Raw genomic sequence first — 57,671 nt, 5'->3', positions numbered from 1 at the left:
TGTCAGGGTTTTGATTAGGAAGTGAAACGAAGTAAATTAATTCTTCAAAAGAATAGTGAATATCATCTATTTGTTTTTTTAATTTTGTTAATTTCCTTTCCGATCTCCATTTAATAAGAAGTTCATAAAAAGCTTTACTACATAAAATAGTGCATAGAAAAGCAAGGAAAGTGGATAGGACCCCTAAAATCACCATGAGTTTTACACCTCTTTCTGTAATTCTTCGAAACAAATGACTCGATCTCTTCCCCTATCTTTAGCTTCATAAACGGCTTCATCAGCAATATGTAGTAATTGATCGCTTTGAGATGTAGATTCAGGATAGTTCGCAACACCAATACTTGCAGTGATTCTTCCAAATGGCTGTGACTCCATGCCCTTAAAGGAATGGTCACGAATTTTTAACCTGATGGTTTCCGCTACCTCATATCCTTTACACAAGGGTGCTTTAGGTAATAAAATCACAAATTCTTCACCACCGAATCGACATACGATCCCTTCGTCTTGAACAGCTGAGGATAATATATCCCCCATTTGAATCAGCACTTCGTTTCCAAGCAAATGCCCGTGCGTGTCATTAAAATTTTTGAAATTATCGATATCCAATACAAGAGCAGTTAAAGAAGTTTTATTTGATTCCGCTGACTCTTGTAAATGTGGAAACATCCTGTCTAGAAACCTCTTATTTTTCAATCCGGTCAGCGCATCTTCAATTGCCATACTTTCAGACCTTTCATAAAGCATCGCATTTTCAATTGCCATCGCTCCTTGAGTAGCTAGTGGCATAATGTTGTCTAAGTCTTCATGTTTTATCCTCTTTTGATCAACAATATTATCAATGACCATCAATCCGATCACTCTTCCTCTTGTCAGCAAAGGAATAATTGCAAACTGTTTCATGGAGAACGAATCTTTTATAGATTGCAGCAAAAAATCTGAATCAAGAGAATGATCGTCTACAATAATTGGTTCTTTTTTTGTTAAAACATGATGACACAACTCGTGCTTTTCATTTATTTCAAGAGTATAAGATCGGACCTTTTGGTTGAGCTCTTGATCATTTATTTCAGCTTCTCTCTGTAATTTAATGAAATCACGCAAAGTTAACTTTTGACTTACGACATTTTCCCAAATCTCATGTCCCTCTTCTACACTTAGTGGTCCTATGGCAGCTGTTCCGGTAAATTGCTGAGGATTTTCTTCATCTTGCAGTAGTATAAATGCACGGTTAAATCCTAGTCCATAACCTGCTGTAACTGCCGTCAAAAAAATATGCATAAGCTTGTCTAACTTCAAAGTACTTTGTAAAGCCAAAGATACTTCTCTTAGAACATGTAGATTTTTAGACTGTTTGTAAAAGAAATTTTTCCACCGAAATAAACGATCATTTTGAGTGTGGAAATAATAGAACATTCCTGCAAAAGAGACGGAGAATAAGATATAACCACCCGCAATCATCCATAAAACTTCAGTTGAATACAAACCATAAATATAAAATAGTGCTAGTATTAACAGAGAACCTATCAAAACACCCATCCATTCAAATGAGGCAGCTAACACAAATAAGACAAATAAACCTAACCACACTGAGTGTTGAAAGCCTAGAAGAACTCCTAGATTCAGGCTAAATAAAGATCCACTTATAGCAAATATCCATTTATTTACTTCATGTGAAAAATGAAACCGAACGACATTCATAAACAGATAAAATAACGCATTCAATATGATTAACAGGATTAGTAACATCTGTTTAAACCTCCGACATTCCATGTGTCTTATGTAAAATGTATAAAATATATGCAAGTAATTTCACTTATAAGTAATCGCTTCCAATAATCTGTTACCATTTTACCATATAATCTTTAATTAAATCATTTATTTCTTCGAGTGCCTGAATTGTTTCAATCCCTTTATACCTGTATAATTGAAGAGTAAGAGCTCGTTCATGAAACCTTTTATTTAATCATTCGTAATAAAAGAACGGTGTTTTTCGACAGGACTTGTTATTAGAGGCTGTAGTAACGGCTATCCTCAAAAACGGAGGGATTAAATATGAATAACGATCAAAATCAAAACCTTACATCTACTGATCATCAAGTGAAAGAACAAGGAAACAATAACCAGGCTTCTGAATACGTAGAAAAGTTACGTTCTCATGAAAGTCTCAATGAGATCTTAAACTCTATAGGGAAATTAGGCGCTAGAGAACAAGAGAAAGCTGGAGAGTCTTTAGAAGCGCTAAAGCGCCCGGTAAGTGATATGATGAACGATCCGAACCATGAATTACCTGATCAATTATCAAAACTAAAAGATGTCGTTTCTGAATTAGAACCAAACTACTTGCAAGAAGGAAAATTGAAACAATTTTTAACTAAAATGATCCGTAAAAGTCCTGCGGAGAAATACGCACGTAAATACCAATCAGTTGAAGCCGAAGTGGAGACGATTATTGTTGCTTTGCTTCATGGAAAAGATCGCTTACAAGAAGATACGGTAATGCTTCATCAATTAAAAGATGTTGCCAGGGAACGAATTACCGGATTGAACGAACAAATCTCTGTAGGTAAGCAATTGAATGGTATGTTAGAAGAGGAATTAAAAAAAGATGAATGGCAAGATGACCCTTCACCCATTCAAAAAGGCCAACAAAAAGTCTTATCAAGAGTGAAAAACATGCAGCAAGCGGTTTTAGTTCTTCAGCAATCTCTTGCTTCCGTTGACATCATTGTTGAGAATAATGACAAATTAGAAGAAGCGATCTTTAATGCTATTACCATGACGAAAAACATTATCACTGTCACAGCTTCTATTCAATTGTCACTCAGTAACCAAAAACGAGTTATTGACGCCGTTCACAACGTAAATAAAACAACAGAATCGATGCTGTTAAATAACGCCGAAATGCTTAAATCCAACACAGAGGAAACGCTAAAAACTCTAGAAGAACCGGCGATTGCTATGGAAACATTTAAAAAGGCTTATGAAAATGTTTATTCTGCAATTGAAATGACTGAACAATCGAATGCCAGGATTATTGAATCCAGCAAACAATTCATCACAGAAATGGAACAATTAAATGAGCAGATGGAGCAAAAGCTATTAAACTAAGTTAGAAATCGAATGAAGTTACTTTTAAGAGGTAAGTACTTGGTATATTTTATATTCAGTAGTTACCCCTTCTTGCTTTTGACTAGAACATTATAGAATGGGGTGAATCCTTTGAATTGGCGTGAGCGACTATGGGATCACAATTGGGTGATCCCACTTTTACCAAACTATATGAAACCATTAGAGGAACCCAGTTTATTAAATGAGCACACTAAAGAATTCGTTTATGAAGCTGAAGAATTTATTTCTGATCTATCTGCCCTTTCGGAGTTGCCTCGCTTAAATAAAACATTTAAACGAAGCATTCAAGGATTTGCCTATAAGATAAAAATTAAGCAAAAAAAAATACACCTTGAAATGATTGATACTAATAAATCTTCCTCCAACATTAAAAAAAGAGTTTATATTACCACTTACCGTAAAAACATTAAGATGGAAAATGGCTTCGGAAAGTTAATTGACTCTTCAATCTATTACCAATTTCAAGGGAAAACAATTGTAAGAAATGTTCGGAAGCATCCTTACTTTTTATCTGTGTTTCATCATCTCCACCGACTCGATTTATCTCTTTCAGGAGAATCCATTAAAATAGAGGACCTAGAGTCAAAAACACCAACTAACCAAGAGCAGAGCCTAGAACCCACTACGAACCATAAAGATCAAATTAAAGCCCTACTTAGCTCCGCAGAACATACTTACAAGCAGTACAGAACGATTGATATTAAAGTAGATCAATCGATGAAACATCTATTAAATGAGATCCATCGTTGTACAGAAGACTTCCATTTACTTGACTTAGAAGAAAAGCACCACATGAAGCGTATGATACAACACGATCTACCAAATTTACTAAATACTTATGACTCTCTAACAGAAGACCAAAAGAAAAACACTTATCCACAAATGATTGTATCATTATCAAATATGAGAAGTTTTTTGCAACGTCAAGCGGATGACTTACATTCGACTAGGCTTGACAGAATGAATCATTTATTAAAACTAAATGAATTGAGATACAGCCCTGAACACACTGATAAAAAGATGTAAGCGGCAATCGTTTACATCTTTTTCATATCCCTGTTCTGTCTTTATCTACAATGCTGATTTATTTTGTCTTTAACCATTATAAAAAGATGAGTTCTAGAATATTTTTTCTTTAATGAGGGCGTCCGTTTTCTTTTTTCTTTGAACTTCCAGTTTGTTTGTCATCTGATTTTTCTTTCCCTGCATGATCAGGCTTTCCTCTTTGCTTGTTTTCCGATTTTTCTTTCCCTGTATGATCGGATTTCCCACTTTGCTTGTTTTCTGGTTTTTCTTTTGCCGCATGATCAGGCTTTCCGCTTTGTTTGTTTTCTGATTTTTCTTTTCCTGTATGATCGGATTTCCCGCCTTGTTTGTTTCCTGACTCTTTCTCAGTTTGACCACCGGAGTCATTTTTTTTATCTGAATTTCCTTTCGCCTGATTATGAGGCTGTTTATCTGCATCCCCGTTTTTTTCGGCTTTAGAACGTTGGCTTTTATCTTCTCTTTTCTCACCACTGAGACCTTTTTCTTTTATAGAATTAACTTGTTTCTGAGGATGAGCCTGTTCACTTGCTAGTGTTAAATCATTTCGCTCTGATTGGTTTTGACCACTGTCCATATTTGCATTACCTGATTGATCTTCCGTTTCAAGAGAGCTATGATTCTCCCACTGGTCATTACTATTCATATCTTTATCGAAAGAGCTATTAGAAATCGTTTCTACGTCTGCCTTATCTTCTATTTCTTGACCAACCGCTTTTTCTAACTCATGTATTGGTGTATTACTTATGTCGTTTATATTCATATTATCTTGTTCCTGCGTTAATAATAGTTTCACAGGAGACAAGGACATGTCTTGGGCTTCTTTCACATCATCTTCATGAACCAATATAGAATAAATATCAAAATCATATTCATTCGTTTTATCTAAAGACCACCCTTGGAAGTCTTCCCCCCAGAGCTTGTCGCTAAAAGAAAATGCTGAACTAATATAAATTGAATGAGAGCGATGGATCATTCCTTGATTAAGCCCCTCTTCTACTAAAATATCTGTGGCTGATACAAGGGTCATACCTTCAAGTGAAGTCCCAATTTTTTCTAATAAAGTCTTGCCTTTATCGTTGTAACCTACCGTATATAGAATTTCATAATGATCGTTGACTGCTAATTCAATACTAGGGTTCATATCAAGCGATACAAATCCATGGACAGTAGATGATGGTAAAATCGTTGATCCAGGAAAAATGAGGAGGAAAGTAAGAATAAATGCTAATGGCACACTATACATCTTTCGTTCAAAAAAATGTGGAAATTGATAAACAGGAACAGGAGAATAATCAACTTCTTCACCGATATTTGCATTGACCTTTACTCTAGCCCGAATGAATTCTCCATTTTTCGTCAAGACGATCATATGTCTCTTTTCGACCTCCATGACGACACCTTTTTTCATTCCAACCACTCCCTCAAATAATCCTTCAAATATTGATAATCTTCTAACATCACGATGACCAAAGCGATGATATACTTTCTGTTTCTCTCGATTGTTTTTCGACTCATCGTTATATATTCCATAAGCTGCTTCACTGGCAATCGCTTTTTAGTCATTAAAATCTGTAACAAATGATCATGCTCCAGAATAGTTCTCGCAATTTCCACCATATTTAACCTGGCATCACAGTGCTTAGGGCATTGTGATGCCACTTCTGATAAACGAATTTCAAAGGTTGATAACCTTTCTTGAAAATGAAGAATCTCTTCCCTTCGATGTTCTCTCTCGATTTCTAAATGATAATCTTGAAAAGAAGCCGAGATTTCTGCAACATTTTCCATATTTTCTTTGTTTTCATCCTTATAATCTAATGAAAGAGATGTTTTTTTTCTTTGTTCCATTCGAATATAATCAATTACTCTTCTTCTAATAACTAAATTAGCAAAGGAAAGAAATGAACTCCCTTTATTAGAAGAATATTTATGTATTGCTTCACTAAACGCGATCATTGCAATACTAAATTCATCATCTGAAGAAGGGTTAATGTATCTTTTGCAAACACCTGAAGTGACTTTTCTTATAAAAGGTAAATATTGATGTATAAGTTCGTTTTCTGCCTGTTCGTTTCCGGCTTGAATCGATTCAATCGTTTCATTTATGTCATTATCCTGATTTGGTTTGGCTAAAAGGCGCTTTAGCACAACAAACACCTCACTATGTGTTCAATATTATGATTCGACCCGCCAAGTAAATTTAAGGGGGGCATTTAAACATCATAAACAACATTAATTTATCTGACAGGTGACCTTACTCCTAACTCTCCGTTACAATTTAATGTTAGAAGCTTTACAATAAGATGACGAGCCAGTAATTAAATGATCATCATTCACACAAATTTAAACAGAAAGTCTTACTAAAACCCAATTTTAATCCCTTCAGACTGCAAAAGGTCTGTAATAATTAAAATTTCATGTAGATAATAAGACCGGGCTTTTTGGCCTATATTGTCTTACTGATGTTTTGAACACGAAGAACGATACTACGAGAAAATGGTTTTAGAATCTTGATAACACTATTCACTTTATGTCCAAGAACAAGGCTGTTGTAAAAGAATAAATAATAGTATAATAGAAGCATATCAGATAACTTCCAATTACGTATGGAATAAATTATCATCAAAGTGGGGTTACTTATGAATCGAAATAAAGCTAATCAGCTGATTGGCCACCAAGTTGTCATTGACGAAGCTGCAGACGGCCAATATGTTGCTATTTTAGAGGAAATTATTACACAGCCGAACACACCTTGGCGGGGGATAGTACGAATTATCGGAGTCCTTTCTTATCCTGCTTATGTATTAGACCCAAATCGCGAGCATTCGATCTTATACAATGAAAATCAAAAACTTGAAACAGCCGGCAAAAACATAAAAGAGATCCAAGAACCGATGAATAAATCCTTTAAAGAATCTCTAGCCTTCTCACTTAAAACGAAATGGGATGAAGTGAGGGATATGAATGAGCGATATGATAAGACATTAGCAGCTATTCAACATGAACTAAGAAAATTGAATTCTGAACATTTAATTTTTGAAGATGCTTACGTTTATTATCAACTAGTTAAAAAAGGGAGAAAATTATTTATTTATGATGAACAGAAAAAAGAGTCGCTTTCATTAGAGGGCTGTCCCTTTGAATTTGAAGTTAACGTCAAAGGGGAGTGGAGATCATCTTTTTATGTTAAAAATTTCCTTTTTGAAACGAACCAGAAAGAACAAGTAGAATTAGACCACGGCTCTACTGTGAGACTAAATAAAGCACAGTTTGATCCTTACCGGATTTTGATGAATGAGCTAGACGAACCGTCTTTAATAGCCTTGGAAAGAGGCCTTAAGAAACTTGGAATAGGTCATGAACACTCTGTTTATTGCCATAACTCTTTGCTTATCCAACTTTTAAGCTCTTTTAATCACAAAACTTTCTCGGGTGTTAATTTCATCTCCTATTCTAACGATAAAAATCAATTTGTCGTTCAGCACCACTACGAGAGAACGATCTTAGAAGACGAGCCGGATATTACTTTTGATCGATTTGAATTCACCTCGGATTTAGGTGAGAGAGTTCTCACTACCTATGCTACACAATTTACGAATGACTAGTTATGCACAAAGCTAATATTATCTACCGAGAAAATATTCATTAAATTCAAAGAACAAAACGCAAAGCCCGAGAAGAAGGCTTTGCGTTTTTTCTGTGAAATGGTGGGGGTGGTCAATATCAAAATCACCACCAAATTTTTTTCTCAGTCTTTTTAGTAAAAGACATTCATGATCACGCTTCTTCGTCACCATTGGAAGTCTTTTCTTCTTGAAAGGCCTTTGTTGCCTCGTACGAATACCATAGTTCATTCTGTTTCATTTGCTGTTTACTTATATGGCGAAGAGAGAATGTTTTTCCAACCATTGTCGTTAAAACTGCCACATGAATTGTATACAAATCATCAAACTTTTGTAATATATTCTGTGAAGATTCCATATCTTGAATTCTCCGTCTAGGCAAGTACACTTCTGATTTAGCAATCGCTCTAGATCTTATACATAAAAAGTCATTATATTGAGTAATTCCTGCTGACCGGTATTGGACATAACCTAGTAATGCGGCAATTACTGGTAGGAACACTGAAATCCAGCCATAAGGAACAAAGTAGGTTACAACCCCTGCTACCAATAAAGAAGGAACTATTAATTTAATCATATATCGACGCAAACTCTCTTTTGGCAGCCCTTCATACTGAGGTGTAAAAGCAAATTCAGGGATAATTTCTGCTACAATCCCCTCCACTTCGTTCCGCTTACATAAAGGAGTTAAAATCGTTGACAAATCCTCTTCCTTTGTCCCGCCACCTGCACTTTCTACATAGATTGATACGTAGTCAAACAGTTGTCTGATCGGACTTTGCACGATTCTGACCGCAGTAATTCTTGTTGCATTTAATGTCAACTGTCGTTGCTCCAAAACCCCCCTAGAAATATGGATATCATCCTTCCGCTTTTTCAATGTGAAAAAACCGTATTTTAAAATAGTTCCCACTAAGGTAAATAACCAAGCTGCAAAAAGAATCGATACAAGGGTGCCGCCTATAAGCAAAATACTCGAGTGAATGAACCACCCTATGACATGATCAATAAGCCACTCCGGTAAAAATTGTGGAGCTTGAGAAACAACAGCTGCAATAAAAGTGGCTGCAATCCCTACTCCACTGGAAGTGAGCGCCGCAATCAACAATCTTCTCGATCCCAATTCCCATTTGAATTCAGGAGTCTCGTCCTCATCGATGGAGGCATTGGTTTCAGCCTTCTCTTCCCTCTCATGAGACAGGTCTTTTTCATCCCTTTGCAAGAACCAGAATGGATTTTCTTCTATAAATGTTTCACTTTCAATCTGTTCAAGAGAGAGTGGTGATTTTTTCTCATACTTTGTTAAGAGCTGTCTTTTTATTTCTTCAGCCTCTTCTCTCTTTAATGCTATTATTCGAAATTCAGGTTCACTTCCTCCGCCCGCTGTTTCGATTCGTACTTCTACTAGTCCGAATAACCTCTGCACAAGCTTAGCATTTATATCAATACTTTGAATACGATCTTTACGAATATAGCGATTTTTTCTGAAAATGAGTCCTTGCTTTATCAACAGTTCGTCTTCTTTTAAATGATAATAAAACTTCCACCAACTAATAAAACCTTGACTAATTGAAAATAGTAGAATACCGCTAAATAATATAGAATAAAATACGGGGCTCGCTGCCTGTGAAGACTGCCCAAAAATAAAGACGGCAATTAAGGTGATGATCATTTGTTTTAAATTGTTTAAAAAGCTAATAAATATTGCTGCCGGATGTTGTCTTTTCCACTCATTCATCAGGATCAGCTTCCCTTGCCAACTGAGCAATATGATCTCTCAATTTTTCTGCATTTTCCATGGTTAGCCCTGGAATTTCATGGGTTGTTGCAGCCGTTGAAACTGTCACTGTGGCTAAATTATAGTGGCGAAGAATCGGACCTTGCTTCGTATCAACATGTTGCACACGAATCATCGGTATAATGACTCTGCGAACGACAAATACACCATGCATTAACTCGATTTCATTTGCGTAAATTTTGTATCTCCATCGGTTCCATTGTAATTTTTGGATAAGAAAGACATTTAAAAGGGATCCAATAACAACCAAGGCGATAATCAGATAAAGAGGCCATGCTGGAAGGTTAAAAATCTGCATCACTCCCCAATAAGCTAAAGGGAATAGTAAATTTACTAATGAGGAAAGGGATGTGACTATTTTCCATACTTTTAATGTTTTCTCAGCTAAAGGCTGATCTGGTAGTGGTCTCATCTTTTTCTCCTTCATCTATGACTGGATCATTCGTCGTCTTCATTTACGTAAATAATATTTACACCTTGCTGTGACAAGTGATTTAGTACAGCATCATTTAACTTAGTGTCTCTTAATAACCCAAGTGAAGGAGCTAGTTCCAATTCCTCAAGGTGACCTGCCTCTGCATCCTCAATCAACTCTAAAATTTCTTTCATGTTTTTCTCTTCTAATTGTTGAATCAATTGTTCTCTAGTCATTTGCTCTCCTACCTTTCGTTATGCTAGTTGTATGCTACCATACGCACCGCTAAATTTCCATTTATTATAAGGTGAAAAATGGGCAAGTTTCATTTCAAGGGTAGACATACATAAAGAGGCGCCCCTGTACTTTAGGACACCCCTTCCTATTCATGCTTGATTCTATTAATCAGTGATTACTTATCAAAGGCTTCAGTCATTTGTTTCCAAACGGATCCTTTTGCTTCTTCGCCACCTTCAATTCTTGCTAAAGCAAGTTTTGCTTGCATACTTACTTCAAACTCAGTATCTTCTTCTGCTTTTTTCAGTGCGGGAACGGCTGATTCATCTCCTACCTCATACAGAAACATAGCCGCTCTCCAGCGAACAAGTTTACTTGCATCTTCGAGTGATCGAATCATCGCAGGAATGCCGGCCGTACTTCCGATATCTGACATGGCGTCGCCAGCAGTTCTTCGTACAGTGACTGTTTTATCTTCTAATGCCTTTTCTAAATATGGAATCACCACATCATCCTCAATCATACCGAGATAAACAGTGGCCAATCTTCTAATCGATGCTTTTTCATCGACAAGTGCTTTTTCTAAAACGGGTAAATCATCTATAGTTGGACTCATTTGTTCCAAGATCGCGAAACGTTTTTTCCAATCTTTATCATCAAGCATATCTTCAGTGACTTTTAACCACTGTTTCTTTGGTTTTTCTAGTGTTAGACTGTCATTTGTGGCGGTTGCCGCTTCCACTAACTCTTTTAACCTTGTGTCTGTAAACGTGGCCTGCAACTCTTCTGCGACTTCGTGTGCAACTTCGTTCAGCTCTCCGTATCGTGGCTTGTATTCTTTCCATTTCCTTAATAAAACGACATTGTCATCTTTATTCGTTGCTTTCGCCACTGCATCAATAAATCGTTCTGGAAGTCCTTCTCTTTTCTCAGACTCTCCGTCACTGACTTTCACTTGCATAGGAATGCCTTTGAATTCTTGGACCTGTACCTGGACTTCCCCGAAGTGCTCATTTACTGTTGAACTGGATTGTTCATTTGTCTCTTCACCAAAAACTTGTCGTACTTTAGGTAAAATCACTTTCCAGTCCACTTTTGGAGTACGTTCCACTGCAATAAAATCCGCAACATGATAAACACCTTTGACCCCATCAACTTCAAATATTTCCTTAACGAAATCCGGTGCCTCTTTTATGTTCTGAATCGTATAGTTATTCGCTTTACCTTGAGCGAGAGAAGTATTTAAGGTAAATTTCATCGTATTTGGACTAGGTGTTGGTTCAACCGAAATAATTTTCACGTTTGTTACCCCTTTCTACTATCAGTATATGGTTATCCATTATCGTACCATAAAGCAAAAAAGAACCCAAAAAGCATGCTTAGTTCACATCATTATAAGAGTTTGGTACAGTAGAATAAATGGATTATTAGGGGGATGAAGGATGAAACTAGCGATGATTTCGGATATTCATGGTAATGAACAAGCACTTCAAGCGGTTTTGGAAGACATTTCAAATATTAATGCGTCTCACATAGCAGTGTTAGGTGATCTTTCCTATCGAGGCGCTAAACCAAAACAATGTCTAGATATTATAAGAGGACTTGATGCAAAAGTAATTAAAGGAAATGCGGATGAATGGATAGTTCGCGGTGTAAGAGAAGGTGAAGTCCCAAGTAAAGCCTTGTCTATGATGCAAGCTGAACAAGGTTGGGCAAAGGGAAAATTAACAGAAGATGATCTTCTATATTTGGATCAATTACCAAAAACGCTGGAGATTCCTCTTTCAAATCAGAAGCAAATTTTTGCATGTCATGCAACACCTACCAGCATGTTTGATGTCATTTCAGATCAAGCTTCTAACGACGATTACCAGACCTATGTTCAGGCAAATGAAAGGGCGGATTATTATGTTTACGGACATATTCATCTTCCATTTATGCGCAGCTTTTCAGGAAAGAAAGTCATAAATACGGGAAGTGTGGGTTTACCTTTTGATGGAGATCCTCGTGCTTCTTATGTAGTGTTTGACCGCTCACAAAAAGACGCCCAGGTACAATTTAGGCGTGTTCAATATGACATTGAGCGAGCCTGTCATGATTTAGATGCTGAAGAGTATCCTGAACCAGCTAGAAATATTGTGAAAGAAATTTATCAATCGGCTATGAAGCCATAATCCATCGTTTAAATCATGCCATCACATTGAAATGTGATGGCATGATTTATACATATGCAAGGATGTTCGAATCAATTAGTGGGACGTGTTTATTGGGAAAGAACATTCCCAATTTCAGCTACCATCTGTTGAAACGAAGCTTTATCATTAAACCGTCCCACAATTTCATGCTCTTTATTTAACAGGAAAGTTGTTGGAACCGACATACATTGGTATTTATCATACATTTTAGTGTCCTCATCTACAACAACCGGAAAGGTAAACTCATTTTCATCATAATACTTCTTACCGGCTTCTTCATTAGACTCGCGCCCTGGAACATGAATCATTAACATCTCTAGATCATTCGTTTGCATTGATTGATATAGCTTCTGTTTATTTGTTAAGTCCCGTTGGCAATCGGGACACCAGGACACCCAGAACGTTATTAGAAGAGCTTGACCTTGAAAGTCCTCCAACGACCGCTCTTCATGAGAATCCATAACCTTTAATGAAAAATTCGGTGCAACCATTATTTTAATCCCCTTTCTTTGCGCTATTTTGATCACTTGTAAATTCAAACACTGTAGAAACTGATTCAAAGGCGTACAATTTCTTTTGTGGTTCACCACGTTCGAAATAAATGAGGCAAGGAACGCTCTGCACTTCCCATTGGAAAGCTTCATTTTTTAAAAAATTCAAATCAACTTCATGCACAAATTCATTTTCTCGCACCTGCTCTACCATTTTAATAAATGAACGTGCTATCTCACAAGTTCCGCACATAGGAGCATAAAAATAAACCCATATTTGAGGTTCCGTATTTAGCTTGTTCAATAATTGTTCACGGCTATCTATTTTTTTCATTCTGTCACCTCGCTTATAACATAGCAAGTTTATACACTTTACATTTCCTTTAACACTGCACGAACAGGAGAACCATCACCTTGTTGTATTTTCAACGGAAGAGCTATAAGTTCATAGGTTCCAGGATCCACATGGTGGAGGGCAAGACCTTCCAAAATCAATACGTCTCCTTTTCGGAAAGCATGATGGGCAGGAAGTGTCTTACTCGTTAAAGGATCAACTGAAGGCGCATCTGTGCCAATTAACTGCACACCTTTTTCACCTAATACCGTTGCTGCTTTTTCAGAGAAGACAGGATAGTCTTCATACTTATGTCCATGAATGTCAGCGGTCGTTTTAAACAGAATTTTTTTAATCCCTTTTAAATCCAATCGAAGAATATCATCCTCCTTAATGATAGGATGGTCCCTTGCATCCACTACTAGGCATTCTCCACAAACACCCTCTAAAGGAATCTCATCTATGGTCATCCCTTTTTGATCATAATGGTAAGGAGCATCTAAATGAGTTCCAGTGTGAGAGCTCATTTCAATTTTCCCTACATTCACTGTGTCTCCTTTGCTTATTGACATAGTGGATTGATATGTATATGGAGAATCACCAGGCCAAACATCCATCTTTTCTTTAAGTGTTTTCGTTATATCAATGTAAGGCATCTTATCATCCTTTCATATCACTTGCATAGGTTCAGCCCCTGCTAGTTTAACAGGGGCTGTTCCTTACTTATTTCTTTCAAACTGGATTTCAGACCATTCAAATAATTGCTTAGCCAATTCATCTACATCTACATCCATGGGATAGCCAATTTTAAATTCCTTTTTTTCGTTATCATTTAATCGATAGTAAGTATTTTTTAATTCTTGACTCATGTGCGCCACTTCTTCTAGTTTTTTACGAATCGTTTGTAATTCCATGTTTATCCCTCCTGTTAGAAAGAATACCCGCTTTAAAATAATTCAATCGTAGTTATTTTACCTCGACCCAATTTTCTACCACTTTAGCTCCTAGCGTTTTTGAAAAATGCTCTAAAGCCCAATCGTGCCCTACTGGGTTAAAACTCTCAACTGCATCCGCATGAATAACTGTGTGGAAGCCTTTGTTATAACTATCAATGGCTGTATGAAGAACGCATATGTCGGTGCAAACACCAACTAAATGAATTTCACGAATATTTCTTTCTCTCAATTTCAATTCCAAGTGCGTACCGGCGAAAGCACTATATCTGGATTTGTCCATCCAGTCAAAAGAGGTTTCCCTGTCATAAGTTAATTGATCAACATAATGCCCCAGGCTTCCGTATAGGGCTCTACCTTTAGTCCCTTTGATATTATGAGGTGGAAAAAGTTTAGATTCAGGATGATATGGATCTTCTGCTTCATGGGCATCTACTGCAAAAACTACGAAATCATCTGATTCAATAAACGACTTCGTTAAATCGGTGATTCTCTCTTCAATTGACTGACCCCGTTCACCACATGTCAATTTACCATCCTCTGCAACAAAATCATTTGTGTAGTCAACAACAATTAATGCTTTCATAAAATCCTCCTCTTTATTGATTCCTTCTATTGTACCATTTACAAATAATCAGACCAATTTTGAAAGATTATTTTTTTTCTGAAAGTTTTCGTATATAATAAAAACAATCCATGTATTGAAAGGGGAATTTTATGAAGATTAAATATAATATCATTGATAAAGAAAAAGTTCGTTACTGCAAAGAATCATTTACCGTTCGTCAAGCTGCCGAGGAGTTAGAAAATAACGGTTATCGTTGTGTTCCCGTATTGGACGACACTGGTACATATTTTAAAGGGAACATTTACGTCCAAGAAATTTACAGGGCCATTGTTAAGGAAACGGCAACTTGGGACGAATCCATAATGAACCTTGTTGAAAACAAGGACGTTTCTATTCAAGAGCAAGCATCGTTCTTCCGTATCTTCAGCAATATAAAAAAATACCCGTATTTAGCTGTGTTAAATGAAGATAACAAGTTTACGGGGATCCTAACACACGCCAATGTAATGGAAATTCTCGAAGACTCATGGGGTGTGAGAACAGGAAGTTATACACTTACGATTTCAACACACGAATATCAAGGAGCTCTAAGTACCATTGTTGCAAGTTTAAAGAAATTTACGAACATCCAAAGTCTTATGTCTTTAGATAATGAAAGTACATTCTTTAGAAGAGTTTTAGTCACGTTACCGAAAGAGACTTCTGAACCCACTCTGAAAAAAGTCATTAGCCACCTTGAAGGTGAAGGTTTCCGCGTATTTGATATTGAAAAAATTTAACATGAAAGTTAATAATAATTCAATTTCGAATGACTCTATGAAGTTATACTTCCATAAAGCTTGTTAAATAAGCTTAATATTTTAGAAAAGCTGATATAGATGAGAAATCGGACTTGAGAGATAAATATTCAAGTCCGCTCTTTTTATTAAAATTCTAACTAAGGGCCTAAAGTTAATAAGGTCCTTTCATTTTTTCCATTATGATCCATTCACTAAAATCGACCTAACTAACTTCATCCGATCGTTCAATGGCTATAATTCTGAAGCCGTTTCTACCTTCACCCAAGTAGTAGTTTCTAGCTCTCGTTTCTTCATAAATAGAATCCAATTGGTCAATTTCCACAGTTTCATTCCATCTAACTCTATATTCGTCAAACTGATTCACCTCAATTTCGATGTCGTCAGCTTCTAGAAATCGCTCAATTTTCCTTTCCCCAGTTAATTGTTGATGTTGCTTCCTTTCCATATGAAACACTTGACTGTTCCCAACAAAATACGATTCCATGATTGAATATGACTGTGTGGAGAGGCTTTCTTCCCATGCTAATTTATAGTCTTCCATTAGTTCAATGATTTCCTGTGATGTCTCATCATCATTCACATTTTCCCAATGATCTTCTTCGTCACATCCCATAGTAAACAATATCATGACCATTATAAGAATGGTTATCTTTTTCACTTTGTCTCCCCCTCTCAACCTTCCTCCATGAGTATACCGGAAAAGTTTTTTCCACACAAAGAAAAAACGCAAGCAAAATCGCTCACGTTGGGCCCTTCTCTTCTATTTAGGATCTCTTCATTCTGAAGATTACGACTGTACAACGAGAGACAACGTATACTCGATGGATTTATATCTTTCCATAAGTTTTTTATTTTTCGTATCTTTTTGGAAACAAGTGACGGATAGTATTTCGAAATTCTCTACTAGCTGATCAATTTGTTGTGGATGAAGATAGGACGGTTTTTCGTATTCTAGCCATTTTAGTACCATTGGTGTCCACGCTTCTAATTGAATCTTCACATCATCAGCAAACGGCTTCACATGACCGAAAAAATCTGCCTCTTTATCCCCTACTGAAAATTCTTTATAATTTTCGTAAGCTTTTTCATTTAATTGACGAAGGTTACTCGTTTTTTCCTTTAAAAGTTGCCACTCTTCTTGATTCATTCCTTATCACCTCAAGAAGATTGTATCAAAATCATGAACAGTTACAAACTAAAGATACCCGCTAGCCTTCTTTTTCTTAGAGGAATTTCTCCTGATTTATCTTTTGAAGCTTTTTCTTTCTTGCTTAGCTCATCTTCTAGTACCTTCAAACGTTGAGTTAATTGAGAGATCAATCCGTTCAATTCATTGATTTCTTTTCTGTGATTAAGAACTTGGTATTCAACTACTTCGTCCGCTTTCGTGTGAAGGTTCCGGTCTAACTGTTCTACTTGAATGATTAGTTTTTCAATCCTTTCGTCTAATCGTTGCGCTGGCACCATTTTTTCTTTTGGTCTTATATTTATTGAAGAGGTAGCTTCTGACAATGATATGTGTCTCATCTTTTTCCCTTCTTTTGTTTCACTGTGAATATGATGAAGCTTTTGATACGTTTCTTCCGTCAATTCGAAATGACCATGTTTATTGACTTCATAAGGTAACTGAAAATACTTAATCCACCTTTGAACCGTTGAAGGATTGACTCTTAACTCATCGGCAATGTCCTTTGTTTTCCACTTAGATATTGACATAAGCCTACCACTCCTTTTAACTATTTTCTCTCTGTATTCTCTAAGCAAATCTAAATTCCTTTGTTGGTGACAAAACTAGTTCTCATTCGGCAAAGAAAGTAGATTTCTTTCAAATTCTCTAGAATGAAGTTTCTTTATCTGCACACAATAACTGTGTAGAGGGAGGTGAGTAAGAAGTGAAACATGAAAATGAATCATCCCAACGCAATGGCTCATCAAAAAAACAACATCAACAACCCACTAAAGGTCAAGTGGATAAGAAAAATAGAGGCCCTAACCGCCCAGCAACATAAACATTGCATTCCCCATACTTTAAAGATTTTCTATGATCTGGACCATTCATTTCATTGCCATACTAAGAATCAGAACCTCATGTGTTCTGATTCTTCTTTTGTGTGCCTCTAACGTAAGAGCTAAGCTTAGCTGCAGTATGTATTTGGTGTTGTTTATGTTGGTACCAGTCGGTGATTTGATAACGACGAGGGACTTTATTCTTCCTTCTTAAAAGTAAATCAGGTTCGAACTCATCAGATAAGGACCAGTCTCTTCTTTTATTGTCGCCGTGATGAATCATTGGATAGCATATTCTCAATGGAAGGTTTATATCTTTTTCATGAGTGATTTCTGGAATATCTATCGACCGATTGCCTGTATACAATGTGTCTTGGAAGTACTCCCTGATCTCTTCTCGTACAGGCGAGTGAAACAGAAGCCATGCGAGCTTCCCTCCTAATTCCACTCTTTTTTTTACATCAGTAAAATGGTCTACAGAAATACCATAAATTTCTCCACAAATAGAAGGAAAAATCACCACACTGAAGTGCAGTCTTTCTTGCCACTCATAGCTCGGCCGATGAAAAAGGACATCTCTAAAAAAGGGGGCGCGAATAACTGGTTTTTCAATCACATGTTGTTCATTAATGATTAAGGCCTTCATTAATTGATCTTCATTTCTGTCATACCAAAATACCCACCATTGCTGCATCATCCACTTAGAGACATCAAAAAAAGATAATAAATCAAACAAGGGTTTCCCTATCTTCTGAGAAAATTGATAGATCATTAATTGTGGATAGGCATCCGAGAAAATTAACCAATTAGCCCTTTCAAGGGAAATAAATAATCTTCTCCGCCATTCTTTAGAGAGCATCTCCACTAGAGAATGTGACAATAGATCGGACATGGACCAACCTGCATTCCGAGAAACAAAACTAGCAAGATACGCCCAACGGATCTCAGGATAAGAGTCATAAAATTGCTGATAAGAATCCGTACGAGCCACGTTATCCACATTATTCTTAGCCGTTAATTTACGAACCGTTTTAAGAATTTGTCTCTTATTCAACGACCTCTTCCCTTTCTATAGATCCACTATTTATTCTACTTTCCTCGTATTATACCCTACTTATTTGGCTTCACTCCCATTAATGAGAGTAAAATCCTATTTCCTCTTCTAGAAGATATGGTAAGATATAGTGATGGTTTCTTTCCTTATAAAGAAATAATAAACAACCATGTCGAGGGAAAGGGAGATGAAGATGACCATTCGTTACCCCAACGGAAAAAAATTTCAAAATAAGCGAATCCTTTCTCATAAAAAAAACGACAAAAACAAAGACGAACGGTTTAGTAATCGTGGAATGAGTTTAGAGGAGGATATAAACGTCACAAATGAATATTATCGATCCCATCATATAGCTATCATTCATAAAAAACCCACTCCCTTGCAGATCGTTAATGTGAATTACCCTAAACGAAGTGCAGCAGTGGTAACCGAGGCCTATTTCAAAAAACCATCTACTACCGATTATAATGGTGTGTATAAAGGTCGATATATTGATTTTGAAGCTAAAGAAACAAAAAATAAAACAAGTTTCCCTTTGAAGAACTTTCATGATCACCAGATTACGCATATGAAAGAAGTGATTAGCCATCATGGTTTTGCTTTTGCCTTGTTAAGGTTTTCTTTATTAGATGAAGTATATTTACTAAAAGCTGAAGATTTGTTTAGTTTCTACGATGAACAGGACAAAAAACGGAAATCTATTCCGAAACGTGAAATAGAATCATGTGGATATCTTATTCCTATAGGATTCCATCCTAGAATTGACTACTTAAAAACGATTGATAAAATATTGTCAGTTGAGTAAAAGCAACGGCAGTATTGAAAGGAAGATGAAAAATGTCTGAAAACTATTCAAGACAAGAACGCAGAAAATCAAAAAATAAAAACCAATCTAGCAATAATAAATCAAAGAGTAAAAAAGGGACATGGAAAAAAGTACTCACAGCACTTGGAGTCATGTTATTAGTCATGATGGTTGTCGGTACCATCACTGTATTTTCTATTATGCGGGGTGCCCCTGACCTTGATCCTGAGCGACTTACCTTAGCCTTAAACCCGGAAATCATGGATATGGACGATGAGCTGATTACGACCCTTCACGCTGCTGAAAACCGACGAATGGCTAATATTGATGAGGTCCCTTCTGTATTAAAGGATGCAGTGTTATCTGTGGAAGACACTCGTTTCTATGATCATTTCGGCATCGACGTTCGGCGAATTGGTGGAGCGATCAGAGCAAATATTACGGGTGGATTTGGAAGTGAAGGAGCCAGTACGATTACTCAGCAAGTGGTCAAGAACCTTTTCTTCGAGTTTGATAAAACGATGACTAGAAAACTTCAAGAGCAATACTTGGCTGTAAAACTTGAACAACAGTACACGAAAGACCAAATTCTTGAAATGTATATGAATGCGATTTATTTTTCTGATTCAAGATATGGTGTCGTCGAAGCTGCTAACTATTATTTTAGTAAAGATTTAGATGAGCTTAATATTGAAGATGCCGCTTTGTTAGCCGGTATTCCTCAACGTCCAAATGCACACAATCCGTTTAACAATCCGGAAGCTGCAGAAAATCGACGAAATACGGTTATTAACCGTATGTTAAGTAATGAAAAGATTACTCAAGAAGAAGCAGACACGGCGATGAGCGTACCTGTTGAAGAACAGCTTCAGCGTAGCGAACGACAATCCAATGAATTTCAATCTTATATCGATCAAGTTCTTGATGAAGTAGAAGAAATTGATGGAGTTGAAGCTAGTGATATCTATACAGGTGGATTGAAAATTTACACAAACCTTGATCAAGATCTGCAAAGCCATGTAGAAAATGTCATGCAGAATGATGTGATTGACTTTCCTGATGAAATGTTTCAAGCAGGCATAACGTTAATGGAAACAAAAACAGGTGAAGTTCGAGCTATTGGTGGAATGCGCGAACCAGCTGAAGGCGTTAGGCAATGGAACTGGGCGACAAACCCACGAAGACAAGCTGGTTCTTCCATGAAACCGATTTTAGACTATGGACCAGCCATTGATGAGTTACAATGGTCTACGTACCATCAGATTGTGGATGAAGAGTATACCTATTCTGATGGAACAACACCAGTACGTAACTTCAATCGTGATAGTTACAGAGGTTCCATCTCCATGCGAGAAGCATTAAAAGATTCTCTTAATGTACCTGCCGTTAAAGCCCTTCACGAAGTTGGATTAGACGAAGCTCAGGCTTTTGGTCAGCGCTTAGGAATACCATTAGAAGAAATGCATGAATCCTATGCTTTAGGTGCCAATGAAGTCTCTTCCTATCAAATGACTGGAGCTTACGGTGCCTTTGGTAACCAAGGTGAATACAATGAACCTCATACCGTTCGAAAAGTAGAATTTCCAGACGGTAGAGTCATTGACCTTTCACCTGAACCTGAGCAAGCTATGAATGATTACACAGCGTTTATGATTTCTGACATGCTTAAAGATGTAGTTCAATCCGGAACAGGCCAAAGAGCTCAAATAGCCGGTCTAGACGTTGCAGGAAAAACCGGTTCCTCTAACTTTACTCAGGACGACCGAGATAATCATGACATCCCTGATTCAGCTATCCGTGACGGTTGGTTTGCAGGTTACACAACAGAATTAACTGCAGCTGTGTGGACGGGTTACCCATCTATTGGTGATGGTCAAATTATCATGAATAATAATGAACATCATATTTCTAGAGATATATTCAAGGAAGTCATGGAATACGCCCATCAAGGCCGTGATACATCCGATTTTGTACAACCTGATTCGGTGGTCCGCATTGGGATCGAGAAATCCACAGGCGAGCTTCCTAGTGACTTTACGCCTGATAGTGAGATTGTCCATGAATATTTCGTCCGTGGTACTGAGCCTACCGAAGTTTCTGAGGAATTTGAGATTCCAGATGCAAACTCCATCCAAGGCTTGCAGGCCAGTTATGATGAAGAAATGGATGCGATCCTAGTAGAATGGAATTACCCAGAAGAATCTCGAGATGATTTCAGCTTTAGACTGGAACTAAGCGATAGTCAAAGTAATGATTTTACCTTAATTGATATTACAAAAGACTTGTCTTATCAGATCGACTCACCTGAGTCTGGCGAAACTTATACTGTTAGAGTTACTGCGATCGCAGATGATGACGAAGATGTGCAAAGTGACCCCGCAACAGTAGAGGTTAGAATACCAGATGAAGAAGAGGACGAAGAGGAAGACATTGAAGAAGAAGAGAATGAAGAGAATGAAGAGAATGAAGAAAACGAAGAATTAAATGAAGAAGAAGAACTAAACGAAGAACCGAACGAGGAAAACGAGACAGAAAATAATAATCTAAATAATAACAATGACAATGAGTCAAACAATGAGGAAGAACCAATTAATAATGAACCAATTAATAATGAACCAAATAACAATGGAAGTAACAACAACGAGGCTGAAACTAACAATGATGAAGCTAACGATACCAGCAACGACAGTGGAAACGCGACCAACAATGAGAACAATAACACTGAAGAAGAGACTGATGTCGGTGCAAATGAAGCAGAAAATCAACAGAATGAAAACAATAATAACTAATTAAAAAAAGCTAGCTAGGGAATAACCTAGCTAGCTTTTCTTATTGAACCATTTTTTTTATGACAGTTTCGCCTAAATTACTTTTGATATAATGCCCATTTCTTTCTAGCTTCGTCATATAGCTGTGTTAACGTAATAAACGCATGGTGGTGATCAACTGTTGTTAACACAAACGCTAACCGATCTTCTACATTCATAGGCGAAAAAGGCAAATCCTTAAGAGAAGTCATGATAGATCTTAATGAGGTCACTGGTTGACCATCGATCCAATGCATCCCTTGTATAAAATAAGCGGTATATTGAATCATAACAGGTCGGGCAGCTAACCGATTTCTTTGCTGATAACAACGTGCTAAATACGGTTTCCCTTGGTTATTCCAGCGATCTACCAACTGATTTATCGCTCGCTTCGGTTCATGCCACGGTGCTTGTTCACTTTTATCTATTTGAATAACATTTAATAGATCATCATAAAAAGGAATAGAATTAGCGCTCTCATTAAAAAAATGTGCTTCGTCATTGATCGAAAAGTGAGCTCCCTCTTCGAAAAAGGGACGAAAAATAAAAGATGCTGGGACGGTTAAAATTGTTGTCATGTTACTTCAATACCTTGTTTTTTCAATCTTTTTTTCCCTTCTCGACATAATTCTAGCAACGGACATTCCATGCATTTTGGAGATTGAGACTTACAATGGTATCGCCCGAAGAAAATCAATCGATGATGAGTGACTGACCAGTCTTTTTTAGGGACTTTTCTCATAAGCGTCTTTTCAACTTCTAGAACCGAGTCTTTCCACCGGCAAATCCCTAACCTCTTACTAACTCGTTCAACATGAGTGTCTACGGCGATAGCCGGTTCGTTAAAGGCCACTGAAGCAACGACATTCGCTGTTTTACGCCCTACCCCAGCAAGCTTTATCAGTTCATCACGTTCTTTTGGAACCTCACTATTATACTGTTCGATCAGTGATTGGGAGAGTTTTTTTATATTTTTTGCTTTACTTCGAAATAATCCTATCGATTTAATATCCTGTTCTAACTCTTCTAGGGAGACTTGAACAAAATCTTCGGGAGTTTTATATTTTTCAAACAGACCTGGTGTGACTCTATTAACAAGTGCATCTGTCGCTTGTGCTGAAAGAACCACAGCAATGGTCAACTGAAAAGGATTAGAGTGAATTAACTCACATTCCGCCTCGGGGAACATCTCCCCTATCTTCTCAAGGGCTGCATTTATTTGACTATTCGTCAGCATCAGTTATCGTCTCCTTCTAACCAATTGTAACCAGGATGTCTCTTTTTTGGAACGGTTGATTCTTTACGCTGGTATCTTTGAGACGTCTGCTGATGACTCCTTACTTTTTCACCGTGAGCTTTTGCCTGTTCGATTGTTTTCACACCATTCTTTTTCCAATCGAATAAAATCCGGTCGATATAACGAAAGTTCATTCGAGATGACACAACAGCTTCCCTGAGTGCAGCTTCAATGATATGAGATTCATGCTGATCGTCATCTAGCCACATCGAGACCATCTCCATTTCCATTGGCGAAAGAGGTCTGGCAAATTCTTCTTCAAACCTTTGAAAAAGTTTCCCCTCTTCCATCTTTTGATGATCTTGACCTTTCTCTTGGCTTTGTTCATTTAAATACATATGCAATTTCTCAAAGAGAGGATCAATTGAAATAACCTCGGAGATTTTTTCGTTTGTACCCTTTACTTCTACAATTTCAATAAATCGATTCGTTAACAATTGCTTTAACTGCTGCGTACACTCTTGTTCTGTGTTTGTCATTCGGGCGATTAAATCACTCGGTGTAGGAAATTGGTTCCCTTCTTGATGGAACTGTCTGATATGAATTAAAATTAAAAATTGCATGTCTGATAGGCCCAAATCTTTGTAATGTTTAAACAGCAGTCCGGGCAAGGTTATCGGCTTCTCCATTAGTAATTGTAGGCTTAAATCTTTTTGCACTCTTTTCCACCTCCTCAATTCCTTGCTGAATCATTTTCCATTAATGAATAAAGAAAGGCCTCTAGGATAGAGGCCTTTACTTGAACACATTAAGGGTATAAGCGGTTAAGTAGGCGCGGGAATGGAATTGTTTCTCTTACATGTTCAGTTCCGCAAATCCATCCAACAGTTCGCTCTAAACCTAAACCGAAACCTGAATGAGGAACAGAACCGTATTTTCGCAGGTCCAAATACCATCGGTAAGCATCTTCCGAGAGGTTATGTTCTGCGTAACGCTGCTTCAATAGTTCCTCATCATCTATTCGTTGGCTCCCGCCAATAATCTCTCCATATCCTTCTGGTGCGATTAAATCTGCACATAAGACAACATCATCCCGTGTAGGATGAGGCTTCATATAAAAAGCCTTGATATCTTTAGGGTAATTAGTAATGAATACAGGCTTGTCATATTTTTCAGCAATCGCTGTTTCATGGGGCGCTCCAAAATCTTCTCCCCATTCAATTTCATGTCCTTCCTCTTTCAAGAATTCAATCGCATCATCATATGAAATTCTTGGGAAAGGCGCTTGAACTTGTTCTAATTTAGACGTATCTCTCTCAAGGGCCTTTAATTCTAACTTACAATTTGTTAACACAGATTGAACAACATAGCTCACATAGCTTTCCTGCACGACTAAACTCTCTTCGTGGTCCATGAAGGCCATCTCAGGTTCAATCATCCAGAATTCTATTAAATGACGTCTTGTTTTTGACTTCTCTGCTCGAAAAGTCGGGCCAAATGAGAATACTTTCCCTAAAGCCATCGCAGCTGCTTCCATGTAAAGCTGACCACTTTGAGAAAGGTATGCATCTTCTTCGAAGTATTTCGTATGGAATAAGTTAGTCGTTCCTTCTGCAGAGCTTCCTGTTAAGATTGGCGGATCTACTTTAACAAACCCATTATCATTAAAAAATTCATAGGTAGCTCGAATGATTTCATTACGAACTTTCATAATCGCGTGTTGACGCTTCGATCTGAGCCATAGGTGACGATGATCCATAAGGAATTCTGTCCCATGCTCTTTCGGTGTAATAGGGTATTCTGTTGCTTCATGAATAATTTCAAGTCCATTAACGCTTAGCTCATAGCCTGAAGGGGCTCTGTCATCTTTTCTGACGATGCCCGTCACGTAGATAGAGGACTCTTGTGTTAAGTTTTTAGCTTGTTGAAAGATTTCTTCGCCAACTTCAGCTTTAACAACAACGCCTTGAATAAAACCTGTTCCGTCTCGTAACTGAAGAAATGCAATTTTACCGCTTGACCGTTTATTAGCTAACCATGCACCGATGGTTACTTTTTGTTCCACATAATTTCCTACTTCTGTAATCGTCGTTTTCACGTTATTACCTCCAACAATCTGCTTCAATATAAAACACCCTTCTCATTATACCTTTCTCGCAAAAAAGAAGTCAATGAAAGGTGAAAACAGCCAAAACCGCCATAAACTCTCCTTCGATCACTAAATTACTAGTATTTCTCAACAAACTTTTGAATTCGCTCTAAAGCACCTTCAAACTGCTCAAGACTTGTCGCATAAGATAAACGAATATTATCAGGAGAACCGAAACCACTACCCGGCACGACAGCTACTTTTTCTTCTTCAAGTAAGGCTGTCACCCACTCATCCGTCGTTTCATATGGACTTTTTTCTACTGCTTCTTTGACGTTAGGAAACAAATAGAATGCTCCTTGTGGCTTGACACAAGAAAATCCTGGAATATCATTTAACTGAGTGTATACTTTGTTTAGTCGCTCTTCAAATGATTGCCTCATATTTTCGACTGATCCATCATCTTTTGTATACGCAGCAATGGCTCCGTATTGAGACATAACCGCAGGGTTGGATGTAGTATGACTTGCCACATTAGACATTTTTTTAATGATTTCTTTGTTGCCTGCGGTATAGCCGATTCTCCATCCAGTCATAGAATGAGACTTAGAGACACCATTAACGATTAACGTTTGTTCTTTTAACTCCGGAGATAGTTGAGCGATAGATACATGCTCTTTTCCGTCGTAAATAAGCTTTTCGTAAATTTCATCTGAAACAATTAAGATGTTATGTTTAAGACAAATTTCACCGATTTCTTTTAGTTCTTCTTTGTTATACATCACACCTGTTGGGTTACTTGGTGAGTTGATAATGAGGGCTTTCGTATTTTCAGTAATCGCTTCTTCCACTTGCTCTTTCGTCACTTTAAACTCGTATTCTTCTTTCCCTTCAACAATGACAGGTTTTCCGCCTGCTACTTTTACTTGCTCGGGATAACTAACCCAGTAAGGAGATGGAATAATAACTTCTTCCCCTTCCTCAAGAATCGTTTGAAATAACAAAGATAATGAGTGCTTCGCGCCACTCGTTACGATGATTTCATCATTCGCATAATCAATTCCTTGGTCCTGTTTAAATTTATCAGAGATTGCTTTTTTCAATTCGGGTAAACCTGCTGCTGGAGTATACTTCGTATGGCCATCAAGCATCGATTGATAGCTGGCTTCAATTATATAATTAGGAGTATTAAAGTCCGGCTCACCTGCTCCTAGACCAATGACATCATGCCCTTCAGCTTTTAACTGTTTCGCTTTGGCTGTGATAGCTAGTGTAGAAGATGGGGTAATAGATGTTACTCGAGATGAAAAATTCATGGTATATCTCTCCTTAATATTATTCAGCTTTGTTTACCTATAGATAATTATCGAAACAGAGCTGTTTTTTAAGATAAAAATTGATAGTGACGAATATAAGTACCGTCTTCAAAAGTCAAATAATAAAACGAATGCCGATCCAACTCATCAATATAATTTACTTCATATACTGGAGTCGAACCAATCATGCCAAGTTGAACGGATTTCAAACGTTCCATTGTTAATTCTTGCTGAGCAATGTCAATCACTTGTTGCTTTGATAATCCATCAGAATGTAGTCTAGTTTCTATATTTGGTTCGTCTTCATCGTCTCGTTCTTCTACCCATATGTAAACGTCGTTTCCATCTTCATCTACGGCATCAATGATTTGATAGGAACGGCGACCATGGTAATATTCTACTCCTCTAACTTCGGTGAAATCCAGCTGTTCTCCTGCTAATGAAACAGCTTGTTCTTGCCGATCGCGAATCGGCTCAGCAATGACTTGGTAAAGATAAATAGACAACCCTAACATCACTGTGAACCCAATCACAGAAATAGAGATGATCCACGCTTTCATTACTCATCCCTCACATTTCTTAAATGTTTACAATTCTTTTTGTTTCGCTCTTAAGTCGTTCCCTCACTTCGTTTTCCAGTAAAGTCTAGCCGTTTTAGTGACCTCTTCTCCTCAAAAGCTATGAAGATGGTTACTGTTTAAAAATGTTAAGGTTATGAAGATTATTTTATCACATTTTAAACTACTGGCTAGATTTAAACGAAATTTTCTAGTTTATTGTTTGCTTCATAAAGTATTTTTTCTTCATCGAGTTTTACTAAAGACTTATTCGAGTATAACGCTTTACCGCCCACAAACACATCCGTTACGTCACTTCCCTTTGCAGCGTAAACTAAATGGGAATGTACTCTATTATTTTCCCAAGGTGTAAGGTGAGGTGCAGCTGGATCTACTAATATAAAGTCCGCTTTAAACTTTGATCGAATTTTACCTAATTGAGAGATCCTTAATGCTTCAGCACCTTTAAAAGTAGCCATCTCCAACGTTTTTAGACTGTTAGTCACTGAAGGATTCTCTTGTTTGCCTTTATGAATCAAAGCAGCCATTCTCATTTCCTCAAATAAATCCAAGTTATTGTTACTAGCTGTCGAATCTGTACCAAGGCCAACGGTAATTCCTTTTGATACCATTTCAGGAATCGGAGCAATACCTGAGCCTAATTTCAAGTTACTTATTGGATTATGAGAAACGGCTACATCATTCTCTTTTAAAATGACCATTTCTTCTTCATTCACATGGACGCCATGAGCAATTAAACATGGGCTATGAAACAAGCCTAGTTCTTCTAAATGAACGATAGGACGCTTGCCATACTCCTTTACATGCTGTTCCACTTCGCCTCTAGTTTCTGAAACATGAGTGTGGATCATCATATTGTGTTTCTTCGCCTCTTCAGCCGCGCGCTTCATGAATGGAGGTGGACATGTGTAAGGGGCATGAGGTGACAAAGCTATAGAAATTTTCCCGTCACTTTCTCCATGAAAATCTTTATATAACTTCACTGACTCGGCTAACTTTTGCTCTTGTTCTTCTTCAGAACAGAGCCCGATCATGCCTCGACATAAGGTCGCTCTCATGCCGATGTCAATGACAAGTTCAGCCATATCCTCCATAAACAAATGGTACATATCTAAAAATGTTGTCGTACCTGATTTAATCATTTCTATCATAGCTAACTGGGCAGCGATCGTTACTGTTTCTTTATCGAACCTTGATTCGTTCGGCCACATGATTTGTTTTAGCCAATCCATTAATGGCATATCGTCTCCCGCTCCCCTGAGAAGGGTGCTCCCTAAATGACCATGTGTATTCACTAACCCAGGCATAAGCCATTTGCCTTGACCATCAATTACTTCATCTGCATCCGCTATTTCTTTAGAAGAGGGTGAACCTTTTCCAACTGTTTTAAACAAACCTTTTTCTACGATGACGTACCCATAAAAGATTTGATGGCTTTCCTCCATTGTCACCACCGTCACTGAGTGTATTAACAAATTCTTCACCTATATCCCCCTCCTTGATTACTTTTTTGTCCCTCGTTATTGGAACCATTTTTCAATTCGGTCTTCCATTTCACTCATAGGCTCTTCTATTAGAGGAATATCCGGCAATGATTTAGTAAAGGATTTTCCGTATCTTGTATTCACAATTCTCCGGTCTAAGACAACGACTATCCCTTTGTCTGAAGATCGTCGAATTAACCTCCCAAATCCTTGTTTAAAGCGTAGGATTGCTTGAGGAAGTGCAAGCTTCATGAACGGAGATTCTCCTTCTAGCTTTAAACGATCTGAACGGGCCTTGAACACTGGATCATTAGGAGGACTAAATGGCAGGCGAGCCATAACAATTGCACTTAAGTCACTTCCCGGAATATCTACCCCTTCCCAAAAGCTACTTGTTCCAAGTAAAATAGATTGATCGAATTGTTGGAAATTCTTCGTTAGTTTCGAGCGACTTTTCGTTTGAACACCTTGAGCGATGAGCATGAATGATTCGTCTAATAATTTTTTCAGAAGTTGATACGTTCGCCGTAACATATCATAAGAAGTGAATAGCACGAGCATCTTACCTTGAGTAACGTGAGCAATACGATAGATCTGCATCGCAGCCGCTTCAATATAGGCTTCTTCCCCTGCTTCTTGGATTAATGGCATGTCTTCAGGCACCATAAATGAAACTTGTGTCTCCCAGGAAAAAGGTGAGTCTACTTGTTTCGTCTCAACAGGAAAATCCTCAAGCCCCAACCGTTGGATCATGTAATTAAATTTATTGTTTACAGTAATGGTAGCTGACGTTAAGATAACCCGATTTTTCTTCATGAAAAACTGGTCTGCTAATTTTTCAGAGATCTCTATTGGACATCGTTGTATAGATATCGATTGTTTAGGACCTTTTGTTTCTAGTTCCAGCCAATAAACAGAGTCCTCGTCCTGATCTAAAATTAAATCATAGAAAAATTCATATTGCTGTTCCATTTGAGACAATGTCGAATCGAGCCAATCCAATTCTCGACGTTCATCAGAGGATTTCTCTTCGATCATAATTTCAGTCTCCCTCGCAATATGTCCCAAACGCTTTAAGATTCCTTTTAATAATTGATCTGAACGTTTGGCCGCCTCAGTCACTTTCGACCACGAAGGGTCTTTAAATTGAATGACTTTAGATAAACGTCCTGTTTCATTCGTTCCTGATAAACCTCTGGTAACGTACTGATTTAACAATAAAAATAAATCATTCCATTCCTGTTTAACTATTTTAGCTTGTTCTTCTAAATCTGCACATTCTGTTTTTAATGACTGTTCCATCTTTCCCCAAATTTGATTCGGGACCCATCCTTCTTTATCTCGGCTAGTTAAATCATTCAATAATTGGGTCATTGTTAAATAGTCTAATTTATCACCGAATTGACGAGTCGCAGTATCTTCAAGATGATGGGCCTCATCTACAATGAGTGTAGAATAACTTGGGATCAATTGATGGTCTGTTACTAAATCAGTGCATAACAGAGCGTGATTAGTCACAATGATATTTGCTTGTTTCGATTTTTTTCTCGCCCGTTGGTAAAAACATCGAGAGAACCAAGGGCAACTAGGACTCGAACAGGATGCTGGATCACTTGCTATCTCATGCCAAAACCGCGTATTTCCCGCAGCTAAGCTCAATTCCTCTACATCTCCAGTGATCGTTTCGGTCAACCAGACGAGAATCTGTGCTTTCGATAATGAACGATCGTATGAATCCACTGAATCACTGTTCAACACGTTCTCAAACTTTTGTAGACATAAATAGTGGTTCCTTCCTTTTAACAGAGCGGTTTGTAAAGGAAAAGGGAGAATTTTTTGTAAAACGGGAAGTTCTTTGTTAACAATTTGTTCTTGCAATTGAATCGTTTCCGTACTGATTACTACTGGTTCTTGATGTTTAATGGCATAAAGAGCTGCTGGTATTAAATAGGCTAACGTCTTACCTGTCCCAGTTCCTGCCTCTACAAGCCCAATCTTGTTATCAGAAAAGATCCCGTCAATAAATTCAATCATCTCTATTTGTCCGCTTCGTCGTTCATATTCAGGAATGAGCTGTCTCATATGCTGCTCATCATTTAACGTGGCGTTCAAAAAATCGTTTACAGTTGGGATATCTTCCATTTCAATTTGGGACGAGTGTAATGGGGTGTCTTTTTTCAAAGCGATGCCATTAAAAGCATCAATATGGTCTTCTTCAGGAGCTGCTTTCTTATTATTCACCCACACCATTAAAATTGAACCGAGATCGCTCTTTAATTTCGTTGATAGCTTCTCTAATTGTTGTAGTGTAAGCAATGGTAGTGCTGATAACGTTCTGAAAATCTCCATTAGAAGTAGAGCCGTAGCTTCTGCATCACTGTCTGCCCGGTGAGGCTCTAAATGATCCATATCAAATTTCTCCGCAAGTTGCCCTAATTTAAAACTATCTTGAGTGGGGAACGCAATACGCGAGAGTTCTACAGTGTCAATAATCGGACCAGTGAAACCCGGGTAACCTGCATCATCCAATTCAGCATTGACAAAACCTAAGTCGAAATCTGCATTATGAGCCACAAAATAAGCCCCATCTAAATCTTTTAATAGTTGAGGAGCGATTTCTGAGAACACCGGTGCGTCTTTCACATCTCCTTCTTCAATATTCGTTAACGATTGAATAAACGCGGGGATGGAACGGTCGGGATTTATGTATGTAGAATAGCGATGGACAATCTGATCGTGCTCCACCACTGAATATGCTAATTGTATTATACGATCTCCTCGGGAAAAAGCTACACCTGTAGTTTCAACGTCGAGGACGACAAAGCGATTCATCACATTACCTACTTTCTACTGAAGTCATTTATCATTGTAGCATGAGTTGAGTATACAATCATCTCAAGAAGGTAAAGGAGACTTAAATAAGAAAGCTGTAATAAATATTGTGGTTGATTTCAAAGAACGAAACAAAATGATTTCATTGTCCTTATATTACCTGCCCTTTTCAATGAAAAAGACCTTTTATCTGGTCGTATAGAACAGAAAAGGTCTTTTTTACTTTTACACTGATAGGAAGCTAATTAAGTTTTTTTCACATGATAGGTCCCAAAAAGATTGAATGAAATAGATCTCAGAATCCCCTCGGTTTACTCAAAAATTACACCTCTTATTATATAGTCAACAATTTTCTTATCTGTACGTGGCTGCTGGTTCTGTTCCCATCATCTCAATAACCTCGTTCTCATCGTTTAATATAGCCACTTTCGGTTGATGTGAATTACAATCCACTTCCTGAAGCCACTTATAAGATATAATAATAACTTTGTCTCCTGGTTGCACCAATCTCGCTGCTGCACCATTTAAACAAACCGTTTTAGACCCTCTTTTGCCTTTGATGATGTAGGTCTCCAACCTTGCCCCATTATTATTATTAACAATTTGCACTTTTTCATTTTCAAGCATTCCTACCGCATCTAGTAAATCTTCATCTATCGTTATACTGCCTACATAGTTTAAGTCTGCTTCTGTCACCGTCGCTCGATGAAGCTTTCCACTCATCATTTCACGAAACATGATTGAATTCTCCCTTCCCTATTTCCCACGTGATATTATCTATTATTCTTGCCCTATCATAAAATACAGCTACAGCTAAAATGATTTTACCTTGTAAATCAGTCAATTCCATTAAGTCTGGAAAACGAAGAACTTGGACATAATCAAGTTTGCCAGTGATTCTCTGAGCTAATTCTTTCCTCGTCCATGCTTCAAGCGCTTTTGAAGTGGAAATTCGTCCTTCAACAACTTCCACCTTGGCTTGATTTAACGTCTTAGAGAGGTGATGAGCTTCTTTCCGCTCAGATTCTGATAAATTCACATTTCGTGAACTCTTCGCTAATCCATCCTCTTCTCTAACAATGTCCACTGGCACAACGTCAACATCTAAATGAAAGTCACGAACCATATTTTGTATCACTGCTACTTGTTGAGCATCTTTCATGCCAAAGAAAGCTTTGTCAGGATCTGTTATCTGAAATAGTTTCATAACCACAGTAGCAACACCATCAAAATGCCCTGGTCTGCTGGCACCACAAAGGACGTCTACTCCATGATGTACCTTCATTGAGACACTCATTGGTCCTGGATACATTTCTTTTGCGTCAGGGTAAAATAACACGTCCACACCGTGGTCTTTTGCTAAATCTTCATCACGGTGTTTATTACGTGGATACTCTTCAAAATCTTCTCCTTCACCAAATTGCAGAGGATTGACAAATACACTCATTATCACCACATCTGACTCACTTTTGGCTTTTTTCACAAGAGATAAGTGACCCTCGTGTAGAAAACCCATCGTAGGAACAAATCCGACGGTTTGCCCTTCTTTTTTTCTCGATAGGACCCACTGTTTCATTTCTTTAATCGTATTTATTTCAATCATTGCTGCCTTTTCCTCCATAGATTTCACTAGTTAACCGATCCACTGGTTGAAAAACGTGTTTCTCTTCTGGAAATTTATTTGATTTCACTTCGTTTGTGAATTGTTGAATGGACGCTTCGATCGTTTCACCGATGGTAGAATATTGTTTTACAAATTTAGGTGTGTGTCCTGAATAATAACCAATGACATCATGGTAAACAAGTACTTGACCATCCGTATCTCTTCCTGCTCCAATACCGATTACCGGGATACTCAAACGATTAGACACTTCTCTTGCTAAACTTTCTGGGACACATTCCAAAACTAGCATTGATGCACCTACTTGCTCAACCGTTTCCGCATCGTTCAGAAGTTTCTCGGCATCGGCTGCTTCTTTTCCCTGTACCCCGTATCCGCCCATCACTCCAACCGTTTGAGGAGTTAAACCAAGATGACAAACGACAGGTACTCCGCCATGAACCAGTTTTTTAGCTTTTTCAAGAACAGATCCATTTCCTTCCATTTTAATCGCGTGAGCTCCCCCATCTTGGATTAATCGTCGAGCATTCGTAAATGTTTCTTGATCAGAGGCATGATAGCTGAGAAAAGGCATATCAGCGATTATAAAGGTGTCTCTTGCTCCTCTTTTTACTGCTTTCGTATGATGAATCATATCTTCCATTGTAACTGGCACAGTCGATTCATAGCCTAAAACGACCATTCCTAAAGAATCTCCAACGAGAATTGTGTCGACCGAAGCTTTTTCAGCTAGCTTGGCACTGGGAGCGTCGTAAGCAGTCAACATCACAATCGGTTCTTGGCTATTTTTCATTTTCTTAAAGTCGGCAGTAGTCTTCATTTTATAACTCCTCTCGTTCTCGGGATAAGAGGTTTTTCTGAACAAAAAACCCTCTTCCGCCGGGAAGAAGGTTTGAAATCGTCAGTAAAAGACGAACAGCATACGCAAATAACACCAGTCTTATTTCAGATTACAAGCAGGTGTGTGAAAATAGATGCGTGTCCTATTTTGGTTCAACCTTCTGTCCCCGTCCATAAATGGATCAAGGCAGATCTATGTTTCTAGTCATATCACTCGGTACAGTTCAATATGATACTGTCCAATTACATTATATCAAATTTCGTAAAAAGATGTTAATCTAACTTATTTCTATATCAGCCGAATAAATTTCATGTACATGGCCTGTCTCATCTTGAAGTAACAGGACCCCATTTTCATTTATTCCTAAAGCTATACCAACAAGTGAATCCTTAGCGCGTCTTGCAATAACTTTCTTACCAATCGACAAAGAATGCGCTTCCCAAAGTGGCTTTATAAGTGAAAAACCGTTTGTTAAATAGGCTTCATAAAGCCAGCTGAATTCATCTAAAATATCCGTAATCAATTCTGCCCGATCGAAGTTCTTTCCTGATTCTTTCTTTAAAGAAGTTGCAATATCCGTTATTTCTTGCGGGAAATGTTCATGGTTTACATTAACCCCTATGCCAATAATAACGGACTTGATTCGGTCTGGATCTGCTTGGAGTTCTGTTAAAATTCCACAAATTTTTTTCCCGTTTACGAGCAAATCATTCGGCCACTTGATATCAATCTGTTGACCAGATTTATTTTGCAACGCTCTTGCTAATGCCACTGCCGCAACTAATGTCAATTGAGGCGCTTGTCTAAAATCCACTAAAGGCTTTAAGATAAGGCTCATCCAAATGCCCGTTTCATGTTGAGAGTCCCACGTTCGACCGAGTCTTCCTTTTCCGGCAGTTTGCTCGTCTGCAACGACAATGGTTCCTTCTCTTGCCCCTTCGTTCACCAATTGATGAGCGATGACTTGCGTCGACGTGACCAAGGAATGATAAACGACATGATGGAACAAATTATTTTCTTTTATTCTTGACACCAAATCATGTTCGCTGAGCTGACTACCACTCTTTTTCAATTGATACCCTTTATTTTGAACGGCCACAATGTCATATCCTTCTTTTCTAAGGGAATCAATATGCTTCCAAACCGCTGTTCGACTGCAATCCAATTCATTGCTTATTTTCTCACCTGATAAAAAAGTGTCTTTGTTTTCTCTTAGTAACGTTAATACTTTAGTCTTCATTCCTTTCCTTCCTCCTAATCCAATCCAAGATCGCTTGTTGCTCGTTATGTAATTGACCACTTACTACATTTCTTTCAATGTCTTTTATTAACTGTCCAACTTCATGACCGGCGTAGGAAGGAAAATGATCCAGAATATCTCTTCCTGTGATAAGTATTTCCTTTTTCTCTTTGATTGGCAAATGATCATAGGCATTTAACAAGGTTGTCTCATCAGTTTGTTTTTGTTGGAGGTGATTAAGCAAATGGAGAGCAATCGTTAATCTCGTTTTTCCAAGTTTGTATAAATCGTAAGACGTACAATAGCCCTGCTTTAATTGACTTATACTTTGATGAATCGCTATCACATCTTTTGATAATCGATTTGACCTTTTGTAATGACTTAGCCCATTTTTAACAAGTGAAACATCCTCATCGTAGAGGGCGAAACTCCACCATGTAAGATAATCTTGGATAACAACAGGCCGTTCCTGTGCTTTAAGTGAACGTTTTAGTTCATGATTTTGAAAAAGGCTATTTAATTGTTGAAACACTGGTTGATCCAACAACCATGTCCACTGTTCACCATCTAGAGAACATGTACTTATTTTCTCTAACTCTGCAGAAATTCTCTCAATAGCCGGAGAATTCATGAGGTGTGAGAAAGAATTCATCCCTTCTTGTGTTCTTTCTTCAATATGAAAATGAAATTGCAAGGCAAATCTTAGTGCTCTTAAAAGTCGAAGAGGATCTTTCTCAAAAGGTTGGCTCGTATTCGTTACTGATCGAATGAGCCGTTTATGTAAATCTTTTTTCCCTCCTAAGGGATCAATGATGTCACCTAATCTATTTTCAGCCATAGCATTGATTGTAAAGTCTCTTTGTAGCAAATCTTCCTCTAAGGTATTTCCTTTAAACGTACTTACTTGAACTGGAAACCCTCTAATTGGAACAATAACCGTTCCATGTTGAATGCCCACTTCGATCGTTCTAAGAAACACCGACTGTATCTCTTCTACTGTTGCCTTTGTACAAATATCAACATCCATGACCACCTTACCAATCAACTTATCTCGCACCGCTCCGCCAACGATGTAAGAGTCGAAGCCCGACTCCTCTAATTGATTGAGCACTTTTTGCCCTGCTTCTGTCCAATTCATAAGCCACTCCTATTTTTCAAGGGCCGTCTCATAGATTGTTTCATACTGAGAGACGATCCGTTCTTGATGAAACGTCTTTATCGCCCTGTTTATTGCTGATTCTGACATTTCTTTCTGCAACGAGGGGTTTTGCAAGAGCTTAATAGCGTAGTCTGATATTTCGTCAATATCTCCTAGTGAACATATATAGCCATTTTTACCGTGTTGAATAACCTCAGGAATTCCTCCAATATTTGTTCCAATAACCGGTACACCGCATGCCATCGCTTCTAAGATGACTAAACCAAAACTTTCTTTTTCAGATAAGAGTAACTTTACATCGCTCATGGATAACAGCTCTGCCACTCTTTTTTGGTTCCCAAGAAAACGGACACTGTCTGTTAATCCTTTTTCTTTTACAAGATTACAAATAACAGGTAATTCAGGACCTTCACCTATCAAAAGCAATACGGCGTCCATACGTTCTTGTATTTTCTCGAACGTTTTCACCACATCTTCTACTCTCTTCACCTTACGGAAGTTTGAAATGTGGGCGACAACTTTTGTATCCTCACTAATGCCATATTGTTTTTTTAACAACTCAGTTTCTCTAGGATAGTAAATTCGATGGTCTATAAAGTTATAAACGGTTTCAATCGGCCTTTCTATCTTCAATAATTCTTTCGTTTGTCGAATAAGATCATTGGACACGGCTGTCACTACATCTGATTTTTCTATTCCAAACCGGATCATATCAGAAAGCGAAGGATCATAGCCTAAGACCGTAATGTCTGTCCCGTGAAGAGTTGTAACGATCTTCACATCCCGATCAACCATTTCCTTCGCTAAATAAGCACTAATAGAATGGGGAATAGCATAGTGAACATGTAAAATATCTAAGCCTTCTCGTTTAATAACTTCAGCCATCTTGCTTGCTAATGCTAAATCATATGGAGGATAGCGAAAGACCGAATATTGATTGACTTCGACCTCATGAAAATAGATATTTGCTGTTCCATCATTTAATCGGAAAGGAAGACTGGACGTAATAAAATGAACTTCATGTCCTTTTTCAGCTAATGCTTTCCCTAACTCCGTAGCTACAACACCAGATCCTCCTACAGTTGGGTAACAAGTAATACCAATTTTAAATGTCATTGTTTGTCTCCTAATAGATCATAAATAAGGATCGGTTTATCCGAAAAGAAGCCTTCTGCATAGTTCACTCCAACTTCATTACCTAATAACTGATCTCTCGCTTTTAATTTTTCTAAGAACCCTGAATTCAAGGGAGTTTTTACCTTTCCAACCTGAGGTGAGAATTGACTTTTAAAACACGCTAACGCAGAATATTTCACATCAATAGAGTCGGAGATATCCACAAGAAAATCAGGTGTGGTTAATCCATTAATTTGATAAAAGTAAAGGGCATGAGGACGATACGCTAATTCCGTTTCATCTTCTAGATACTTTTTAATACCAGAAGAAAAGAAAGCCTCCCTAACAATTTCTCCACAATGACCATGATCTGGATGCCGGTCTTGAAAGTAGGGAGCAAATAATAATTTAGGACGATATTGTCTAATGACAGTCACAAGGGCGGCTATGGCTTCTTCACGAACAGAGAGCAGTTGTCGATCAGGAAATTGAAATTGAACTGGGTTTGATATCCCTAACACCTTACACGCATTCTCAGCTTCAATTTGCCTTGTTTCGATCGTCCCGTTAGACGAAAGCCCCGCTTCCGTTAAGTGAACAATGACGACATTCTTTCCAGCTTGGCGATATTTAGCAATTGTCCCTCCCATACCAATCTCTACGTCGTCAGGATGAGCACCGATCGCTAACAAATCCACTTTATGACTCATTTTGATTTCCCTCTTGACGTTTGATTATTTCGCGCCATTGAAATTCTCCTCGTTTCAATCCAGATAGTAATATTTCTGCTGTAGCCATGTTCGTTGCCAGTGGGATGCTGTAAACATCACAGAGACGAATGAGCGCAGTTATGTCTGGTTCATGAGGTTGAGCTGTTAAAGGATCTTTGAAGAAGAGAACCAAATCCATACTGTTTTCTGCAACTAACGCCCCGATTTGCTGATCCCCTCCTAGAGGACCTGATTTAAATAGGTGGATATCCAATGACGTTTCTTTCATAATCCGCTGCCCAGTGGTCCCCGTTGAAAATAATTGATGATCTTTTAATACGTTCTCATAAGCCATGGTGAAACGTACTAAATCATCTTTCTTTTTATCGTGCGCAATAAACGCAATATTCATTTTATATCCCCTTTCTCCTACTATTCAATGACCTGATCTAACCCATACACCAATACATTTAACTTCATCACAGTTTCACAAGCAAGTTTTACTCCCGGCATAAACGACGTTCGGTTAAAAGAGTCATGGCGAAGCTTCAAAGACTGACCTTCTCCACCAAATAATACTTCTTGATGAGCGACCAAGCCAGGAAGACGGACACTATGTATTCTCATCCCCTGATAGTCTGCTCCTCTAGCTCCTTTCAACTGTTCACTTTCTTCTGGATGCCCTTGTGTTTTAGGTTCTCTTACTTCCGAGATCATTTGAGCAGTCTTAACTGCTGTTCCAGATGGAGCATCTAATTTACGATCATGATGCTGTTCAATAATTTCTACATCTTTCATATATTTTGCAGCCATCTGCGAGAATTTCATCAGTAAGATAGCCCCTATTGCAAAGTTAGGTGCGATAATGGCTCCTAATTTTTTTTCTTCAGCTATTTTCGATAATTCTTCAATATCCTGATCAGTGAACCCGGTCGTACCAACAACAGGTCGTACACCATGGTTAAACGCAATTAACATATGTTTTTTGCCTACTTCTGGACTGGTTAAATCGATCAGAACATCGCACGTTACTTCTTGGAAACAAATTTCCATATTTTCGTAAACGGGAACATTAAGAGGCTCCATTCCGTCAACATCTTTCATTAAAAAACCTTGATATTTACGGTCAACCACTGCTTTTAGTTGAAAATTTTCTTCTTTTTCTACCATTCTCACTGCTTCTTTTCCCATGTTTCCTCTAGGTCCTGCAATTACGATATTTATCATGTTTACTCCTCCGTTTTATCAATTCTAGTCCATCGGTCTTTATCACGCGTTTGAAATTTGTTCATCACTAAATTAAATGATTCTTCCATGTCTATATTTAATGAATTAGCTAGACAAATCATTACAAACAGGATGTCTCCTACTTCCTGTTCTAGCGTTTTTTCTTCTTCTGAATCTTTTTTTGGCTTCTCTCCGTAATAATGGTTAATTTCACGAGCCAGCTCACCAGTTTCTTCTGTAAGTCTAGCTAACATCGCTAAAGGAGAAAAGTACCCTTCTTTAAACTGAGATATGTATGAATCTACTTCCGCCTGCATTTGTTGCATGGTCTTATCATCCATCTATCCTTTCATCCCCTTCATTTACAGGATTGTACTACAAGCCTATCGTAGCGAATACGACTGATTTTGACAAATCATATATTCCCATTGAACCAACTACCTCTATCAATTATAATATAGCAGTCTGACTGAAATTCAAGGAGGTGCTGCTTGTGATCGGTAAAATTCAGTTCAAACATATCTTTTTCATTTTGTTAGGTACTGCAATTATGTCATTTGGTTTAGTGTATTTTAACATGGAGAACAACCTTGCAGATGGAGGATTTACAGGTATTACTTTGATATTATACTTTATCTTTTCGATAGACCCTGCATATTCTAATCTCGTTTTGAATATTCCTTTGTTTGTGATCGGGTGGAAAGTATTAGGACGGAATGCGTTCATCTACACGTTAATTGGGACAGTAGCCGTTTCCGTTTTTTTATGGCTATTCCAACGCTATAAATTTTTCGCTATGCCGTTAGATGATGATATGACTTTAGCGGCTCTTTTCGCTGGTGTATTTATCGGTGTTGGATTAGGAATCGTATTCCGATTCGGTGGAACAACGGGAGGTGTAGATATCATTGCAAAGCTCGGCTTCAAATACTACGGATGGAGCATGGGAAGAACGATGTTCGTATTTGATGCGATTGTCATTACGTCTTCGCTTGTTTATTTAAATTATCGAGAAGCCATGTACACGTTACTAGCTGTATTTGTAGCAGCTAAAGTGATTGACTTTATGCAACAGGGTGCGTACTCCGGGAAAGCTGCCATGATTATTTCTGAACATGCCCCTGAGATTGCATCCATTATCTTGAAAGAGATGGATAGAGGGGCTACAATCTTGAAAGGACGAGGAACTTTTACTGAAACAGACCGAGAAGTTCTCTATTGTGTCGTTGGTCGGAATGAAATGGTTCGCTTAAAGAACTTAATTGCGAAAGTAGATCCCCATGCATTCGTAACTTTAGCTGATGTGCAAGATGTCATGGGAGAAGGATTTACATTAGATGAAAACAAAAAGCCGTTAGGAATATAGTTATTCTTCTTTCTTCTGAACTTTAAAGTATGAGAAAAGCCACCGGGATCCGGTGGCTTTCTTTTACATTAGATTTAGTCGTTGCTCGCCATAAACATCATGATAAAACGAATCAACTCTGCTACAGCTACGAGTGCGGCTGCAACGTAAGTTAAAGCGGCTGCGTCTAATACTTTTTTCGTTTGTCGTTCTTCCTCATTTCGAATAACCCCTACAGAAACAACTTGTTCCATCGCACGACTTGAAGCGTTAAATTCAACTGGTAATGTGACAAGTTGAAAGAGAACAGCAAAGGACATCAGCACAATCCCTGCTAGAAATAAACCATTTAATTGAAGGAACAACCCACCTAAAATCAAGAAGATAGATGTATTGGAACCGAAATTAGCTACTGGGACAAGAGTATGTCTAAATCGCAAAAAACTGTAATCTTCCGCGTCTTGCATAGCGTGTCCCACTTCATGAGCGGCAACAGCAGCACCAGCAATGGAATTTCCGTAATAATTGTGTTCTGATAAACGGACAACTTTTTTACGAGGATCATAGTGGTCTGTAAGCTGACCTTTTACTGGTTCTACTACAACGTCAAACAACCCATTATCGTTTAATATTTTACGGGCCACTTCTGCCCCAGTCATCCCTGAAGAAGAGGCGACTTGTGAGTATTTTCGATAGGTGTTTTTCACTTTTGAATTGGCCAACATCGGGATCGCCATCAAAAGGGCAAAATAAATTAAAAAACCGCCAAATGTTTCAAACATTGTGCAAACCTCCTTTAAATCTCTTGTTTGTATAAGTTTATTTTAGTCAAAGAACGTCAATGTGTCAACGAACTTGCCTAATCGACATCAACTGCGCCCTCTATCTTTCATTCTCAATAAATCTGTTTTGTGACCTTTGTATTTTTTCCACCCTACATAACTAAGTGAGCTAAATATGGCACTACTGACCGTGATAATCAGCCAATAAAATGAGGGATCTGTCACTTCATCTTCATCTACGCCATCGAAAATGTGAAAGAGCTCTTGCTCAATTCTTTCTAAATGCTGACTCCATTCTTGTAGACTCACGTTTTGGTTTCTCATTTGAAGTAAATATTGCACTTGGGAATGAATTCGCTGAAATTGTTCTTGTGAGAGAGCTACACTCCAAGCTGGCTTCACCGTGTCATAATAAGCAATAAATTCATTTATGTCTTCATGAGACACTTCAAGATTTGATTTATCTTCTGGTTGCATTTGTTTCAGAGAAGTTAATAACGAAGTTTTCATATTATGCCACAAAGGTTCTTCACTATGAACATAAACATCTGTAAGAAGTCTAAGTTTGTAAACAAGAGAAACTCTTTGATTGTGAGTGAGAGCGGTATTGGTGACAGCATATACCGCCTCGTCGAAGGTCTCTGTTAGGATTTGAAGTTCTCTCATCGTTAACCCTAGCTCATTTGCATTCGTTTGAAGAAACTCTTGCGCAAAAGTATCTAACAAATCCGATGCTTCTTGATAATGTTGTTGCTTTACGTACTGTAAAATCGTATCACTTGTATGATTTAACTCTGTCCACCGTTCCTCACTTGCACTATTTACTGTTGATGCTGCTATAAGCAAGGCAAACAAAATCGTTACGATCAGCAGCCATCCTCGTTTTTCTTTCCCCATGCCTGTCCCTCCCCTTTATCATACTTCATCTTATGAAGCATGAGACAAGAGTAGACCGAGAAACAGTTATGAAAAAAATCGAACTAGGCTTATTGTAAATGACGTTTAAGAGATTTATTGTGCAAAATATACACTGTGAACAATGAGATAATGCTTAGCCAAAAAGTAAAATAAGCGATTTCCTGAATATACGATTGAATGGACGATGCAACTCCAGGATGCATCCCATATATATAATCAATAACGTCATTATGTAGTGTCCAGACAGCTACAATTATTAAATGCCATGGTTTAAACCGGTAGTAAGGGGAATATAGCAAACCTTGAGCAGCCATTCCAAGATGCGAAAAAATAAGCATATAGTTAAGAATACCTATAGGAGAACCTGCTGCAGCTGCTGCCAAGATCATAACTACAGCCCATATTCCATATTTCAATAATGTAACCGCAGCTAATGCTTCTATAAGAGGTATATTTTTTTTGAATAAAAAAGCAGCTAACACAATACAAAAAAACAAACTAGCCGTTGGGCTATCTGGAACGAAAATGAGGAAGTGGGCAGGTGTTCTCTCTAATTGACTTTCATACCATATAAAACCATAAATGGTACCAGGTATATTAATAACCAAAAGGGAAGCGATAAACCATCGCTGACCTATGATTGATAACAAATATGTAAACATCGGCATCTTCCTTTTCTAATATTTCAACTTATTGATTCGTCTTTGTATCCAACGCTGTTGAACTGAGTCCGTTCGCTTTTTCCGAGCAGATCGAGGAGTTCCACGAAATTAAATATCAACAATATTTATTCGATATCCTTATGAAAAAAGAGCTGACTAAATTTCCTCAGTCAGCTCACAATTTCTTCATCTAATTATTCATCATCACCATTTGGATCTTGCCCATCATTAGCAATGAATTCAGCTAGAGTTTCAAGCTCCTCATCTGATCCTTCAAACTGATCAGCAGGCATGCCATCTGCTCCGTTAATAATAATATCCATTACAGCATCTTTGTCGTAGTCGCTTTCGAAAATGTTAGGACCAGCTGCGCCACCTAACATATCTCCACCATGACAACCAATACAGGACTCCTGAGATTGATAAATTTCATACCCCTCAGCAGTTTCATCTACTTCGACGTCATCGACAATTTCACCTTGTTGAGCGGCTGCTTCCCAGTCGTGCTCATCCACAGATTCCCACGTCAGAAAAATGATTGAAGCAACACCGAGCATCATTAAACCACTTGCAATAGGACGCTTAAGAGGTCGTCTTTCTTTTCCACTGTCAAGCCATGGTACAAGTAACAAAGCTCCAAATGCCACACCTGGCATTAGAACAGCTCCAACAACTGTATACTGACCAGCAGCGAATTCATACTTTAATAGTTGGTATAAAAACAAGAAATACCAGTCTGGTAACGGTATGTAACCAGAATCAGTAGGATCGGCAATTCGTTCTAATGGTGCTGGGTGAGCCACAGTTAAAACTAAAAAGCCAATTAGAAAAACAGCCCCAACCATCCATTCCCGAAGTAAGAAGTTCGGCCAGAATGCTTCTGTTTTTCCCGGGTATTCTGAATAATCCTTAGGTATATTCGGTTTACGTTCAGCAGGGACACGTGAATCGCCTACAAACTTCATCCCTTTTCCGCGGTGCATAGCTTTCCCTCCTTATCACATCTGCTCCATCTTACAATGGACCAGAAATTCCTTGCTTACGAATCATGAAAAAGTGAGCTCCTAACAATCCTAATAAAGCTCCAGGCAAGAAGAACACATGAATCGCAAAGAATCGAGCCAGTGTTTGTGCCCCAATAATTTCTCCACCAGCAAGTAACGTTCTCGCAAATCCACCAATAACAGGTGCACTTTCAGCTATTTCAAGCCCTACAACTGTTGCAAAATAAGCTTTCATATCCCATGGAAGGAGATATCCTGTAAAACCTAGTCCTAAAATAACGAAAAACAATAGTACGCCGACAACCCAGTTTAATTCACGAGGTTTTTTATAGGAACCTGTAAAGAAAACACGAAGGGTATGAAGGAACATCATGACTATGACTAAACTGGCGCCCCAATGGTGCATCCCTCGAACAATCAATCCGTGGGTCACTTCATTTTGTAAGTAATAGACCGATTCATATGCGTGTATGATATCCGGAACATAATACATCGTTAAGAACATTCCTGATAATATTTGTATTACAACAACAAAAAATGTTAAACCTCCAAAACAATAAACAAAAGCTGAAAAATGATGAGCTGGATTTACGTGTTCCGGCACTTCATGGTCGGCAATATCACGCCATAAAGGTGTAATATCTAAACGCTCGTCCACCCAATCATATACTTTTTGTAGCATTCCTTACGCCCCCCTTTTAACTACGCTGATTGATTTGACCTAAATAAATCATCCCGTCACGGACTTCCACATCATAAACGTCCAACGGTCGCGTCGGTGGCGTTCCTGCAACGTTTGTTCCATCTCTTTCAAACCGTCCAAAATGACATGGACAAAAAAACTGTTCAGGGTAATCTTCATTAGCATCCCAATTCACCGTACAACCTAAGTGCGTACAGATTGGTGAAAGAGCAATGATTTCATCTCCATCTTTATAAATCCATGCAGACCGTGGCTGCTCTGATGTATACCATGCATCTTCAATTTCTAATTCGAAATTGACAATCTGTGGTTCTTCAGTTAGTTCATCTTCCCCTAGTCCTACAGCTACAAATTCTGAATCTCCTGTCGCTTCTAAAGCAGGATCTAACGCCATTCTTACCATTGGACTAAGCATTCCTGCAGCCATAAAGCCGCCTACACCTGTTAATGTATAAGTTAAAAATTGACGCCTCGAAACCCGGTGTTTTTTCTCGCTCACAACCTTCCCTCCTCACATCCAAAACTTTACATAAATTTCACACATCAAACATACTAAGACAGTATTATGATAGCCCAATAAAACCTGTTATGTCAATAAAATCGCGGTAATCATTTTAGAAGAATAATGTCCTATTCATCTCTAGGATTCGGTTCAGTCTGCCATTTGCCCGTAAATAAAGGCATAATCTGACTTGTTTGTTGTTCGACAGTTTTTTTCAATTGATTGGAATCCATGGTCTCACTTGAAATAGCCGGTACCCAAATCAATTCATCAGGCAGTTGTTTATCCAATGATTTCCACTCTACGTCGGATGTAATGTAAAATATGTACTTAAACCCTTGCTTGAATAAATGACGATCCCACTCTTTTAATCTTTGAATTTTTTCGAGTGCTGGTTCTGATTTTAAATAGGTGAATGGAGGCATTAAAAACACTCTGCCTGTAAACTGGTTTTCTATTCGATCTGTAATGTATTCAGTAAATTCCCCCATCGAAATGGTATCCTTCTCGTCTTTTCCCCATTGGAGGGGTATGAGCGGGATCACTGCCGTGTCAACGTACTCTTTAGCTTTGTAGTATGTATCGATTTGGTTTACTTTCCATTTCATTACTATCGTCTCCTTGTATTCGTGCAATTTTCTTCATAGCTATGATAATTGTTAGCCTGTGAAAGTGAATGGGGACTCTTAAACATCCAAAATAGGCTATAACAAAATTTTCCCCAAAAAGAAAAGCCCTTAGTCTTCAAGGGCTTTTAAAGCAGAATATTTTTTCGCTAAGTCTTGGAACGTCATTTCGTCTCCATTCACTAAAGCAAGATCTATCTCTTCTTCAAGCCTCTTCATTTTATGAGTTCTTAATGATTCATCGAGAACCATCTCGGCTAGAACTTGTTGTAAGTTTTCTTCTTCTTCGTTAACTGGTAAGAAAGGGTTCTCCTCTAAGACAGCCATATAATGAGGTGATGACTGCTTTTCTTTAAAATTTAATTGAATATAAATATCTTCGTTACGATTTAACCGGATGTCGTGAAATGATTTCTCAGCGTCCATGGTTACATGTTGATTTTTGTGGAAAGCAAACGGAACCTGTTCTACATCATTAGCTGAGATCATCAATGCCTTCGGACAATACTCTGCTTGTTCTACAAAATGAACTCTCTCCATTAAAATATCGTCACTCATTAAGAAGTTCAATAACCAAGCACACTCTCGGCGTTTCAATTGATATGATTCCAAAAACCACTTTAAAAAATCGCGCTTTTCCATGACTGGAACTGGATTATTCATCACGACCCCTCCCTTATTTCTAAAGTCTTATAGGGACAGAACTAAAGTTCTTTGAACGAAAATCACAACTGATCAATGAATATCTCTTGTATATATATTACTATTCTCTAACTATTTGAATAATCCTGCTAATGACTTGTTTTTTTTATTTCCTCATTTTTCTTAGTTGATAAGCTTGAGAATCAATCTTAAACACTTATTTCAGTTCTATTAAACGCTCTTCAATGTCATACCGGTGAGGTTGCAAGGTTAATAGCTCTTCTAGTAAGATTATTCCTTTATCTTTCCTTCCAGCTGCTAAAAACGTTAATGCTGCTTCTTCAAGAATACTTTCATCGTGTGCTAAGGATGCAATAGCTGCCTCATAGGCTTCTACAGCTCCAGCAACATCATCTTCTTCCATTAACGCTTTACCTCGAAATCGTTCATATAATGGGTCATACTCACCATAGTCATCAAGGAAGCGAATTAAGTCCAGCATTCCTTCATAATCTTCTTCATTGTCAAAATAAATGAGTAGCTCTTTCACGGCTGATACGTTCGATGGGTTTAAGGCAATGACTTTTTCAAGAAAACCTTTCCCTTCTAAATATCTTCCTTTCGAAAACTGAAGTTTGGCTAACTCCAAATACAATTCCTCATTAAATTCATCTTTTTTAATACCTTCTTCTAAAATTTCCGTAGCCTGATCCAGCATCTTTTGGGCAACGTATGCTTTAGCTAAGTATGGATATACGCTCGTGTAATCCGGGTCCATCTCAAGAAGCCTGACAAACGTCTTCACAGCTGTTTCATAATCCTCTACTTGAAGCGAAGTATATCCATATCCGAACAGACCATCAGGGTTCTCTTTATCCTCTAATCCTTCTCTATAATAGATTAATGCGTCTTCGAATTGTCCAGTAATACTAAAAGCTTCTGCAAGCTTTAACTGAGGTTGAATAGGTAAATCTTTTGGTAGGTTCCCTTGATGAATCGCTTGTTTGTAATAAGAGATTGATTGTTGATAATCCCCTCGATTCAAATAAAATTCCCCTAATCCAAACTGAAGAACAGCATTGTTTGGTTCGTTCTTAATTGCATCAAGCAATTTTTTCTCCGCTACTTCTTCCAGTCCTTGGCTTTCGTAAAGATCGGCTAATAACAGTTGAGCCTGAATGTAAGCTGGATCTCCCAGATTGATTGACGTAAGCATCTCGATCGCTTCGTCTTCTTTACCTAATTCACTGTAACACTCCGCTGCAAAAGCAAATAGCTCCCCGTGATCTGGGTATTGAAACATTAATTCCTCAACGATCATCACAGAGCGGTCGACGAGACCTAGTTCAAAATATAATTCTGCTATCGTCCTTTTTGTCTCATCGTCAGATTTTTCTTCTAACTTTTCTATCCTTTTTAACCCTTCTTCGTGATGACCTTCTTCTATAAGTTTAATGGCTTCTGCTAAATTTTCATTCATCATTATTGCTTCCTTTCTTCACATATGTCTCCTTTCCATTTTAACTAACCCATCCTATGAGTCAACTCTTGTGCACATAACTTTATAAAGATTGATCTTATGAGTTATATTGAAATACCTCTGCAATAGGAAGGAATTGCTCTGGGATAATTGATACCATCTCCTTACCCACCACTCCTCGAAGATGCCAGCTATTATTTGATTTAACGATAGTGCCTCTTAAGGCGATAATATCCGGTACAACCATGTCTGTAATCCTTATTTTATTTTGTAAATACATCATATAGTCAGCATGACTACCCGAATCAAAACTCCCCTTGTAAGGATACATCCCTAATCGCTTCAAGAAAAATAACGGAACCTCTTCTCCATAAGCAGGGAGATGAAAATAGCTGTTTAAGCGTAAATTTTTCACAGTCTGTTCCCACTCCCGTTGAACCGACTGAATGTCTCTTTTACTTCTTACAGACTGGTGTTGATCTAACAAAAACATTGTTCGAATCGGAAATGCTGCTTCAATCAGTCGAATCCAAGGAAATCGAATAATTTCTTCATGTTTATCTACAGTAAAGATGATGAGGGGGATGGACAATTGCTTTAACTTACGAACCCATGATGGAGTGAGTCTCTTTAGAGGCACTCTCACAGCATGGACATAATCTGTTGGGCAGGTCGCTAATTGGGTTCGGGATTGCTTTAATTTACTTTCTGTTAGACTTTCAAACTCAAGGTCAACCACGTGGATAAACGAAGAATACCCATGAAGTAAAAGTCGTTTAATATAAGACATCCCAACGCCTTTTGCAAATGCATAACCAACATCTTTATCCAACGTCACTTTCCCTGAATTCACTAAAATATTTTGGGTATTGACTACCACATTCTTTCTAGATTCTACACTGTTTGTGCAAAAGGAAATGGCACCATTATCAACAAGGATTTTCTTATCTTTTTTGTTATATTTATCCCATACCTCCATGACATATTTCATTTTTATCATCTCCGTCTTGTTCCTTTACTGACAAGCTATGATGATAATCAATTAGATATGTCATACTGTTTGATAGATATAGGTTCTAGCTGCTTTTGAATCGTCCCTACTCGCTTTGACCATAGGGTAACGTGAGACTTCCTCTCGTTTTTTCTGCTCTCAAACGTTCAACACTCCCAGAGAAAAACCGTTACGCCTTTGACGTAACGGTTCTACAATTATTTATCTCCTGATAATCGTTGCAAATCTTCGAAGAAACTTGGGTATGAGACAGCAATGGCCTCCGTGTCTTTAACAATCACAGCGTCAGTGGAGATCAATCCACACAATACCATGGACATGCCTATTCGATGGTCGTGGAAACTTTGAACAGTTCCCCCGTGGATGTCCGACTTACCGTGAATCACCATCCCATCTTCTGTTGCTTCAATTGAGACGCCAATTTGGGCTAATTGATGAACGACTGTATCAATTCTGTTCGTTTCTTTTACTTTTAATTCTTCAGCATCTCGAATAATCGTCGTCCCTTCGGCTTGAGAAGCTAGCACAGCAATCGCAGGAATCTCATCAATAAGTCTCGGAATAAGCTCGCCACTAATCGTTATACCCGTCAGAGAAGAATAACGAATCGTTAAATCCGTGGAAGGTTCACCTCCAAGATACCGTTCATTATGGATGGTCAAATCCGCTCCCATAGCTTGAAGAACATCAATAATACCTGTTCTCGTCGGATTCATCCCTACATTTCGAAGGGTAATCTCACTTCCGGGGACAACTGCACCAGCAACGAGCATGAAAGCAGCTGAAGAAATATCTCCAGGCACGTGTATATCTGTCGCTGTAAGCGCCTGACCTCCATGTATAGCAGCTGAGTCTGTCGTTGCTTCTACACGCACTCCGAAACTCTCTAACATTCTTTCTGTATGATCACGGGACTTATGTGGCTCTGTAATTTTCGTTTCCCCTTTTGCATAGAGGCCAGCTAATAAAATAGCTGACTTCACTTGAGCACTTGCCACCGGGGAAAGATAATGAATTCCTTTTAATTGACCTCCCCTAATATGTAAAGGAGTAAATTCTGCTACATTTCGCCCATCAATTTTCGCATCCATCATTTTTAAAGGACCCGTTACCCTTCCCATAGGCCGTTTAGCAATGGAATCATCTCCCACTAATACCGAAGAAAACGGCTGCCCAGATAACACACCTGATAGAAGTCGAATGGTTGTACCTGAATTTCCGACGTTTAATATCTCATTTGGTTCTGTGAATCCATGCAAACCTTTTCCATTTACAATGATTTCATCGTCATTCTCAGTAATATTTACACCTAATTTTTTCATACAGGAAATCGTACTGAGACAATCTTCTCCTCGAAGGAATCCTGTGATCTTAGTCTCTCCTTCAGCTAACGAAGCAAATAACACAGCTCGATGACTGATGGATTTGTCTCCAGGTATTGTTATATTCCCTTGCAATCCACTTTTAAGAGGCATTACCGTTTTATTCAATGGTTTTTCTCCCTTCTTACGGTGCTTCATACGTATCGTACATTTGGTCTATTAATTTCTCTTTAGCTAGGTTCAAGTCTTCTTCTGAACGAAAGCTTAATCGAAGAACTCCCATAATATCTTCTCTTGCCTCAATAATACGAATGTTAGTGATACTTATCTCCGCTTCTGCTAATAACGCAGTCACATCCGAGATGACCCCTGGATGGTCTGGAACATCAACAAAGAGATCGTAAAAGGGCATAAGTGCACCTTTCTTTTTTGAAGGTAGTTGATCTCTCGTATTTTTAGCTTCTGCGAAAAAAGAAAAAATCTTCTCTGAATCTTCATCAATGATCATTTGTTCTACATCGTGCATAATCTCTTTCCAATCTGCTAACATAGTTAGCAGTGTATCCCGATTATGAAGCAGAATATCTCGCCACATTGCAGGGGACGCCGAGGCAATTCTCGTGACATCCCGAAATCCTCCAGCAGCCAGTTGAGAGACGAGAGGTTCCTTTTCTCCTTGTCTCGCTACTTGGTGAACTAATCCCGAAGCAATAATATGAGGCAGGTGACTTATGAGTCCTGCGAACCGGTCATGGGTTTCAGGGTCCAACTCTATAAACTTCGCTTTTGTAGCTTTAAGAATATTTTGCAACTGAATCATCTTTGAATTTGGAACTTCTGAAGTAGGTGTTAATATGTAAAAGGCATTTTCAAACAGTCTTTCACGGGAAGCTTCTACACCGGTTTTATGAGAACCTGCCATGGGGTGGCCTCCTATGAAATAAACGCCTTTCTCAAAAAGCTGATTTCCTTTCTCGACAACCGTTTGTTTCGTGCTTCCCACATCAGTAATCAAACATCCTTGTTTAAGTGGCATCTCAGCTAATTTATCTATTATTTTTATAGAACTTTCAACAGGAGCAGATAAAATAATCACATCTGCCTGTGGTGCCTCTATGGCTAGATCTGAAACACTAGAATCGATTATCTGTAAGCTTTTCGCCAGCTTACTTGCTTGAGGATCAATATCATAGCCTATAATGGTCGTATCTGGGTATCCTTTTTTTACAGCTAAGGCAAGGGACCCGCCGATCAGCCCCAAGCCAATAATTAAAATTCGTCTCCTCACAATGATCCTCCTATACGAGCCACTTGGTTAATTCAGTAATAATTTTATCATTTTGTTCAGGTGTCCCTAAGGTAATTCGAACAGATGTGGGGAACCCAAGGGCTTCACCATTCCTAGTGATAAACCCTTTAGAGAGCAAATAATCAAATATCTCTCCACCTGGCTTGTTTAAATTCATTAAGATAAAATTTGCTTGCGATGGATAAAAAGCGAAACCATTGTTATGACAGAAATCTTCATATTTTTTCATTTCTTGCTTATTTTTATCATGGCATGCTTGAATAAATTCTTCATCATCTAATGCCGAGAGGGCAGCTGCTTGGGCCATGGAATTCGTGTTAAAAGGTTCCCGACCAGGATCAATGGCTCTAATAAGGTCTGGATGACCAACCCCATATCCAACCCTTAAAGAGGCAAGTCCATAAGCTTTTGAGAACGTGCGTAAAATGAGTAAATTAGGAAATTGTTTCAATAATGGCAAAGTATCTGGGTAGTCTTCCGCCGAGACATATTCGAAGTAAGCTTCATCACTGATGACGAGAACATCCTCTGGAACCTGTTCTATAAACGTTTCAAAAGCTTTTGCATTGACATAAGTACCAGAGGGATTATTAGGGTTACAGACGAAAACCATTTTAGTATGTTCATCTATGGCCTCCAGCATAGCATCAAGATCGTGGACACCATCAGTTAATGGTACTTCACGGACTTCAGTTCCCTCAATGACTGCATTATGACGATATTGCGGAAATGTCGGTGTGGCTGTAACTATATTATCCTCTGCTGTGAGAACAGACCTACATAGAATCAGGATCACTTCGTCTGAACCGTTACCGAATATCAGTTGATCCTCAGTGACGTCAAGCATTTCTGCGGTTTTTTCCCGCAGCGCTCTTGCATACCCGTCTGGATAAACGGCAATATCTTTAAATGCTTCTTGAATAGCTTTTTCTACTCTCGGTGAACAACCATAAGGGTTTTCGTTCGAAGCTAACTTAATGACTTCATCTAATCCCAGTTCCCGTTTTACTTCTTCTATAGGTTTGCCTGGCTGATATGGCGTTAGTCCAACCATGGATTCTTTTACTCTCAATATCGTCCCCTCCAGCTACAATAATATTTATCCTCTATACTATTACGAAATGAGTTCTTGTACAAACTCTTTTATCTCTTTAAGCGCTTCTTTGCTTTCATTTTCACTTAGTAATGCTTGTTCCCGTTCTCCGATAAAACGAACGAGAGCACTTCCGACGATAACTCCGTCGGCAATAGATTGAAAATGCCTTACTTGATCTCGTGTAGAAATCCCGAAACCGGCTAAAACTGGCACGGTGGCTGTCTTTTTCAATTCATTAATTGAATGAGAGATCTGGTCGGAGAAACTTTGACGAGTACCTGTGACACCTAGAGAAGTAACATAATACAAGAATCCGTCTCCAAGACGGCTAATTTTCTCCATACGGTGACTAGAACTTGGGGCAATTAAAGAAATCAAAGAAATACCCGCTTCATTACAAAGCTTACGAAGTTCTTCACTTTCTTCAAAAGGCAAGTCCGGAATTAAAATTCCATCAATTTCTGCCTCTTTCATCCCTTCAATAACCTTTTCAAACCCGACTGATAAAACAGGATTCACATAAGTAAATAAAACGACTGGTGCTTGGAGCCCCTGTTGTCGCGCTTCTTTCATACCTTCAAGAGCCTTTCTTAAGCTTCCCCCTGCTTTTCGTGCCCGATCTCCAGCCTGTTGAATAACAGGCCCATCAGCCAATGGATCACTGAACGGGACGCCCCATTCGATAGCGTCAACTCCTGCTTCTTGCAAAGTTAAGGCAATTTCAATCGAAGCTTCATATGTTGGGTGACAGCTCATGATATAAGGGACAAATCTGTTTTCTTTTTTTTGGAAGCGCTCTTCAGTCAGTTTGTTCATTGGTTATCTCCCCCTAGCACTTGCTGAATCGTATGAACATCCTTGTCCCCTCGGCCTGATAGACAGACGAGCAACACTTGGTCTTTTGACATGCGTTGTGCATTTTGTTTCACATAAGCTAGAGCATGTGCCGTCTCTATTGCAGGGAGAATCCCTTCAAACTGGCATAAGTCTTGTAAAGCTGCCATCGCTTCATCATCTGTAACAGCTTCATACTTCACTCGACCTATATCTCGTAAATGGGCGTGCTCTGGTCCAATACCCGGATAGTCAAGTCCAGCAGAGATTGAATAAGGTTCAATAATATTTCCATCCTCATCTTGGAGAAGATAAGACAGAGATCCATGAAGCACACCTTTCCTACCTTTTGTTAAGGTCGCTGCATGTTCAGGCGTTTCCGTTCCCTTGCCTGCTGCTTCAATACCTGTTAATTTAACATCATCGTTAATGAAAGGGTAAAACATCCCCATGGCATTGCTTCCTCCGCCAACACAAGCGACGATTTCATCTGGAAGTTTTCCAATTCGCTCGTTCATTTGTTTTTTGCTTTCCTCACCGATGATGCTCTGGAAATCTCGTACCATCATCGGGTAGGGATGAGGGCCGACTACGCTTCCAATCAAGTAAAAGGTATCATGAACATTTGCTACCCAATGACGAATAGCTTCATTTGTTGCATCCTTTAATGTTTTTCCACCTGAGTGAACTTCAATGACCTCTGCACCTAACAGTCTCATGCGAAAAACGTTCAGTTCTTGCCTGCGAATATCTTCTGCTCCCATAAATACTTTACAAGACATGCCAAACCTAGCAGCGACCGTTGCAGATGCCACACCATGCTGGCCAGCACCCGTTTCAGCTATGATCTGTGTTTTGCCCATTTTTTTGGCTAAGAGCCCTTGAGCCAGGGCATTGTTAATCTTATGAGCCCCCGTATGGTTTAAATCTTCCCGTTTCAAGTAAATCGTCGCTCCACCATAATGATCAGATAGTCTTTCCGCATGGGTTAGAGCTGTCGGTCTCCCTGAATATTCCTTCAGTTCTTTATGAAGTTGGCGAGCAAATTCTTCATCATGTCGAATCGATTCATAGGCCTTTTCTAATTCCTCTAAAGCAAACATTAATGTCTCTGGCACATATTTCCCACCGAACGGACCAAACCTTCCTAAATAGTCTGGCGCTTGGTATGTGTTATTTACTGCTTTCGTCATGGCCATCATCTTCCTTTCGTCCTTTTTCTCATCTGATTCTATCCCAGAAGAAACATCAATTCCTAAGGGGCGGTACCTTTGCAGCTTTGCAAGATTATCAACGGTGACGCCTCCAGCAATTAAACATGGGACATTTTGTCGATTAGCTTCTTCTGTGTATTTAGGAATGGCCTGCCAATCAAATGTCACACCGGTTCCTCCCCAAGCATCTTGGGTCTTCGTATCGACCACGAAACCATCGGCAATATCACGGTACTGGCGCATCTCTTCTAAAGCTCCCTCATGATGATGGATCGTTTTATAGACGAGCGCTCCGGTTCCCTTTTTCACTGCAGTTACTTCCTCGATTGTTTCTGAACCGTGGCATTGTACAATATGAAGCCCTGCTTCGATTGATTGCTGAACCATTTTATCAACGGATTCATTTACAAACACCCCTACTAACTGCTGGTGAGCCTTGTACGGCTTAGCACGTGTCCATTCAGAGACATCAGCTGCTTTCACTTGTCTTTTGCTTGGAGCGAAAATAAACCCGATCATACTGGCTTCAGTGGATACAGCCTTCTGATAATCTTCAAAAGATCTCATTCCACAGAATTTAACTATTGGATTCATTTACAATCCTCCGTACGAAAGAGTGAGTCTAAGAACGCCTTTTTATTATGGCTCTTCATGAAGCCTTCTCCAACAAGTAAACCGTCTACTTTAGCTTGTCTTAAAAAATTCACGTCTTTGTTTGAATGAATGCCACTTTCACTAATAAGCTGTACATCGTCGGGAATAAGCGCATTCAGGCGCTCAGTTGTTGCAAGGTCTGTCTCAAACGTAGACAAATCACGATTATTCACACCTATCATCGCAGGCGTCACATGAGTGAGGACCTTCTCTAACTCTTGTTCGTCATGAACTTCAACTAAAACATCGAGGCCCAGTTCAACAGCTTGTTGGTGCAACTCAGCCAATTGTGTACCGTCCAAGATGGCTGCGATTAACAATATCGCATCGGCTCCGATCCGATCAGAGTAAGTGACTTGTTTATCGTGAATAATGAAATCTTTTCGGAGGATGGGAATATTAACTTCTTTTTTTATGTCTGTTAAAAAAAGAGGGTGCCCTTGAAAAAACTCTTCATCCGTTAACACTGAAATTCCAGCTACTTGAAGCTCTTCGTACGATTTAGCAATGGACACTGGTCGAAAATCAGTTGTTAATATGCCTTTTGATGGACTGGCTTTCTTTACTTCAGCAATGACACCTAAAGGATGAACCGCTTTAGCAATTGACTCTGATAATGAAATTTTTCTCTTATCTACTTGACGCTCGCTGGGTATAAGTAAGGAGTTTAATTCTTCCTTTTTCTTCTCAACAATTCGGTCTAATATAGTCATACCGTAGTCGATGCTCCTTTCTCATTTCTTAACGCTTCAAGATGTTTTGTTACTTGAGGTCCTAATGCCTTTTGACATTGTTTTACCCCTTCTGCAATCGACGATACTCTTCCTTGAACGTATAGTCCAGCACCAGCGTTTAACAAGACCAAGTCTCTCGCCTCATCTGGTGCGTTATTAAGAAATATATCTTGAATAAGCGTCGCACTTTCTTTAGGGGTTTCTACTAATGCGCCTGTCAAGGGATGTTTAGCAAGCCCAGCATCTTCAGGTGAAAAAGAAAATTCACGAATAGATTGATTATGAACTTCAATGATTGAAGTCTTGCCTTGAACAGTAATTTCATCTAATCCGTCTTCTCCACAAACAAAAATAGCTCGTTCGATATTTAATCTTAGTGAAGCTTCTGCCATTTTTCTGGCCGATTGATGGTCGTAAACCCCTATGATCCTGTGACTGGCTCCTGCAGGATTCGTTAAAGGACCAAGCAAATTAAAGATCGTTTTCATCCCTAAAGCTTTTCTAACAGGTGCCACATGTTTCATAGCACGATGATAGTCTGGAGCAAACAGAAAAGAAAGGTGGTGTTTTTCAAGCATAGCTCTTGCTTCTTCTTGGTTCTGTTGAAAAGGAATGCCCAATTCTTCTAACACATCAGCACTCCCGGTTTTTGAAGACACGCTGCGATTTCCGTGCTTGGCAACGTTAACCTTCATAGAACTCAATAAGATGGCCACAGCCGTAGAAATATTGAACGTATTCGCACCATCTCCTCCTGTACCGCACGTATCCAATAATGGATAAGGAAGTGTAATCTGTGTACTTTTTTGTTGCATCCCTTTAGCAAAACCGGTAATTTCATCAACGGTCTCTCCACGGTATTGAAGAATGGATAAGATCGCTGCTACTTTCTCATGAGAAAGACTTCCTTCCATCATCTCCATGACCAGAACTTCTGCTTCTCTCTCTGTTAGCGTTTCATTCACCATGATTTTATCTAATTCTCGGCTCATCTCTTTGTGACCTCCTCTTGTTGATACCTCATCTCAGCTAATTTAATGGCATATATTAAAGCCTTCGCTTTATTTCTTGTCTCTTCATACTCGCTTTCCGGTACTGAATCTTGAACAATGCCTGCCC

The 57,671-nt window shown here is 38.5% G+C and carries 61 protein-coding genes (2 of these 61 running past the window's edge); 8 read left to right on the top strand and 53 right to left on the bottom strand.

Features of this window, described 5'->3' with window-relative positions; translation table 11 throughout:
* Both CR194_RS03300 and CR194_RS03295 read right to left on the bottom strand, forming a co-directional pair.
* Positions 1-196: the beginning of a hypothetical protein gene (locus CR194_RS03300; protein ID WP_146035904.1), read on the bottom strand. Its footprint begins 323 nt before the window's first position; 196 of the gene's 519 nt are visible here — the first part of the coding sequence; it begins with the start codon at positions 194-196; the stop codon falls past the left edge of the window.
* A 5-nt stretch (positions 197-201) separates the two neighbouring features.
* Positions 202-1,746 carry a sensor domain-containing diguanylate cyclase gene (locus CR194_RS03295; protein ID WP_158282154.1) on the bottom strand — a complete coding sequence of 515 codons (1,545 nt, stop codon included), beginning with the start codon at positions 1,744-1,746 and terminating at the stop codon, positions 202-204.
* 306 nt (positions 1,747-2,052) lie between these two features.
* On the opposite strand from CR194_RS03295, the gene CR194_RS03290 reads away from it, so the two are divergent.
* Both CR194_RS03290 and CR194_RS03285 read left to right on the top strand, forming a co-directional pair.
* Positions 2,053-3,108: a toxic anion resistance protein gene (locus CR194_RS03290; RefSeq protein ID WP_110608204.1), complete on the top strand. Its 1,056-nt coding sequence runs from the start codon at positions 2,053-2,055 to the stop codon at positions 3,106-3,108.
* A 111-nt stretch (positions 3,109-3,219) separates the two neighbouring features.
* Positions 3,220-4,155 carry a hypothetical protein gene (locus tag CR194_RS03285; protein WP_110608203.1) on the top strand — a complete coding sequence of 312 codons (936 nt, stop codon included), beginning with the start codon at positions 3,220-3,222 and terminating at the stop codon, positions 4,153-4,155.
* Between the two features lie 109 nt (positions 4,156-4,264).
* On the opposite strand, the gene CR194_RS03280 is transcribed toward CR194_RS03285, so the two are convergent.
* Together CR194_RS03280 and sigI are read right to left on the bottom strand one after the other, a co-directional pair.
* Complete coding sequence (locus CR194_RS03280) at positions 4,265-5,584, bottom strand: anti-sigma factor domain-containing protein (protein WP_110608202.1); 1,320 nt, start codon at positions 5,582-5,584, stop codon at positions 4,265-4,267.
* Complete coding sequence (gene sigI, locus CR194_RS03275) at positions 5,581-6,324, bottom strand: RNA polymerase sigma-I factor (protein ID WP_110608201.1); 744 nt, start codon at positions 6,322-6,324, stop codon at positions 5,581-5,583. Before sigI ends, CR194_RS03280 begins: the two co-directional genes overlap by 4 nt.
* Before the next feature lie 491 nt (positions 6,325-6,815).
* On the opposite strand from sigI, the gene CR194_RS03270 reads away from it, so the two are divergent.
* Positions 6,816-7,781 carry a DUF2777 family protein gene (locus tag CR194_RS03270; protein ID WP_110608200.1) on the top strand — a complete coding sequence of 322 codons (966 nt, stop codon included), beginning with the start codon at positions 6,816-6,818 and terminating at the stop codon, positions 7,779-7,781.
* 172 nt (positions 7,782-7,953) lie between these two features.
* Here the strand turns inward: CR194_RS03270 and CR194_RS03265 are convergent, their stop codons facing one another.
* The 4 genes from CR194_RS03265 to CR194_RS03250 all read right to left on the bottom strand — a co-directional run bounded on the left by CR194_RS03265 (position 7,954) and on the right by CR194_RS03250 (position 11,549).
* On the bottom strand, positions 7,954-9,537 hold the full coding sequence (locus CR194_RS03265; protein ID WP_110608199.1) for a PH domain-containing protein: 1,584 nt from the start codon (positions 9,535-9,537) through the stop codon (positions 7,954-7,956).
* Positions 9,530-10,009: a PH domain-containing protein gene (locus CR194_RS03260; protein WP_110608198.1), complete on the bottom strand. Its 480-nt coding sequence runs from the start codon at positions 10,007-10,009 to the stop codon at positions 9,530-9,532. The genes CR194_RS03265 and CR194_RS03260 overlap by 8 nt, the downstream gene beginning before the upstream one ends.
* A 26-nt stretch (positions 10,010-10,035) precedes the next feature.
* Positions 10,036-10,248: a hypothetical protein gene (locus CR194_RS03255; protein WP_110608197.1), complete on the bottom strand. Its 213-nt coding sequence runs from the start codon at positions 10,246-10,248 to the stop codon at positions 10,036-10,038.
* A gap of 176 nt (positions 10,249-10,424) precedes the next feature.
* On the bottom strand, positions 10,425-11,549 hold the full coding sequence (locus CR194_RS03250; protein ID WP_110608196.1) for a conserved virulence factor C family protein: 1,125 nt from the start codon (positions 11,547-11,549) through the stop codon (positions 10,425-10,427).
* Positions 11,550-11,691: 142 nt separating this feature from the next.
* Between CR194_RS03250 and CR194_RS03245 the strand changes: the two genes are divergently transcribed.
* Positions 11,692-12,423 (top strand): metallophosphoesterase family protein, encoded by a 732-nt coding sequence (locus CR194_RS03245; protein ID WP_110608195.1) that lies wholly within the window; start codon positions 11,692-11,694, stop codon positions 12,421-12,423.
* A gap of 89 nt (positions 12,424-12,512) precedes the next feature.
* Here CR194_RS03245 and CR194_RS03240 read toward each other — a convergent pair whose 3' ends face one another.
* The 5 genes from CR194_RS03240 to CR194_RS03220 form a co-directional block, all read right to left on the bottom strand.
* Positions 12,513-12,935 (bottom strand): TlpA family protein disulfide reductase, encoded by a 423-nt coding sequence (locus tag CR194_RS03240; RefSeq protein WP_158282153.1) that lies wholly within the window; start codon positions 12,933-12,935, stop codon positions 12,513-12,515.
* A 4-nt stretch (positions 12,936-12,939) separates the two neighbouring features.
* Positions 12,940-13,269, bottom strand: coding sequence for a thioredoxin family protein (locus tag CR194_RS03235; protein WP_110608193.1), 330 nt, complete (start codon positions 13,267-13,269; stop codon positions 12,940-12,942).
* 38 nt (positions 13,270-13,307) lie between these two features.
* Entirely contained in the window at positions 13,308-13,925 is a 618-nt protein-coding gene (locus tag CR194_RS03230; protein ID WP_110608192.1) for a cyclase family protein, read from the bottom strand.
* Between the two features lie 63 nt (positions 13,926-13,988).
* Positions 13,989-14,183 (bottom strand): hypothetical protein, encoded by a 195-nt coding sequence (locus CR194_RS03225; RefSeq protein ID WP_110608191.1) that lies wholly within the window; start codon positions 14,181-14,183, stop codon positions 13,989-13,991.
* 52 nt (positions 14,184-14,235) lie between these two features.
* The gene (locus tag CR194_RS03220; protein ID WP_110608190.1) at positions 14,236-14,808 is read right to left on the bottom strand and encodes a cysteine hydrolase family protein; all 573 of its coding nucleotides are present in this window, start codon (positions 14,806-14,808) and stop codon (positions 14,236-14,238) included.
* A 131-nt stretch (positions 14,809-14,939) separates the two neighbouring features.
* On the opposite strand from CR194_RS03220, the gene cbpA reads away from it, so the two are divergent.
* Entirely contained in the window at positions 14,940-15,569 is a 630-nt protein-coding gene (cbpA, locus tag CR194_RS03215) for a cyclic di-AMP binding protein CbpA (protein WP_110608189.1), read from the top strand.
* Between the two features lie 223 nt (positions 15,570-15,792).
* Here cbpA and CR194_RS03210 read toward each other — a convergent pair whose 3' ends face one another.
* From CR194_RS03210 to CR194_RS03195, 4 genes are all read right to left on the bottom strand, one after another.
* Positions 15,793-16,248, bottom strand: coding sequence for a TcaA NTF2-like domain-containing protein (locus tag CR194_RS03210; protein WP_110608188.1), 456 nt, complete (start codon positions 16,246-16,248; stop codon positions 15,793-15,795).
* A gap of 129 nt (positions 16,249-16,377) precedes the next feature.
* Entirely contained in the window at positions 16,378-16,737 is a 360-nt protein-coding gene (locus tag CR194_RS03205) for a YppE family protein (protein ID WP_110608187.1), read from the bottom strand.
* 41 nt (positions 16,738-16,778) lie between these two features.
* Positions 16,779-17,306 (bottom strand): helix-turn-helix domain-containing protein, encoded by a 528-nt coding sequence (locus CR194_RS03200; RefSeq protein WP_110608186.1) that lies wholly within the window; start codon positions 17,304-17,306, stop codon positions 16,779-16,781.
* Between the two features lie 370 nt (positions 17,307-17,676).
* A complete protein-coding gene (locus CR194_RS03195; protein ID WP_110608185.1) occupies positions 17,677-18,651 on the bottom strand; it encodes a DUF2515 family protein in 975 nt (324 codons plus the stop codon).
* A gap of 193 nt (positions 18,652-18,844) precedes the next feature.
* On the opposite strand from CR194_RS03195, the gene recU reads away from it, so the two are divergent.
* Positions 18,845-19,456 (top strand): Holliday junction resolvase RecU, encoded by a 612-nt coding sequence (gene recU / locus CR194_RS03190; protein WP_110608184.1) that lies wholly within the window; start codon positions 18,845-18,847, stop codon positions 19,454-19,456.
* A gap of 32 nt (positions 19,457-19,488) precedes the next feature.
* A complete protein-coding gene (locus CR194_RS03185) occupies positions 19,489-22,245 on the top strand; it encodes a transglycosylase domain-containing protein (protein WP_110608183.1) in 2,757 nt (918 codons plus the stop codon).
* 77 nt (positions 22,246-22,322) lie between these two features.
* Here CR194_RS03185 and CR194_RS03180 read toward each other — a convergent pair whose 3' ends face one another.
* The 18 genes from CR194_RS03180 to CR194_RS03095 all read right to left on the bottom strand — a co-directional run bounded on the left by CR194_RS03180 (position 22,323) and on the right by CR194_RS03095 (position 40,054).
* Positions 22,323-22,841, bottom strand: a complete 519-nt coding sequence (locus CR194_RS03180) for a YpoC family protein (protein WP_110608182.1) — start codon at positions 22,839-22,841, stop codon at positions 22,323-22,325.
* Positions 22,838-23,500 carry an endonuclease III gene (gene nth / locus CR194_RS03175; RefSeq protein ID WP_110608181.1) on the bottom strand — a complete coding sequence of 221 codons (663 nt, stop codon included), beginning with the start codon at positions 23,498-23,500 and terminating at the stop codon, positions 22,838-22,840. Before nth ends, CR194_RS03180 begins: the two co-directional genes overlap by 4 nt.
* Positions 23,500-24,219, bottom strand: coding sequence for a DnaD domain-containing protein (locus tag CR194_RS03170; RefSeq protein ID WP_233254208.1), 720 nt, complete (start codon positions 24,217-24,219; stop codon positions 23,500-23,502). Before CR194_RS03170 ends, nth begins: the two co-directional genes overlap by 1 nt.
* A gap of 89 nt (positions 24,220-24,308) precedes the next feature.
* Complete coding sequence (gene asnS, locus CR194_RS03165) at positions 24,309-25,598, bottom strand: asparagine--tRNA ligase (RefSeq protein WP_110608180.1); 1,290 nt, start codon at positions 25,596-25,598, stop codon at positions 24,309-24,311.
* Positions 25,599-25,726: 128 nt separating this feature from the next.
* On the bottom strand, positions 25,727-26,905 hold the full coding sequence (locus CR194_RS03160; protein WP_110608179.1) for a pyridoxal phosphate-dependent aminotransferase: 1,179 nt from the start codon (positions 26,903-26,905) through the stop codon (positions 25,727-25,729).
* Positions 26,906-26,973: 68 nt separating this feature from the next.
* Complete coding sequence (locus tag CR194_RS03155; RefSeq protein WP_110608178.1) at positions 26,974-27,465, bottom strand: cell wall elongation regulator TseB-like domain-containing protein; 492 nt, start codon at positions 27,463-27,465, stop codon at positions 26,974-26,976.
* 194 nt (positions 27,466-27,659) lie between these two features.
* Positions 27,660-28,967 (bottom strand): amidohydrolase, encoded by a 1,308-nt coding sequence (locus tag CR194_RS03150; RefSeq protein ID WP_233254207.1) that lies wholly within the window; start codon positions 28,965-28,967, stop codon positions 27,660-27,662.
* A 36-nt stretch (positions 28,968-29,003) separates the two neighbouring features.
* Entirely contained in the window at positions 29,004-31,799 is a 2,796-nt protein-coding gene (gene dinG, locus CR194_RS03145; protein ID WP_110608177.1) for an ATP-dependent DNA helicase DinG, read from the bottom strand.
* A 354-nt stretch (positions 31,800-32,153) separates the two neighbouring features.
* Positions 32,154-32,537 carry an aspartate 1-decarboxylase gene (panD, locus tag CR194_RS03140; RefSeq protein WP_110608176.1) on the bottom strand — a complete coding sequence of 128 codons (384 nt, stop codon included), beginning with the start codon at positions 32,535-32,537 and terminating at the stop codon, positions 32,154-32,156.
* Positions 32,527-33,402 (bottom strand): pantoate--beta-alanine ligase, encoded by an 876-nt coding sequence (panC, locus tag CR194_RS03135; protein ID WP_110608175.1) that lies wholly within the window; start codon positions 33,400-33,402, stop codon positions 32,527-32,529. Before panC ends, panD begins: the two co-directional genes overlap by 11 nt.
* The gene (panB, locus tag CR194_RS03130; RefSeq protein WP_110608174.1) at positions 33,395-34,240 is read right to left on the bottom strand and encodes a 3-methyl-2-oxobutanoate hydroxymethyltransferase; all 846 of its coding nucleotides are present in this window, start codon (positions 34,238-34,240) and stop codon (positions 33,395-33,397) included. Before panB ends, panC begins: the two co-directional genes overlap by 8 nt.
* 298 nt (positions 34,241-34,538) lie before the next feature.
* On the bottom strand, positions 34,539-35,501 hold the full coding sequence (locus CR194_RS03125) for a biotin--[acetyl-CoA-carboxylase] ligase (RefSeq protein WP_110608173.1): 963 nt from the start codon (positions 35,499-35,501) through the stop codon (positions 34,539-34,541).
* A complete protein-coding gene (locus CR194_RS03120) occupies positions 35,491-36,639 on the bottom strand; it encodes a CCA tRNA nucleotidyltransferase (protein WP_110608172.1) in 1,149 nt (382 codons plus the stop codon). The genes CR194_RS03125 and CR194_RS03120 overlap by 11 nt, the downstream gene beginning before the upstream one ends.
* 9 nt (positions 36,640-36,648) lie before the next feature.
* A complete protein-coding gene (gene bshA, locus CR194_RS03115; RefSeq protein WP_110608171.1) occupies positions 36,649-37,776 on the bottom strand; it encodes an N-acetyl-alpha-D-glucosaminyl L-malate synthase BshA in 1,128 nt (375 codons plus the stop codon).
* Complete coding sequence (gene bshB1, locus CR194_RS03110; protein WP_110608170.1) at positions 37,773-38,486, bottom strand: bacillithiol biosynthesis deacetylase BshB1; 714 nt, start codon at positions 38,484-38,486, stop codon at positions 37,773-37,775. The genes bshA and bshB1 overlap by 4 nt, the downstream gene beginning before the upstream one ends.
* A complete protein-coding gene (locus CR194_RS03105) occupies positions 38,476-38,898 on the bottom strand; it encodes a methylglyoxal synthase (protein ID WP_110608169.1) in 423 nt (140 codons plus the stop codon). Before CR194_RS03105 ends, bshB1 begins: the two co-directional genes overlap by 11 nt.
* 20 nt (positions 38,899-38,918) lie before the next feature.
* Positions 38,919-39,713: a 4-hydroxy-tetrahydrodipicolinate reductase gene (gene dapB, locus CR194_RS03100; protein WP_110608168.1), complete on the bottom strand. Its 795-nt coding sequence runs from the start codon at positions 39,711-39,713 to the stop codon at positions 38,919-38,921.
* A 2-nt stretch (positions 39,714-39,715) separates the two neighbouring features.
* Positions 39,716-40,054, bottom strand: coding sequence for a nucleotide pyrophosphohydrolase (locus CR194_RS03095; RefSeq protein WP_110608167.1), 339 nt, complete (start codon positions 40,052-40,054; stop codon positions 39,716-39,718).
* A gap of 152 nt (positions 40,055-40,206) precedes the next feature.
* Here CR194_RS03095 and CR194_RS03090 point away from each other — a divergent pair, with 152 nt between their 5' ends.
* Complete coding sequence (locus tag CR194_RS03090; protein WP_110608166.1) at positions 40,207-41,079, top strand: YitT family protein; 873 nt, start codon at positions 40,207-40,209, stop codon at positions 41,077-41,079.
* A 74-nt stretch (positions 41,080-41,153) separates the two neighbouring features.
* On the opposite strand, the gene CR194_RS03085 is transcribed toward CR194_RS03090, so the two are convergent.
* From CR194_RS03085 to trpE, 18 genes are all read right to left on the bottom strand, one after another.
* Positions 41,154-41,840 (bottom strand): zinc metallopeptidase, encoded by a 687-nt coding sequence (locus CR194_RS03085; RefSeq protein ID WP_110608165.1) that lies wholly within the window; start codon positions 41,838-41,840, stop codon positions 41,154-41,156.
* Positions 41,841-41,927: 87 nt separating this feature from the next.
* Positions 41,928-42,737 carry a sporulation protein YpjB gene (locus tag CR194_RS03080; protein ID WP_110608164.1) on the bottom strand — a complete coding sequence of 270 codons (810 nt, stop codon included), beginning with the start codon at positions 42,735-42,737 and terminating at the stop codon, positions 41,928-41,930.
* An 89-nt stretch (positions 42,738-42,826) separates the two neighbouring features.
* On the bottom strand, positions 42,827-43,426 hold the full coding sequence (gene lhaT / locus CR194_RS03075; protein ID WP_456300080.1) for a lipoprotein heptaprenylglyceryl N-acetyltransferase LhaT: 600 nt from the start codon (positions 43,424-43,426) through the stop codon (positions 42,827-42,829).
* 188 nt (positions 43,427-43,614) lie between these two features.
* Positions 43,615-44,403: a menaquinol-cytochrome c reductase cytochrome b/c subunit gene (locus tag CR194_RS03070; RefSeq protein WP_110608162.1), complete on the bottom strand. Its 789-nt coding sequence runs from the start codon at positions 44,401-44,403 to the stop codon at positions 43,615-43,617.
* A gap of 31 nt (positions 44,404-44,434) precedes the next feature.
* Positions 44,435-45,106 carry a menaquinol-cytochrome c reductase cytochrome b subunit gene (gene qcrB, locus CR194_RS03065; RefSeq protein WP_110608161.1) on the bottom strand — a complete coding sequence of 224 codons (672 nt, stop codon included), beginning with the start codon at positions 45,104-45,106 and terminating at the stop codon, positions 44,435-44,437.
* Between the two features lie 16 nt (positions 45,107-45,122).
* Positions 45,123-45,626, bottom strand: coding sequence for a QcrA and Rieske domain-containing protein (locus CR194_RS03060; protein ID WP_110608160.1), 504 nt, complete (start codon positions 45,624-45,626; stop codon positions 45,123-45,125).
* 131 nt (positions 45,627-45,757) lie between these two features.
* The gene (locus tag CR194_RS03055) at positions 45,758-46,237 is read right to left on the bottom strand and encodes a YpiF family protein (RefSeq protein ID WP_110608159.1); all 480 of its coding nucleotides are present in this window, start codon (positions 46,235-46,237) and stop codon (positions 45,758-45,760) included.
* Between the two features lie 129 nt (positions 46,238-46,366).
* Entirely contained in the window at positions 46,367-46,918 is a 552-nt protein-coding gene (locus tag CR194_RS03050; protein WP_110608158.1) for a ReoY family proteolytic degradation factor, read from the bottom strand.
* A 196-nt stretch (positions 46,919-47,114) separates the two neighbouring features.
* Positions 47,115-48,377 (bottom strand): tetratricopeptide repeat protein, encoded by a 1,263-nt coding sequence (locus CR194_RS03045; protein ID WP_110608157.1) that lies wholly within the window; start codon positions 48,375-48,377, stop codon positions 47,115-47,117.
* Between the two features lie 97 nt (positions 48,378-48,474).
* Positions 48,475-49,368: a hypothetical protein gene (locus tag CR194_RS03040; RefSeq protein ID WP_110608156.1), complete on the bottom strand. Its 894-nt coding sequence runs from the start codon at positions 49,366-49,368 to the stop codon at positions 48,475-48,477.
* 218 nt (positions 49,369-49,586) lie between these two features.
* Positions 49,587-50,909, bottom strand: a complete 1,323-nt coding sequence (aroA, locus tag CR194_RS03035) for a 3-phosphoshikimate 1-carboxyvinyltransferase (RefSeq protein ID WP_110608155.1) — start codon at positions 50,907-50,909, stop codon at positions 49,587-49,589.
* On the bottom strand, positions 50,896-51,999 hold the full coding sequence (locus CR194_RS03030; RefSeq protein WP_110608154.1) for a prephenate dehydrogenase: 1,104 nt from the start codon (positions 51,997-51,999) through the stop codon (positions 50,896-50,898). Before CR194_RS03030 ends, aroA begins: the two co-directional genes overlap by 14 nt.
* A 10-nt stretch (positions 52,000-52,009) precedes the next feature.
* The gene (hisC, locus tag CR194_RS03025; RefSeq protein WP_110608153.1) at positions 52,010-53,092 is read right to left on the bottom strand and encodes a histidinol-phosphate transaminase; all 1,083 of its coding nucleotides are present in this window, start codon (positions 53,090-53,092) and stop codon (positions 52,010-52,012) included.
* A gap of 42 nt (positions 53,093-53,134) precedes the next feature.
* The gene (gene trpA / locus CR194_RS03020; RefSeq protein ID WP_110608152.1) at positions 53,135-53,932 is read right to left on the bottom strand and encodes a tryptophan synthase subunit alpha; all 798 of its coding nucleotides are present in this window, start codon (positions 53,930-53,932) and stop codon (positions 53,135-53,137) included.
* Entirely contained in the window at positions 53,929-55,758 is a 1,830-nt protein-coding gene (trpB, locus tag CR194_RS03015; protein WP_110608151.1) for a tryptophan synthase subunit beta, read from the bottom strand. The genes trpA and trpB overlap by 4 nt, the downstream gene beginning before the upstream one ends.
* The gene (gene trpC / locus CR194_RS03010; RefSeq protein WP_110608150.1) at positions 55,755-56,531 is read right to left on the bottom strand and encodes an indole-3-glycerol phosphate synthase TrpC; all 777 of its coding nucleotides are present in this window, start codon (positions 56,529-56,531) and stop codon (positions 55,755-55,757) included. Before trpC ends, trpB begins: the two co-directional genes overlap by 4 nt.
* Complete coding sequence (trpD, locus tag CR194_RS03005; RefSeq protein ID WP_110608149.1) at positions 56,528-57,544, bottom strand: anthranilate phosphoribosyltransferase; 1,017 nt, start codon at positions 57,542-57,544, stop codon at positions 56,528-56,530. The genes trpC and trpD overlap by 4 nt, the downstream gene beginning before the upstream one ends.
* Positions 57,541-57,671, bottom strand: partial view of an anthranilate synthase component I gene (gene trpE, locus CR194_RS03000; RefSeq protein ID WP_110608148.1) — the 3' portion only. 1,369 nt of this gene lie beyond the right edge of the window; 131 of the gene's 1,500 nt are visible here — the last part of the coding sequence; its start codon lies beyond the right edge, outside the window; it ends in the stop codon at positions 57,541-57,543. The genes trpD and trpE overlap by 4 nt, the downstream gene beginning before the upstream one ends.

Source organism: Salipaludibacillus keqinensis, from assembly GCF_003226325.1.
Classification (GTDB): domain Bacteria; phylum Bacillota; class Bacilli; order Bacillales; family Salisediminibacteriaceae; genus Salipaludibacillus; species Salipaludibacillus keqinensis.
The sequence above is the reverse complement of the archived record's forward strand: the minus strand, read 5'-3'. Positions and strand labels throughout refer to the sequence as shown.

Bases quoted from the DNA above. Each gene is read 5' to 3' on its own strand.
- recU (WP_110608184.1), top strand. From the start codon at position 18,845: ATGACCATTCGTTACCCCAACGGAAAAAAATTTCAAAATAAGCGAATC.
- CR194_RS03185 (WP_110608183.1), top strand. From the start codon at position 19,489: ATGTCTGAAAACTATTCAAGACAAGAACGCAGAAAATCAAAAAATAAA.
- CR194_RS03235 (WP_110608193.1), bottom strand. From the start codon at position 13,269: ATGAAAAAAATAGATAGCCGTGAACAATTATTGAACAAGCTAAATACG.
- CR194_RS03260 (WP_110608198.1), bottom strand. From the start codon at position 10,009: ATGAGACCACTACCAGATCAGCCTTTAGCTGAGAAAACATTAAAAGTA.
- CR194_RS03290 (WP_110608204.1), top strand. From the start codon at position 2,053: ATGAATAACGATCAAAATCAAAACCTTACATCTACTGATCATCAAGTG.
- CR194_RS03155 (WP_110608178.1), bottom strand. From the start codon at position 27,465: ATGAAAGCGTGGATCATCTCTATTTCTGTGATTGGGTTCACAGTGATG.
- nth (WP_110608181.1), bottom strand. From the start codon at position 23,500: ATGCTGACGAATAGTCAAATAAATGCAGCCCTTGAGAAGATAGGGGAG.
- cbpA (WP_110608189.1), top strand. From the start codon at position 14,940: ATGAAGATTAAATATAATATCATTGATAAAGAAAAAGTTCGTTACTGC.
- lhaT (WP_456300080.1), bottom strand. From the start codon at position 43,426: ATGCCGATGTTTACATATTTGTTATCAATCATAGGTCAGCGATGGTTT.
- CR194_RS03295 (WP_158282154.1), bottom strand. From the start codon at position 1,746: ATGTTACTAATCCTGTTAATCATATTGAATGCGTTATTTTATCTGTTT.
- CR194_RS03055 (WP_110608159.1), bottom strand. From the start codon at position 46,237: ATGAAATGGAAAGTAAACCAAATCGATACATACTACAAAGCTAAAGAG.
- trpA (WP_110608152.1), bottom strand. From the start codon at position 53,932: ATGAACAAACTGACTGAAGAGCGCTTCCAAAAAAAAGAAAACAGATTT.
- CR194_RS03080 (WP_110608164.1), bottom strand. From the start codon at position 42,737: ATGGGGAAAGAAAAACGAGGATGGCTGCTGATCGTAACGATTTTGTTT.
- CR194_RS03205 (WP_110608187.1), bottom strand. From the start codon at position 16,737: ATGAATCAAGAAGAGTGGCAACTTTTAAAGGAAAAAACGAGTAACCTT.
- trpB (WP_110608151.1), bottom strand. From the start codon at position 55,758: ATGAATCCAATAGTTAAATTCTGTGGAATGAGATCTTTTGAAGATTAT.
- CR194_RS03125 (WP_110608173.1), bottom strand. From the start codon at position 35,501: ATGAAGACTAAAGTATTAACGTTACTAAGAGAAAACAAAGACACTTTT.
- aroA (WP_110608155.1), bottom strand. From the start codon at position 50,909: ATGAAGCACCGTAAGAAGGGAGAAAAACCATTGAATAAAACGGTAATG.
- CR194_RS03230 (WP_110608192.1), bottom strand. From the start codon at position 13,925: ATGCCTTACATTGATATAACGAAAACACTTAAAGAAAAGATGGATGTT.
- CR194_RS03045 (WP_110608157.1), bottom strand. From the start codon at position 48,377: ATGAATGAAAATTTAGCAGAAGCCATTAAACTTATAGAAGAAGGTCAT.
- CR194_RS03050 (WP_110608158.1), bottom strand. From the start codon at position 46,918: ATGAATAATCCAGTTCCAGTCATGGAAAAGCGCGATTTTTTAAAGTGG.
- CR194_RS03040 (WP_110608156.1), bottom strand. From the start codon at position 49,368: ATGAAATATGTCATGGAGGTATGGGATAAATATAACAAAAAAGATAAG.
- CR194_RS03245 (WP_110608195.1), top strand. From the start codon at position 11,692: ATGAAACTAGCGATGATTTCGGATATTCATGGTAATGAACAAGCACTT.
- CR194_RS03280 (WP_110608202.1), bottom strand. From the start codon at position 5,584: ATGAAAAAAGGTGTCGTCATGGAGGTCGAAAAGAGACATATGATCGTC.
- CR194_RS03160 (WP_110608179.1), bottom strand. From the start codon at position 26,905: ATGAATTTTTCATCTCGAGTAACATCTATTACCCCATCTTCTACACTA.
- panD (WP_110608176.1), bottom strand. From the start codon at position 32,537: ATGTTTCGTGAAATGATGAGTGGAAAGCTTCATCGAGCGACGGTGACA.
- bshB1 (WP_110608170.1), bottom strand. From the start codon at position 38,486: ATGAGTCATAAAGTGGATTTGTTAGCGATCGGTGCTCATCCTGACGAC.
- dapB (WP_110608168.1), bottom strand. From the start codon at position 39,713: ATGATAAATATCGTAATTGCAGGACCTAGAGGAAACATGGGAAAAGAA.
- CR194_RS03120 (WP_110608172.1), bottom strand. From the start codon at position 36,639: ATGAATTGGACAGAAGCAGGGCAAAAAGTGCTCAATCAATTAGAGGAG.
- CR194_RS03220 (WP_110608190.1), bottom strand. From the start codon at position 14,808: ATGAAAGCATTAATTGTTGTTGACTACACAAATGATTTTGTTGCAGAG.
- CR194_RS03270 (WP_110608200.1), top strand. From the start codon at position 6,816: ATGAATCGAAATAAAGCTAATCAGCTGATTGGCCACCAAGTTGTCATT.
- trpC (WP_110608150.1), bottom strand. From the start codon at position 56,531: ATGACTATATTAGACCGAATTGTTGAGAAGAAAAAGGAAGAATTAAAC.
- CR194_RS03240 (WP_158282153.1), bottom strand. From the start codon at position 12,935: ATGGTTGCACCGAATTTTTCATTAAAGGTTATGGATTCTCATGAAGAG.
- CR194_RS03225 (WP_110608191.1), bottom strand. From the start codon at position 14,183: ATGGAATTACAAACGATTCGTAAAAAACTAGAAGAAGTGGCGCACATG.
- CR194_RS03085 (WP_110608165.1), bottom strand. From the start codon at position 41,840: ATGTTTGAAACATTTGGCGGTTTTTTAATTTATTTTGCCCTTTTGATG.
- CR194_RS03095 (WP_110608167.1), bottom strand. From the start codon at position 40,054: ATGGATGATAAGACCATGCAACAAATGCAGGCGGAAGTAGATTCATAC.
- CR194_RS03180 (WP_110608182.1), bottom strand. From the start codon at position 22,841: ATGACAACAATTTTAACCGTCCCAGCATCTTTTATTTTTCGTCCCTTT.
- CR194_RS03265 (WP_110608199.1), bottom strand. From the start codon at position 9,537: ATGAATGAGTGGAAAAGACAACATCCGGCAGCAATATTTATTAGCTTT.
- CR194_RS03200 (WP_110608186.1), bottom strand. From the start codon at position 17,306: ATGTCAATATCTAAGTGGAAAACAAAGGACATTGCCGATGAGTTAAGA.
- panB (WP_110608174.1), bottom strand. From the start codon at position 34,240: ATGAAGACTACTGCCGACTTTAAGAAAATGAAAAATAGCCAAGAACCG.
- CR194_RS03070 (WP_110608162.1), bottom strand. From the start codon at position 44,403: ATGCACCGCGGAAAAGGGATGAAGTTTGTAGGCGATTCACGTGTCCCT.
- bshA (WP_110608171.1), bottom strand. From the start codon at position 37,776: ATGACATTTAAAATTGGTATTACTTGTTACCCAACTGTAGGAGGATCT.
- dinG (WP_110608177.1), bottom strand. From the start codon at position 31,799: ATGAATCGCTTTGTCGTCCTCGACGTTGAAACTACAGGTGTAGCTTTT.
- trpD (WP_110608149.1), bottom strand. From the start codon at position 57,544: ATGAGCCGAGAATTAGATAAAATCATGGTGAATGAAACGCTAACAGAG.
- CR194_RS03105 (WP_110608169.1), bottom strand. From the start codon at position 38,898: ATGAATATTGCGTTTATTGCGCACGATAAAAAGAAAGATGATTTAGTA.
- qcrB (WP_110608161.1), bottom strand. From the start codon at position 45,106: ATGCTACAAAAAGTATATGATTGGGTGGACGAGCGTTTAGATATTACA.
- panC (WP_110608175.1), bottom strand. From the start codon at position 33,402: ATGATTGAAATAAATACGATTAAAGAAATGAAACAGTGGGTCCTATCG.
- CR194_RS03255 (WP_110608197.1), bottom strand. From the start codon at position 10,248: ATGACTAGAGAACAATTGATTCAACAATTAGAAGAGAAAAACATGAAA.